Origin of the sequence: Streptomyces purpureus, from assembly GCF_014648195.1 — a bacterium.
GTDB lineage: Bacteria > Actinomycetota > Actinomycetes > Streptomycetales > Streptomycetaceae > Streptomyces > Streptomyces purpureus.
Map to the genome: position 1 here is coordinate 16202 of NZ_BMQQ01000025.1, position 55902 is coordinate 72103.

General features: G+C 71.1%; 55 protein-coding genes (1 of these 55 running past the window's edge). 19 read left to right on the top strand and 36 right to left on the bottom strand.

From position 1 onward, the window contains the following. The coding region (locus IEZ01_RS26055) for a peroxiredoxin (protein WP_229833232.1) at positions 1–462 on the top strand (462 nt) is incomplete at its 5' end. 2 nt (positions 463–464) lie between these two features. Continuing rightward, on the top strand, positions 465–1001 hold the full coding sequence (locus IEZ01_RS26060; RefSeq protein ID WP_028797915.1) for an alkyl hydroperoxide reductase: 537 nt from the start codon (positions 465–467) through the stop codon (positions 999–1001). A gap of 71 nt (positions 1002–1072) precedes the next feature. Here the strand turns inward: IEZ01_RS26060 and IEZ01_RS26065 are convergent, their stop codons facing one another. The 5 genes from IEZ01_RS26065 to IEZ01_RS26085 all read right to left on the bottom strand — a co-directional run bounded on the left by IEZ01_RS26065 (position 1073) and on the right by IEZ01_RS26085 (position 6752). After that, positions 1073–1789: a hypothetical protein gene (locus tag IEZ01_RS26065; RefSeq protein ID WP_189204065.1), complete on the bottom strand. Its 717-nt coding sequence runs from the start codon at positions 1787–1789 to the stop codon at positions 1073–1075. Then, a complete protein-coding gene (locus IEZ01_RS26070) occupies positions 1786–3162 on the bottom strand; it encodes an AI-2E family transporter (RefSeq protein ID WP_189204067.1) in 1377 nt (458 codons plus the stop codon). The genes IEZ01_RS26065 and IEZ01_RS26070 overlap by 4 nt, the downstream gene beginning before the upstream one ends. 97 nt (positions 3163–3259) lie before the next feature. Beyond that, complete coding sequence (locus IEZ01_RS26075) at positions 3260–3958, bottom strand: aggregation-promoting factor C-terminal-like domain-containing protein (RefSeq protein ID WP_019889092.1); 699 nt, start codon at positions 3956–3958, stop codon at positions 3260–3262. 364 nt (positions 3959–4322) lie between these two features. Then, complete coding sequence (gene phoH2 / locus IEZ01_RS26080; protein WP_189204069.1) at positions 4323–5645, bottom strand: RNA 5'-3' helicase PhoH2; 1323 nt, start codon at positions 5643–5645, stop codon at positions 4323–4325. Between the two features lie 345 nt (positions 5646–5990). Beyond that, complete coding sequence (locus IEZ01_RS26085; protein WP_019889089.1) at positions 5991–6752, bottom strand: isoprenyl transferase; 762 nt, start codon at positions 6750–6752, stop codon at positions 5991–5993. A 111-nt stretch (positions 6753–6863) separates the two neighbouring features. Here IEZ01_RS26085 and mgrA point away from each other — a divergent pair, with 111 nt between their 5' ends. Then, the gene (gene mgrA, locus IEZ01_RS26090) at positions 6864–7901 is read left to right on the top strand and encodes an L-glyceraldehyde 3-phosphate reductase (RefSeq protein WP_189204072.1); all 1038 of its coding nucleotides are present in this window, start codon (positions 6864–6866) and stop codon (positions 7899–7901) included. 246 nt (positions 7902–8147) lie between these two features. Here the strand turns inward: mgrA and IEZ01_RS26095 are convergent, their stop codons facing one another. From IEZ01_RS26095 to IEZ01_RS26105, 3 genes are all read right to left on the bottom strand, one after another. After that, positions 8148–8513 carry a winged helix-turn-helix transcriptional regulator gene (locus IEZ01_RS26095; protein WP_189204074.1) on the bottom strand — a complete coding sequence of 122 codons (366 nt, stop codon included), beginning with the start codon at positions 8511–8513 and terminating at the stop codon, positions 8148–8150. A gap of 66 nt (positions 8514–8579) precedes the next feature. Next, positions 8580–10127, bottom strand: coding sequence for a DUF2079 domain-containing protein (locus IEZ01_RS26100; RefSeq protein ID WP_229833233.1), 1548 nt, complete (start codon positions 10125–10127; stop codon positions 8580–8582). 77 nt (positions 10128–10204) lie between these two features. Continuing rightward, positions 10205–10993 carry a prepilin peptidase gene (locus IEZ01_RS26105; RefSeq protein ID WP_019889085.1) on the bottom strand — a complete coding sequence of 263 codons (789 nt, stop codon included), beginning with the start codon at positions 10991–10993 and terminating at the stop codon, positions 10205–10207. 103 nt (positions 10994–11096) lie between these two features. On the opposite strand from IEZ01_RS26105, the gene IEZ01_RS26110 reads away from it, so the two are divergent. Beyond that, the gene (locus IEZ01_RS26110; RefSeq protein WP_189204076.1) at positions 11097–11474 is read left to right on the top strand and encodes a DUF192 domain-containing protein; all 378 of its coding nucleotides are present in this window, start codon (positions 11097–11099) and stop codon (positions 11472–11474) included. 12 nt (positions 11475–11486) lie between these two features. Here the strand turns inward: IEZ01_RS26110 and IEZ01_RS26115 are convergent, their stop codons facing one another. From IEZ01_RS26115 to IEZ01_RS26140, 6 genes are all read right to left on the bottom strand, one after another. Beyond that, entirely contained in the window at positions 11487–12248 is a 762-nt protein-coding gene (locus IEZ01_RS26115; RefSeq protein ID WP_189204078.1) for a hypothetical protein, read from the bottom strand. Positions 12249–12314: 66 nt separating this feature from the next. Then, positions 12315–13415, bottom strand: a complete 1101-nt coding sequence (locus IEZ01_RS26120; RefSeq protein WP_052185810.1) for a putative hexosyltransferase — start codon at positions 13413–13415, stop codon at positions 12315–12317. A gap of 35 nt (positions 13416–13450) precedes the next feature. After that, entirely contained in the window at positions 13451–14269 is an 819-nt protein-coding gene (locus IEZ01_RS26125) for a hypothetical protein (protein ID WP_189204080.1), read from the bottom strand. 4 nt (positions 14270–14273) lie between these two features. Further along, positions 14274–16076 (bottom strand): hypothetical protein, encoded by a 1803-nt coding sequence (locus tag IEZ01_RS26130; RefSeq protein WP_189204082.1) that lies wholly within the window; start codon positions 16074–16076, stop codon positions 14274–14276. Further along, positions 16073–16519, bottom strand: coding sequence for a DUF7674 family protein (locus tag IEZ01_RS26135; RefSeq protein WP_229833234.1), 447 nt, complete (start codon positions 16517–16519; stop codon positions 16073–16075). The genes IEZ01_RS26130 and IEZ01_RS26135 overlap by 4 nt, the downstream gene beginning before the upstream one ends. After that, positions 16519–18171 carry a polymorphic toxin-type HINT domain-containing protein gene (locus IEZ01_RS26140; RefSeq protein WP_189204084.1) on the bottom strand — a complete coding sequence of 551 codons (1653 nt, stop codon included), beginning with the start codon at positions 18169–18171 and terminating at the stop codon, positions 16519–16521. Before IEZ01_RS26140 ends, IEZ01_RS26135 begins: the two co-directional genes overlap by 1 nt. Before the next feature lie 132 nt (positions 18172–18303). Between IEZ01_RS26140 and IEZ01_RS26145 the strand changes: the two genes are divergently transcribed. Next, a complete protein-coding gene (locus tag IEZ01_RS26145) occupies positions 18304–19242 on the top strand; it encodes a hypothetical protein (RefSeq protein WP_189204086.1) in 939 nt (312 codons plus the stop codon). Between the two features lie 86 nt (positions 19243–19328). Here the strand turns inward: IEZ01_RS26145 and IEZ01_RS26150 are convergent, their stop codons facing one another. From IEZ01_RS26150 to IEZ01_RS26220, 15 genes are all read right to left on the bottom strand, one after another. Beyond that, the gene (locus IEZ01_RS26150) at positions 19329–20546 is read right to left on the bottom strand and encodes a hypothetical protein (protein WP_229833235.1); all 1218 of its coding nucleotides are present in this window, start codon (positions 20544–20546) and stop codon (positions 19329–19331) included. A gap of 35 nt (positions 20547–20581) precedes the next feature. Next, positions 20582–21220, bottom strand: a complete 639-nt coding sequence (locus tag IEZ01_RS26155) for an OmpA family protein (protein WP_189204090.1) — start codon at positions 21218–21220, stop codon at positions 20582–20584. 12 nt (positions 21221–21232) lie between these two features. Continuing rightward, a complete protein-coding gene (locus IEZ01_RS26160; RefSeq protein WP_189204092.1) occupies positions 21233–21814 on the bottom strand; it encodes a hypothetical protein in 582 nt (193 codons plus the stop codon). Between the two features lie 32 nt (positions 21815–21846). Next, positions 21847–22464 carry a pilus assembly protein TadG-related protein gene (locus IEZ01_RS26165; protein ID WP_506417166.1) on the bottom strand — a complete coding sequence of 206 codons (618 nt, stop codon included), beginning with the start codon at positions 22462–22464 and terminating at the stop codon, positions 21847–21849. Between the two features lie 47 nt (positions 22465–22511). After that, positions 22512–22766 (bottom strand): Flp family type IVb pilin, encoded by a 255-nt coding sequence (locus tag IEZ01_RS26170; protein ID WP_189204094.1) that lies wholly within the window; start codon positions 22764–22766, stop codon positions 22512–22514. A gap of 198 nt (positions 22767–22964) precedes the next feature. Next, entirely contained in the window at positions 22965–23972 is a 1008-nt protein-coding gene (locus IEZ01_RS26175; RefSeq protein WP_189204096.1) for a response regulator transcription factor, read from the bottom strand. A 54-nt stretch (positions 23973–24026) separates the two neighbouring features. Continuing rightward, entirely contained in the window at positions 24027–25319 is a 1293-nt protein-coding gene (locus tag IEZ01_RS26180; protein ID WP_229833237.1) for a sensor histidine kinase, read from the bottom strand. A gap of 199 nt (positions 25320–25518) precedes the next feature. Further along, complete coding sequence (locus IEZ01_RS26185; RefSeq protein WP_189204100.1) at positions 25519–26406, bottom strand: DUF5936 domain-containing protein; 888 nt, start codon at positions 26404–26406, stop codon at positions 25519–25521. 31 nt (positions 26407–26437) lie between these two features. Continuing rightward, positions 26438–27379, bottom strand: a complete 942-nt coding sequence (locus IEZ01_RS26190) for a type II secretion system F family protein (protein WP_019889070.1) — start codon at positions 27377–27379, stop codon at positions 26438–26440. A 10-nt stretch (positions 27380–27389) separates the two neighbouring features. Further along, a complete protein-coding gene (locus IEZ01_RS26195) occupies positions 27390–28727 on the bottom strand; it encodes a TadA family conjugal transfer-associated ATPase (protein ID WP_019889069.1) in 1338 nt (445 codons plus the stop codon). A 67-nt stretch (positions 28728–28794) separates the two neighbouring features. Then, positions 28795–29169 carry a TadE/TadG family type IV pilus assembly protein gene (locus tag IEZ01_RS26200; protein ID WP_019889068.1) on the bottom strand — a complete coding sequence of 125 codons (375 nt, stop codon included), beginning with the start codon at positions 29167–29169 and terminating at the stop codon, positions 28795–28797. A 1-nt stretch (position 29170) separates the two neighbouring features. After that, positions 29171–29512 carry a pilus assembly protein gene (locus IEZ01_RS36090; RefSeq protein ID WP_229833239.1) on the bottom strand — a complete coding sequence of 114 codons (342 nt, stop codon included), beginning with the start codon at positions 29510–29512 and terminating at the stop codon, positions 29171–29173. A 270-nt stretch (positions 29513–29782) separates the two neighbouring features. Continuing rightward, the gene (locus IEZ01_RS26210) at positions 29783–31045 is read right to left on the bottom strand and encodes a CpaE/TadZ family protein (protein ID WP_019889066.1); all 1263 of its coding nucleotides are present in this window, start codon (positions 31043–31045) and stop codon (positions 29783–29785) included. 7 nt (positions 31046–31052) lie between these two features. Beyond that, positions 31053–31760: a Flp pilus assembly protein CpaB gene (gene cpaB / locus IEZ01_RS26215; protein ID WP_189204102.1), complete on the bottom strand. Its 708-nt coding sequence runs from the start codon at positions 31758–31760 to the stop codon at positions 31053–31055. Between the two features lie 87 nt (positions 31761–31847). Further along, a complete protein-coding gene (locus tag IEZ01_RS26220) occupies positions 31848–32666 on the bottom strand; it encodes a hypothetical protein (protein WP_229833240.1) in 819 nt (272 codons plus the stop codon). Positions 32667–33198: 532 nt separating this feature from the next. Here IEZ01_RS26220 and IEZ01_RS26225 point away from each other — a divergent pair. The 8 genes from IEZ01_RS26225 to IEZ01_RS26260 all read left to right on the top strand — a co-directional run bounded on the left by IEZ01_RS26225 (position 33199) and on the right by IEZ01_RS26260 (position 42525). After that, positions 33199–34752 carry a hypothetical protein gene (locus IEZ01_RS26225; protein ID WP_189204106.1) on the top strand — a complete coding sequence of 518 codons (1554 nt, stop codon included), beginning with the start codon at positions 33199–33201 and terminating at the stop codon, positions 34750–34752. A 46-nt stretch (positions 34753–34798) separates the two neighbouring features. Beyond that, a complete protein-coding gene (locus IEZ01_RS26230) occupies positions 34799–35371 on the top strand; it encodes a hypothetical protein (protein WP_189204108.1) in 573 nt (190 codons plus the stop codon). 2 nt (positions 35372–35373) lie between these two features. Next, positions 35374–35796 (top strand): DUF3592 domain-containing protein, encoded by a 423-nt coding sequence (locus IEZ01_RS26235; RefSeq protein WP_189204110.1) that lies wholly within the window; start codon positions 35374–35376, stop codon positions 35794–35796. Positions 35797–35831: 35 nt separating this feature from the next. Continuing rightward, a complete protein-coding gene (locus IEZ01_RS26240; RefSeq protein WP_019889060.1) occupies positions 35832–36281 on the top strand; it encodes a hypothetical protein in 450 nt (149 codons plus the stop codon). A gap of 172 nt (positions 36282–36453) precedes the next feature. Further along, positions 36454–38178, top strand: coding sequence for a chitinase (locus tag IEZ01_RS26245; RefSeq protein WP_019889059.1), 1725 nt, complete (start codon positions 36454–36456; stop codon positions 38176–38178). A 150-nt stretch (positions 38179–38328) separates the two neighbouring features. Then, positions 38329–39678, top strand: coding sequence for a M14 family metallopeptidase (locus tag IEZ01_RS26250; RefSeq protein WP_189204112.1), 1350 nt, complete (start codon positions 38329–38331; stop codon positions 39676–39678). 118 nt (positions 39679–39796) lie between these two features. Next, on the top strand, positions 39797–41764 hold the full coding sequence (locus IEZ01_RS26255) for a serine/threonine-protein kinase (RefSeq protein ID WP_189204114.1): 1968 nt from the start codon (positions 39797–39799) through the stop codon (positions 41762–41764). After that, positions 41746–42525 (top strand): hypothetical protein, encoded by a 780-nt coding sequence (locus IEZ01_RS26260; RefSeq protein ID WP_019889057.1) that lies wholly within the window; start codon positions 41746–41748, stop codon positions 42523–42525. The genes IEZ01_RS26255 and IEZ01_RS26260 overlap by 19 nt, the downstream gene beginning before the upstream one ends. Before the next feature lie 4 nt (positions 42526–42529). Here IEZ01_RS26260 and IEZ01_RS26265 read toward each other — a convergent pair whose 3' ends face one another. Genes IEZ01_RS26265 through IEZ01_RS26275 form a run of 3 tightly spaced genes read right to left on the bottom strand, consistent with a single transcriptional unit; the run spans position 42530 to position 44735 of the window. Then, positions 42530–42940, bottom strand: coding sequence for a RidA family protein (locus tag IEZ01_RS26265; protein ID WP_019889056.1), 411 nt, complete (start codon positions 42938–42940; stop codon positions 42530–42532). After that, complete coding sequence (locus tag IEZ01_RS26270) at positions 42937–43734, bottom strand: IclR family transcriptional regulator (protein ID WP_189204116.1); 798 nt, start codon at positions 43732–43734, stop codon at positions 42937–42939. The genes IEZ01_RS26265 and IEZ01_RS26270 overlap by 4 nt, the downstream gene beginning before the upstream one ends. After that, positions 43731–44735, bottom strand: coding sequence for a sugar kinase (locus tag IEZ01_RS26275; protein ID WP_019889054.1), 1005 nt, complete (start codon positions 44733–44735; stop codon positions 43731–43733). Before IEZ01_RS26275 ends, IEZ01_RS26270 begins: the two co-directional genes overlap by 4 nt. 248 nt (positions 44736–44983) lie before the next feature. Between IEZ01_RS26275 and IEZ01_RS26280 the strand changes: the two genes are divergently transcribed. Then, the gene (locus IEZ01_RS26280) at positions 44984–46249 is read left to right on the top strand and encodes an alanine racemase (protein ID WP_189204119.1); all 1266 of its coding nucleotides are present in this window, start codon (positions 44984–44986) and stop codon (positions 46247–46249) included. A gap of 9 nt (positions 46250–46258) precedes the next feature. Beyond that, positions 46259–47872, top strand: coding sequence for an N-acyl-D-amino-acid deacylase family protein (locus IEZ01_RS26285; protein ID WP_019889052.1), 1614 nt, complete (start codon positions 46259–46261; stop codon positions 47870–47872). Here the strand turns inward: IEZ01_RS26285 and mptB are convergent. Then, positions 47811–49280 carry a polyprenol phosphomannose-dependent alpha 1,6 mannosyltransferase MptB gene (gene mptB / locus IEZ01_RS26290; RefSeq protein WP_019889051.1) on the bottom strand — a complete coding sequence of 490 codons (1470 nt, stop codon included), beginning with the start codon at positions 49278–49280 and terminating at the stop codon, positions 47811–47813. The genes IEZ01_RS26285 and mptB overlap by 62 nt on opposite strands. Positions 49281–49426: 146 nt before the next feature. Here mptB and IEZ01_RS26295 point away from each other — a divergent pair, with 146 nt between their 5' ends. Both IEZ01_RS26295 and IEZ01_RS26300 read left to right on the top strand, forming a co-directional pair. Further along, on the top strand, positions 49427–50638 hold the full coding sequence (locus IEZ01_RS26295) for a pyridoxal phosphate-dependent aminotransferase (protein WP_019889050.1): 1212 nt from the start codon (positions 49427–49429) through the stop codon (positions 50636–50638). A 100-nt stretch (positions 50639–50738) separates the two neighbouring features. After that, on the top strand, positions 50739–51131 hold the full coding sequence (locus IEZ01_RS26300; protein WP_019889049.1) for an SCO4983 family protein: 393 nt from the start codon (positions 50739–50741) through the stop codon (positions 51129–51131). A gap of 233 nt (positions 51132–51364) precedes the next feature. Here IEZ01_RS26300 and IEZ01_RS26305 read toward each other — a convergent pair whose 3' ends face one another. After that, positions 51365–53188, bottom strand: a complete 1824-nt coding sequence (locus IEZ01_RS26305; protein WP_189204121.1) for a phosphoenolpyruvate carboxykinase (GTP) — start codon at positions 53186–53188, stop codon at positions 51365–51367. Between the two features lie 195 nt (positions 53189–53383). Between IEZ01_RS26305 and trhA the strand changes: the two genes are divergently transcribed. Beyond that, positions 53384–54070, top strand: a complete 687-nt coding sequence (gene trhA, locus IEZ01_RS26310) for a PAQR family membrane homeostasis protein TrhA (RefSeq protein WP_052185807.1) — start codon at positions 53384–53386, stop codon at positions 54068–54070. A gap of 8 nt (positions 54071–54078) precedes the next feature. Then, complete coding sequence (locus tag IEZ01_RS26315; protein ID WP_189204123.1) at positions 54079–54693, top strand: TetR/AcrR family transcriptional regulator; 615 nt, start codon at positions 54079–54081, stop codon at positions 54691–54693. On the opposite strand, the gene IEZ01_RS26320 is transcribed toward IEZ01_RS26315, so the two are convergent. Together IEZ01_RS26320 and IEZ01_RS26325 are read right to left on the bottom strand one after the other, a co-directional pair. After that, the gene (locus IEZ01_RS26320; RefSeq protein WP_189204125.1) at positions 54671–55654 is read right to left on the bottom strand and encodes a glycoside hydrolase family 26 protein; all 984 of its coding nucleotides are present in this window, start codon (positions 55652–55654) and stop codon (positions 54671–54673) included. The two genes, IEZ01_RS26315 and IEZ01_RS26320, sit on opposite strands and share 23 nt — an antisense overlap. A 7-nt stretch (positions 55655–55661) precedes the next feature. Further along, positions 55662–55902, bottom strand: partial view of a vitamin K epoxide reductase family protein gene (locus tag IEZ01_RS26325; RefSeq protein WP_028797903.1) — the end only. Its footprint extends 425 nt past the window's final position; only the last 241 of its 666 coding nucleotides appear in the window; its start codon lies off the right edge, out of view; it ends in the stop codon at positions 55662–55664.

The window sequence follows — 55902 nt, forward strand, 5'->3', positions numbered from 1 at the left end:
TCCTACGAGGGCAAGTGGCGCGTGGTGTTCTTCTGGCCGAAGGACTTCACCTTCGTCTGCCCCACCGAGATCGCCGCCTTCGGCAAGCTGAACGACGAGTTCGCCGACCGCGACGCCCAGATCCTCGGCGTCTCCGGCGACTCCGAGTTCGTGCACCACGCCTGGCGCAAGGACCACGCCGACCTGCGTGACCTGCCCTTCCCGATGCTCGCCGACTCCAAGCACGACCTGATGCGCGAGTGCGGCGTCGAGGGCGAGGACGGCTTCGCCCAGCGCGCCGTCTTCATCGTGGACCCGAACAACGAGATCCAGTTCACGATGGTGACCGCCGGCTCCGTGGGCCGTAACCCCAAGGAGGTCCTGCGGGTCCTGGACGCGCTGCAGACCGACGAGCTGTGCCCCTGCAACTGGAACAAGGGCGAGAACACCCTGGACGCCGGCGCCCTCCTGGCCGGTGAGTGACCATGGCGCTCGATGAGCTCAAGTCCGCGATACCGGACTACGCCAAGGACCTGAAGCTGAACCTCGGCTCGGTCATCGGCAACAACGACAAGCTCTCGCAGCAGCAGCTCTGGGGCACGGTCCTGTCCTGCGCCATCGCCGCTCGCTCCCCCAAGGTCCTGCGCGAGCTGGAGCCCGAGGCCAAGGCCAACCTCTCCGCCGAGGCGTACACCGCCGCCAAGTCCGCCGCCGCGGTCATGGCGATGAACAACGTCTTCTACCGCACCCGGCACCTGCTGTCGGACCCGGAGTACGGCACGCTCCGCGCGGGCCTGCGGATGAACGTCATCGGCAACCCGGGCGTGGAGAAGGTCGACTTCGAGCTCTGGTCGCTCGCCGTCTCCGCCATCAACGGCTGCGGCCAGTGCCTCGACTCGCACGAGCAGGTGCTCCGCAAGGCCGGTGTGGACCGCGAGACGATCCAGGAGGCCTTCAAGATCGCCGCGGTGATCCAGGCGGTCGGCACCACCCTCGACGCCGAGGCCGTCCTGGCCGAGTAGCGGCTTCGTACGAAGGAGCAGGGCCCCGGGACTTCATGTCCCGGGGCCCTGCTCGGTTCGGTTCCGCCGCGTCACTTCTTCAGTTTTGCCATCAGGGCGCGGGCGTCCTCCATGAGGAACTCCTCGATGCCGCTGAGATCAACGTCCTCGGTCGGCTCGGCCGGCGGCTTGCCCTCGCCGCCCTCCTCCATCTGGACCGCGACGATGTACAGCGAGAACACCGCCTGCCCGTCCAGTACGTCCACCTCGGCGCTCCTGCCGCTCTCCGCGTCGTACGGGGTCTTGAACGCCGCCTCCCCCAGGCCCTCGACCCGCTCCCCTGCCTCGTCGCCCGGGAATTGCTCCAGCACCGCCTCGAATTCGGGGCCCGGGTCGGTCACCTTGTGCAGCTGGTACGACACCAGCACCTCGAAGTAGTTGTTCTCGGGCCCCAGCTTCAGTGAACAGGTCGCCCGGTCCAGCGCCGGATGCTCCTCGGTCTCCGGGCTGGTGGCGGTCACCTTCTTGCCGAGGGCGGTGGAGACGGCCTTCAGGTCGGTCTCCAGGCAGAGGTTACGGGTGGAGCGGTAGCCGCCGAGGTCCACGCCCCGGCTCTCGTACGCGTACAGCCCGCCCGCCCACAGGGCCGAGGCGACCGCCGCGCCGCCCACCGCCCACAGCCACGGCCGGCGCGGCCGGGGGGCCGGCGGGGTCTCCGTGCCGAGGGTGTCGGGGGCGGCGGGGCCGCCGGACGCGGTGCGGGGCTCGGGGAAGGTGACGTCGCCGACGAGTTCGGGCTCGGATATCACTCGCCGTTCCTTTCGGGCGAGCCGGGAGGCGGGGTCGGCGCCACGTCGAGCGCGGTCGCGCCGTGCGGCTCGGGCGCGGACCGAAGCGCCTGCTCCTCGCTGTACGCGCGGAGGTAGCCGACGACGGTGTTGGTGACCGCGACCAGCGGCACCGCCACGACCGCGCCGCCGATCCCCGCCGTCAGACCGCCCGCCGCGACGGCGAGGACGACCGCGAGGGGATGGACCCGTACCGCCCGGCCGAGGATGAACGGCTGGAGCACATGGCCCTCGATCTGCTGCACGGCCAGCACCACGACCAGCACCATCAGCGCCGTGAACACGCCCTCGGTCACCAGCGCGACGACGACCGCCAGCGCACCGGAGACCACCGCGCCGACCAGAGGGATGAAGGAGAACAGGAAGATGAAGACGGCCAGCGGCACGGCCAGCGGCACACCGAGGAAATAGATGCCGACACCGATGAAGATCGCGTCGATCAGCGCCACGACCACCGTGCCCCGCACATAGGCGGTGAGCGTGCGCCAGGCCCGCGGCCCCGCGCCCGCGACGCCCGGCCGGGCCTGGGCGGGCACCAGCTTGAGCACCCACTGCCACACCTTCTTGCCGTCGTAGAGCAGGAAGAGCGTGGAGAACATCGCGAGCAGTATCCCCGTCAGCGCCTCGACGACGACGGTCACGCCCTGGAGCCCGGCGGAGGTGATCTGCTCGGTGTTGGCACCAATGGCGTCGCTGAGGTTCTTGGCGATGTCGTTGATCTGCTGCTCGGTCACATGGAAGGGACTGTTGAGCAGCCAGCGCTTGAGCTCCTCGATACCGTCCCGGACCCGGTCGGAGAGCGTGTCGACGTTGTCCATGACCTGCCACACCACGAACCAGCCGACCAGCCCCATCACGACGAAGCCCAGGACGGCGGTGACGGCGGTGGCCAGACCGCGCGGCAGCCCGTACCCGCGCAGCCGGGACACGGTGGGCTGGAGGATGGCGGTGATGAGCAGCGCGGCGACGAACGCGAGGACGACGAGCTGTACCGAGCTGATGGCCTTCATCAGCACCCAGAGCGTCCCGGCCAGGACGAGCAGCCGCCAGCCGGCTTCGGCGGCGACCCGCATGCCCCAGGGGATGGCGGCCGCGGGATCGGGGCGGGCGGCGACGGCCGGCGCGTAGGCGGGCGGCGCCGGGACCCGCCCGGCTTCGCTGCCGCCTTCGGTGGAGGGCAGCTCCTCCGGCGCGGGGACGGCGGGGGGCTTCGCGGGGACGGGCGGGACGGGGAGCTCCTCCTCCTCGGCCGCGGCGCGTCGCTCTTCCAACCGCTTGCCCATGCGTGACAGTCCGGCGCCCAGCCGCTCCAGCCACCCTGGCAGTCTCGCCATGATCTTCCTTCTTCCCCCTGCCATCTCCCCGGAACCGTACACGCACGGAGCCCCTCACCGTAGGACGGCAAGGGGCTCCGGGAAGTTGAGCTTGGGCCTAGTACCAGTGGTTGGCCTGCCAGAACGACCACGCGCCGCAGGGGCTGTCGTAGCGGTTGTTCATGTAGTTGAGGCCCCACTTGATCTGGGTGGCCGGGTTGGTCTGCCAGTCGGCGCCCGCGGAGCTCATCTTGTGGCCCGGCAGCGCCTGGACGAGACCGTACGCGCCGGAGGAGGCGTTCTGTGCCCGGTAGTTCCAGCCCGACTCGCGCTCCACGATGTTGCTGAAGCACTGGAACTGGTCGCCGGGGATCATCTGGCGGGCGATCGCCTTGACCTCGGAGATGCTGTAGGAGCCCTGCGCGGAGAAGCTGGACGCGTCACGGACGGAGTCTCGGTTGGCCCGCTCCTCCTTCTCCTTGCGCTCCTTCTCCGCCTTCTCCGCGGCTTCCTTCTTGGACTTGGCGTCCTTGGCGGCCTGCAGACGGGCGGCTTCCTCTGCGGACTTCTTCGCGGCCGAGTCGGCCGCGGCGGCCTGTGCGTCGGCCTGCTGCGACAGCGACGAGACCTGAATCTGCGCCTGCTCGCCGCCGGGAATGTCCGCCAGAAGCGTCGTGTCGGCAGCGGCTGCCTCGAAGTTGTCGCCATTGGCGTCCAGGGCCTGCGTGTTGCCCGCGGCAACACCCACGACAGCGCCGACAGTGGTGACCGCAGTGGCAGATGCCACCGCGAATCCCCGGACCGAGATCCGGCTCACACGGTTTCCTTCCAGCATCGCCCGCACGGGTGACCTCGCGGGCGAAATCGTGCCCCTTGCGCTGGTCTTCGACGTACTTGGGTCACTGAAGACACGGGCCCGTGGTGCTGTGGGCGGCATACGGCTGACGTTTGTTGAGTTGTGTGGTGCGACACCCTGAGGGTGCACGTGTGCCGTATGCGGGGCCTGACGGAAGCAAGACTCTGCCGGAAGCCGATACCGCGAGGCAATTCTGTCTCGCGTGGGAAAGCTCACACCTCATCGACCCCAGGGATTTCGCCGAATCGGCGCGCAAAAGGGCGCCGCCCGGCTAAGCTGCTGCGCTTCGCCGGGCGACGCCAACTCCCAAACGGGAGAAGGAAGGTCAGATCTGGCCGTCCTCCAGCATTTCGGTCACGAGCGCCGCAATCTGGGACCGTTCGGACCGGGTGAGGGTGACATGCGCGAAGAGCGGATGCCCCTTCAGTTTCTCGACCACGGCGACGACTCCGTCGTACCGGCCGACCCGGAGGTTGTCCCGCTGGGCCACGTCATGGGTCAGAACGACCCGGGAATTGGCCCCGATCCGGGACAACACGGTCAGCAGGACGTTCCGCTCCAGCGACTGCGCCTCGTCCACGATGACGAAGGCGTCGTGCAGGGACCGGCCACGGATGTGCGTGAGCGGCAGCACCTCCAGCATCCCGCGGCCCAGCACCTCCTCGATCACCTCACGGCTCGCCACCGCCGAGAGCGTGTCGAAGACCGCCTGCGCCCACGGGCTCATCTTCTCGGCCTCGGTGCCCGGCAGGTACCCCAGCTCCTGCCCGCCCACCGCGTACAGCGGACGGAACACCATCACCTTCTGGTGCTGCCGGCGCTCCAGAACCGCTTCCAGACCGGCGCACAGCGCCAGCGCCGACTTGCCCGTACCGGCCCGGCCGCCCATGGAGACGATCCCGACCTCCGGGTCGAGCAGCAGATCGAGCGCGATGCGCTGCTCGGCGCTGCGTCCGTGGATGCCGAACGCCTCCCGGTCCCCGCGGACCAGTCGGACGTTCCCCTCCGCCGAGATCCGGCCGAGCGCCTTGCCCCGCTCCGACTGGAGCACCAGACCCGTGTGGACGGGCAGCTCGGCCGCCTCCGGGACGTACAGCGTCTCCTGGTCGTAGAGGAGGTCGATCTGGTCGGCGGAGAGAGCCAGCTCGGTCATGCCCGTCCAGCCGGAGTCCGTGATGGCGAGCTCGGCGCGGTACTCCTCGGCGAGCAGCCCGACGGAGGACGCCTTGATACGAAGGGGAAGGTCCTTGGAGACGACCGTGACGTCGTACCCCTCGGCCTGGAGATTGCGCGCTACCGCCAGAATCCGTGAGTCGTTGTCCCCCAACCGGTAGCCGGCGGGCAGAACGCCGGGGTCGGAATGGTTGAGTTCGACACGGAGGGTCCCGCCCAGGTCCCCGACGGGGAGCGGGTCGTCGAGGCGGCCGTACCGCACCCGGAAGTCGTCCAGCAGGCGCAGCGCCTGCCGGGCGAAGTACCCGAGCTCGGGGTGGTGCCTCTTGGCCTCCAACTCGGTGACCACGACGATCGGGAGCACGACCTCGTGCTCCTCGAAGCGGGCCATCGCGTTGGGGTCGGCCAGCAGGACGCTGGTGTCGAGAACGTAGGTGCGCCTGTCGGACATGCGGCGCTTTGTGCTGGTCACCACGGAAGGACGTACCCCCTCGGCTGAGGTCGGGGAGCAACTGCGACGGCGTCGCAGGGGGATGGGGCCGGGCTCAGGCCACGATGCGCGGGCCGCGAGCCGGCCCACCGCTTCGTCCGCACTTGTCCTGCACGGTCGTCCTGGTGCAAAGGGCCTCCCGGGTGGGCGGTCTCCATGCCGCTCACTCTGCAGGTGGTATTCCCTCGAACAAGCTCAGCCATGCCATGGCATATGACGACGCGTTGGTGAACAGGCGGTGACCTGCACCGCAGGGTGCTCCCGGGGCCCCGTGGGACGCGGTTGATCAGACGTGATCAGGCGCCGGCCGGACGCCGATCCGATGCCCGGTCAGGTGCCGTAGCGCCGGTGCCGGGCGGCGTAGTCGCGCAGTGCGCGCAGGAAGTCGACCTTGCGGAACGCCGGCCAGTGGACTTCGCAGAAGTAGTACTCCGAGTGGGCGCTCTGCCAGAGCATGAACCCGGAAAGACGCTGCTCGCCGCTGGTACGGATCACCAGGTCCGGGTCGGGCTGACCGCGGGTGTAGAGGTGCTCGGAGATGTGGTCGATGTCGACGACCTCGGCGAGCTCCTCGAAGCTGGTGCCCTTCGACGCGTGCTCCAGAAGGAGGGAGCGGACCGCGTCCGCGATCTCCTGCCGGCCGCCGTAGCCCACGGCGACGTTCACCAGTATTCCCGTGTTGTGGTGGGTGGCCTGCTCGGCCTCCTTCAGCACGGACTGGGTACGGGCGGGCAGCAGGTCGAGGGTGCCGACGTGGTGCACCCGCCAGCGGCCGTCGGCCGCCAGGTCGCGGACGGCGTCCTCGATGATGCCGAGCAGCGGGACGAGCTGGGCCTCGGGCCGGTTCAGATTGTCCGTGGAGAGCATCCAGAGCGTGACGACCTCGACGTCGGTCTCGGCGCACCAGCCGAGCAGCTCCTGGATCTTGCTCGCGCCGGCCTTGTGTCCCTGCTCGGGAGTACCGCCGGAAGCCTTGGCCCAGCGACGGTTGCCGTCGAGGATGACACCGATGTGCTTGGGCACCTGGTCATGATCGAGACGGCCTTCCACCCGGCGTGCGTAGAGCCCGTACACCAGGTCGCGCAGGTTCACTGTTCCTAACCCCTCCATGCTGCGGCGGCCCCCCGAAGCCGCCACACTACTGCGCAGGGGTGGAATGCTCCCAGCCCGGCCCTGTCACAAGTCCGTGATAAGCAGAGATACGTGACTGAATCCCCGCACTACCGCGCCGCCGCCCAGCGTTACGACTCCATGGAGTACCGCCGCACCGGCCGCAGCGGCCTCAAGCTCCCGGCGATCTCGCTGGGCCTCTGGCACAACTTCGGCGACGACCGCGCGCTCGAGTCGCAGCGCGCGATCCTGCGCCGCGCCTTCGACCTCGGGGTGACCCACTTCGACCTGGCGAACAACTACGGGCCGCCCCCCGGCTCCGCCGAGCTGAACTTCGGCAAGATCTTCGCCGACGATTTCGCGCCGTACCGTGACGAACTGGTCATTTCGACCAAAGCCGGGTATCTGATGCACCCGGGCCCGTACGGCGAGTGGGGCTCGCGCAAGTACCTGCTGTCCTCGCTCGACGCCTCCCTGAAGCGGATGGGCGTCGACTACGTCGACATCTTCTACTCACACCGCTTCGACCCGCACACTCCGCTCGAGGAGACGATGGGGGCGCTCGCCTCCGCCGTGCAGCAGGGCAAGGCGCTGTACGTGGGCGTGTCGTCGTACAACAGCGAGCAGACCGCCGAGGCGGCCCGGCTGCTGACCGAGATGGGGGTCCGTCCGCTCATCCACCAGCCCTCCTACTCGATGATCAACCGCTGGACCGAGGAGGACGGGCTGCTCGACACCCTGGAGGAGGCCGGCATGGGCTGCATCTCCTTCGTGCCGCTCGCCCAGGGTCTGCTCACCAACAAGTACCTGGGCGGCATCCCTGCGGGATCGCGGGCCACGCAGGGCAAGTCCCTCGACCCGAACCTGCTCTCCGACGAGGTGCTGCGGCGGCTGCGCGGACTGGGCGAGATCGCCGAGCGGCGCGGCCAGACGCTGGCTCAGCTCGCGCTCAACTGGGTGCTGCGCGACGAGCGGATGACCTCCGCGCTGATCGGCGCGTCGAGCGTGGCGCAGTTGGAGGAGAACGTGGCGGCGCTTGCCGGATCGCCCTTGTCCGCCGAGGAGTTGAAGGAGATCGACACCTTCGCCGTGGACACCGAGGGCACCAACATCTGGGCCGGGCGCGGCTGAAACGAAAAAACGGGCCGGTCCGTGGGGGGGATACGGACCGGCCCGAGGGGGGGTTTCCACCATAACCCTTCGTAAGTGATGCTGTGTGCCACCGTGCGCCGCCAATACGCTCTGGAATATGCGCACCCCGTGGGAACACCGGCTTCCGGGCCGGTGAAACCGTCCGCGGCCCGGGCGTGGCGCACGGCGTGTCCCTCCCAGGAGGGACCCGGAGCCGGATGCGCCCGGTTGACGCAGAGCGAGGGGTCAGGCGGCGGGTTCCCCGGCCCGCTGGGCCGCCTTGGCCGCGAGGATCTGGGTCATGAAGGTGTCACCCCACAGGCCGAGCGGCTCCAGGGCCTTGTTGAGGGCCTCACCCAGCTCGGTCAGCGAGTACTCCACTCGGGGCGGCACCTCGCGGTAGACCTCACGGCGCACCACACCGTCCGACTCCAGCTCACGCAGCTGCTGGATCAGCATCTTCTCGCTGACCCCGGGGAGGTTCCGGCGCAGCTCGCCGAAGCGCAGGGTGCCCTCGTGGAGCGCCCACAGGATCATCGGCTTCCACTTGCCGCCGACGACGTCGACCGCCGCGTCGAGACCGCAGTGGTACACGACCTTGCCCTTGGCCATCGCCAACTCCTCAGCTGTCGCACGACACTTTCCGATTCGACAGTACGCCAGGGTTCGCGGGGATCGTCATCGGTCGGCCCTCGGTGGGGTGCGGCGCAGCAGGGTGATGCCGTCGCGGCGGGCCACGACCTGGTAGCCGTACTTACGCTGGGCGGCGGCCAGCTCGGCCTCCTGCTGTTCGATCGGATAGGGCCAGTGACCCGTCTTGTACGGCCAGGCCTCCGGGGCCTGGCGGTCGTGGACGATCCACTCGGTCGTGGGGGGCGGGAACCGCTTGAGGTCGTACCGGTAGAGCTTGCTGTCGACCGGGAAGGTCGGGAAGACGACGACCGTGCAGCGTGAGGTGAGCTGGGGGATCAGCCGGTTGGAGGCGGCGACGCTCGCTCCGTCCGGGATCTTCGCCAGCAGCGCCCGGGCGGCCTCGATGTGCGGGGTGGTGCGCCAGGTGGCCCGCTGGGCGAGCTGGGCCAGGGGGAAGGCCGGCAGCAGCAGGACCGTGACGCCGACGACGGTGAGCAGCGAGGCGCGCAGGTGGCGGGCGGCGAGGGGGTGGTCGCTGCGGCGCCAGACGGTGAGGGCGTCGATGAGGCCGGCGAAGACGATGGGCATGAGGACCGCGCTGTAGTGGAAGGCGGTGCCCCAGTGGAAGCCGTTCTGCGACAGCATCCGCCAGGCGAGTGTGGGGACGGCGAGGAGTGCGAGTGGGGAGCGCAGGGCGAGCAGTGCGGACGGGGCGAAGACGAGGACGAGGGTCATCGGCTTGATGTCGGGCCGCAGGGCGTCGAGCGGTGCGTGGGCGAGCAGGCTGAGGAACGAGCCGTGCTGGTCGGAGAGGTTCTCGCCGTGTGCGTAGGAGCCGCCGGGGTTGAAGGCGGGCAGCAGATAGGTGATCTCGATGTAGGAGCCGAGGAGCCCCGCGGCGGCGGTGGCGAGGCCGAGCAGGCGGGGGCCTTTGACGGCGATCAGGATGCCGAGGGCGGCAAGGGTGAGGCCGAGGTCCTCCTTGACGAGGAGGAGGGGGGCGGCCCAGGCGACGGCCGGGATCCAGCGTCGCTGGGCGAGTGCTTCGAGGGCGAAGGCGAGCAGGGGGACGGCGAGGGCGACCTCGTGGAAGTCGAAGGCGGCGGCGGAGGCGATGCCCCAGCTCAGTCCGTATCCGGCGGCGACGGTGTGGGCGGCGGGGCGGCCGAGGGCGCGGGCGGCCCAGCGGGCGAGGGGGACGACGGCGACGGCGAGGAGGGCGGACTGGGCGAGGAGGAGGCAGAGGGGTGAGGGCCAGAGGCGGTAGAGGGGGGCGAGGGCGGCGACGAGGGGGTGGAAGTGGTCGCCGAGGAGGTTGAAGTGCTCGCCGCGCAAGGGGACGACGGGAGCGCGGAGTTCGGCGTAGGCGCGCAGGGCCTGTTCGAAGATGCCGAGGTCGTAGCCGGTGGTGCGCATGAGGAGGTGGCGGCGTACGGCGACGGTGGCGTAGAGCGCGCAGAGGGTGGCGGCCCATCCCCAGGGGAGGAGGGCCGCCGGCAGCCGAGTGCCCGGACGTTTCGAGGTGGGGCGGGCCGGGGGCGGGGTGGTGCTGCCGGTCCCCTGCCTGGCCTCATTGTCTGGGATTGTCCGCATACGTCCGGATGTTATGCGGGACCGTCCCGGGGTTGGCGTCCTCGACTCGCCCTCAGGTCGGCTCATGTCCCCCTCAGCTAGGGCGTCGGGCTCGCGGCGAACGCGCCGAGCAGCAGTCCGGCGAAGGCGCCCGCGATCATGAACGGTCCGAAGGGGATCGCGCTCTTGCGGCCTGCCCTGCGCAGCAGCACGAGGGTGAGCCCGTAGAGGGAACCGAACAGGAACCCCGCGAAGGCGCCGAGGAAGAGGATGCTCCAGCCGTACCAGCCGAGAGTGACGCCCAGGGAGAGGGCGAGTTTGACGTCGCCGAAGCCGAGGCCGTTGGGGTTGATGAGGAACAGTACGAAGTACCCGGCGCCGAGGGCGAGTCCGCCGAGCAGGGCGGTCGGCCAGGAGCCCGCCTCGCCCGGGAGTAGTTCGGCGGCGCCGAGGAGCAGGGGCGCGGCGGCGGCGAGGGGCAGGGTGAGCTGGTCGGGGAGGCGGTGGACGCGCCGGTCGACGGTGGCGAGCAGGACCGCGAACGGGGTGGCGAGCAGCCAGACGGCCAGCTCGGGACGTGGCCCGGTGGCGGCGGCGAGGGCGGCGGAGGCGAGGGCCGTGAGCAGCGGGACGAGGACGGGGGTGCGGGTGGGCGGTTCCGCGGTGGTGGTGGTGAGAGGGCGTCCGGCGGGGACGGACGTGGTGCAGGTGGCGCACCGGGCGCGGCCGAGCCAGCCCCGGGCGGCGCCGGTGAAGGGGTGCCCGGCAGGGCAGGTGTCCCGCCACGGTTCGTCCGGCTCGACGGAGAGGCGGTACGCGGCACGGGGTACGAGCAGCCCGGTGGCGGCGCCCCACAGGGCGGCGAGGGCGATCAGCGTGACGTACACGGGGCGACCCTAGGCCGGTCGGCGGGCCGGGTCATGGGCCCAGGGGCCCACTGTGGGTGAAGCGGGGCCCAGAGCCGGGGTGGTGGCGCTACCTTCGTCCCCCATGGGGAACTGGCGAAATGGCATGGCCACGATGACGGTCCTGGAGCAGGGCGACGCTCAGGAGGACGTGGGTGCAGGCGGGGTGCCGGTGGAGGTCGCGGCCTCCTACCGGGCCCGTACGCGCGGCCTGCTGGGCCGGGACGGGATCGACGGCGCCCTGATGATCACCCCGTGCAACAGCGTGCACACCTTCAGGATGCGCTTCGCCATCGATGTGGCGTATCTGGACAAGGAGTTCCGGGTCGTCGACGTGGTGACGATGAAGCCGGGCCGGCTGGGCATGATCCGGCCGCGCGCCCGCCATGTCCTTGAGGCGGAGGCGGGCGCGATGGCGGGCTGGGGGCTGCGGCCGGGGGTGCGGGTGGCGCTCCGGCCGTAGGGCCGGGAGCCGCTAGCGGAGTTTGCCGGTCTGGGCCGTCAGGAGCGCGACGGGGATGGTGGGCGTGGCCGGGCCTTCGAAGTTCGCGGTGTAGAAGGTGGCGACGGTGGGGCCAAAGCGGACGAGGTGGAAGACCAGCGGCACGGCTTCGCCCTGGAAGTCGGCGGTGAGCTGGTAGGCGAAGCTGTCGTCGCCGGCCTTCGGGAGCGGGAGTTCCTTCACGTTCTTGTACGTGGAGGTGGTGGCGCCGTCGTGGGTGAGGAATCCGCCCGCGCAGGCGGTGGCGGCCGCGCGCACCCGGCTCAGGACGGTCGCGGCACCCTCGCCGTGGCTGGTGAGGAACTCGGAGACGGCGGGGCGGCCGTTCTTGACGCCGACGATCTGGCGGTACACGGAGGCCTGTGCGGCAGGCTCCAGTTTGCCGTTGAGGACGGCGATGAGCGGGGCGCACTCGGCCTTCTCGGCGATCTCGCCCTGGGCGGGCGGGCCCTCCATGGTGGTGACGGTGTAGCCGGGGACGTCGGCGGTGGCCAGGACGGCCTTGTCCAGCTGGGCCTTGGTCAGCGGGGTGCCGGTGGCGGGCGGGGCGGGGGGTGTGGAGGTGCCGGGCGGGGAGCTCTGCGAGGTGCGCGCCGGCTGCTGCGTGGGGCTGGACCCGGTGCTCGCCTTGCCGGTGTCGTTCTTCCGGTCGCCGTCCTCGCAGCCGGCCGTGAGCCCCAGGGCGAGCGCGACGGCCGCGGCCGCCGTGATGATCCGCGTGCTCCGTCGTGTCATGCGCCGCACGCTAACAGCGGGGTTCCGGCGCCCGCATGGGCCCAGGGGCCCAACGTCCCGTACCGGTCAGGGCGGGCCGGAGCCGAGGAGGGTGAAGGCGCCGTACGCCCCCGAGGCGAGGGCGAGCCCGGCGAGGACGGGGACGCGGACGCGGGTGCGGAGCCGGGCGAGGGCCACGGCGGCGGGGAGCAGCAGGGCGAAGGCGGGCATGATCAGGCGCGGCCGGGAGCCGAAGTAGGCCGCGCCGATGAGGGAGATGACGACGACCGCGACGGTGTAGACGAGGACGGGCAGCGGCTGCCTCTGGCGTACGCACAGGGCCACCAGCCAGCCGAGCAGGGCGAGCGCGGCGGCCAGACCGAGGGCGGCGAGCGGCGGCTGGTTCCAGATGAACCGGGCGAGCGCGGCGCCGCCGTCGACGCTGTTGCCCCAGGCGGCCTGGACGTCGAAGTAGGCGGTGGGGCTGTTCTCGCGGACGCCGACGTAGACGATGTACGCGAGCCAGCCGACAGGGGCGAGGAGGACTCCGGCGGCCGTACGGGCGCGGAGGCGGCGTTCCTTGACGACGCCGGCCAGGGCGGTGACCCCGAGGGCGGCGACGAGCGCGGCGGCGGAGGGGCGGGTGAGTCCGGCGAGGGCGCACAGGGCCCCGGCGAGGATCCAGCGGTCACGCAGGACGGCGTACAGGGACCAGGCGGCGAGGGCGGTGAAGAGGGTCTCGGTGTACGCCATGGACTGGACGAACGCCGTGGGATAGACGCCCCAGAGGACGGCGAGCACGACCCCGGCGTCGCGTCCGGCGATATGGGCCCCGACGGCGTAGATGCCCCAGGCGGCGGCGATCGAGGCGCCCCAGGCGACGAGGAGTCCGGCGGAGGCGGCGTCGAGCGGGAGGAGTGTGGAGAGCCCTCGTTCGAGGGCGGGCAGCAGAGGGAAGAAGGCGAGGTCGGAGTGGAGGCTGCCGTCGGGGAGGGTGGTGGTGTGCCCGTAGCCGTCTTCGGCGATCCGGACGTACCAGACGGAGTCCCAGCGGCCCTTGAGCAGGTGCAGTGCGTCCTTGCCGGCATGGGCGGCGGCGACGGCGAGAACGGCCAGGCCGGTGAGCCGTACGGCGGCGTACCCCCACAGGGCGGGGGCGGCGCGGGTGAGCGAGGGGGCCTGGGACATGCGGTCGATTATGTCCGGGGGGTGCGGGAGGGGACTTACGGCCAGGGGGTACGGCGGGGGACGCGGGTGCGCCACCAAGAACCGGTGCCTTCCGTCGTGTCGACCGTGAGCGTGCGGAACAGGGCGTCGATGCGGGCGGCGGCGGCGAGCAGCGGTGTGCGCTCGTGCTGCGGGCAGGTGGCGATCTCGCGCGCGAAGTGGTCGCGGGCAGCGAGGTCGTGTGCGTACAGCTCGGGGAGGTAGCGGCCGGACGGGGGCCAGTCGGCGGCCATCCGGCGCACCATCCGTTCCCAGATGGTCAGGGACACGGCTGCGGGGGTGGACAGGCCGGTGGCGTCGGCGAGCGGGGTGGGGACGGGGTACTCCCGCAGGATTTCGGCGAGAGGGGTGACCTCGGCGTGTGGGAAGGCGAGGGAGGGGGCCTCGACGGCGTCGACGGTGTGGACGGGCGGGTCGTCCTCGGTCGTGAGGAGCCGGACGCGGGTGACCAGGCCGCTCGGGTCGGCGAGCCAGTAGGTCTGGGGATCGATGCGGTCGTCCGGGTAGAGGACTCCGGCGCCGGTCCGGTGGGCGAGGGCGGCGGCCAGTCGGGGCTCTCCGGCGGAGGTGACGGTCGCGTCCCGGACGTCCCGTACCTGCTCGCCCTGCACCTGGATGTCGAGGCTCAGCGCGAGGTCGCCGCGCAGGTGGTGATAGGTGCACAGGACCGGGGCGTACCAGTCGCGGCCGTCCTGGTCGTCGTCGGCGTGGCGGAGGTCGACGTGGGTCGTGGGTACGTGAGCGGCGGTGGCGAGGGCCGCGGTGAGCACGGGCGGGTCGAGATGCCGGCTGACCAGCAGGTTGGCGATCATCATCGGTTCAGCGGTCCGGAAGGTCTGAGTCCCAACGGTCCGGGCCCGCGTGGTCGAGGACGGTCGTGGCCAGGGCGCGGGCGGTGTAGTCGATGTGCGGGGTGCCGTTGTCGAAGAGCTGGGAGGCGGCGCGGCGGGGTGAGTGGGCGATCCGTTCGGCGGCGGGGCGGGCGGTGTCCGGCAGGAGACGCATCTCGGCGAGCGCGCGCAGGGCGTCGAAGTGGTGCTCGTAGAGGTTGTCGGCGTGGGCGATCAGTGTGGCGAGAGGGCCTGCCGTGTCGTGCGTACGGCCCGTGACGCGCCAGAGCGCGGCGGCGGCCGCGGCCCGGGTCTCGCGTGATCCGGTCGTGAGGTGGGGCTCGATCAGCGGCAGCAGCTCCGTGGCGGCGGGGCCGAGCCGGCCGGCGACGTGCAGGGCCCAGCGCCCCTTCGCCTCGGCCAGTTGCCGGCGGGCGAGGGCGAGGGCGGGTGTGTGGTCGCCGGTCAGACGGGCGTAGGCGAAGGCCGCGCGGGTGCTGCCGTCGTGGGCGGCCTCGCGCAGGGTGCCGACCGTGGCGGGCGTGGCGGCGGCGCCGAGGACGGCGAGGGCGTCGGCCGAGTGCGGCAGGAGCCGGACCAGTGCGCTCTCGCAGTGGGCGACGAGCGCCGGGAAGGGGACGAGGGCGTCGGCCCAGGCGGCCCGGGGGCGGTCGGCGGCCTTGGCGGCGACCGGTTCGGCGGCGGCGCCGAACACCTCGACGGCCGCGGTGAGGACGGCGGCGGTCATGTCGTGGTCCGGGAGGTCGTCGAGCAGGCGCAGGACGTGGCCGAGGGCCTCGGGGGTGCGCAGACGTACGGCGGCGAGGACGGCGGCGACGCGCAGGTCGGGGTGGTCCGCGGCGCGGCGCGGGTCGAGGAAGGGGTCGAGGTAGGGGGCGTCGGCGCCGCCGGGGAGCTGGGCGGCGAGCCGGGCGACGGTCTGGAGCTGGTACGGATGCTCGATGCCGGCGGTGAAGTGGGGCAGCAGCTCGCGCTCGCGGTCCCGCCAGGTGGCGTCGACGTCCATGGCGAGGGGCAGGCCGCGGTCGATCCCCCGCAGGGCGGCGTCGGGATCGTCGAGGAGCCGGTCGCCGAGGGTGCGGTAGGGCGCGGGCCACACCTCTCCGTACTGCTGGACGGGGTGCTCGGCGTACGCGTCGAGCGCGGCGCCGACCAGGTCGGCGGGGAGCGGCAGGGCAGCGGTACGCAGCAGATCGGTGGCGGCGGCGAGCCGGACGCGCGGCTCCGGGTCGTCGAGCAGGGCCTCGTCGCGTACCGTCCGGGCCCGGTCGTCGAGGTCGAGGAGGCCGAGGGCGGTGGCGAGGTCGGCGCGTACGTCCGCGTCCTGTTCGATGTCGAACCGGGCGCGCAGCAGCGGCATCAGGGGCAGGGCGGCGAGCCCGGCGGAGGCGATGAGCCACACCATGGCCTGGCGTACGCCGGGGTCCTCGTCGGTGGCGAGGGGAAGCAGCGTGGGCAGGGTCTCGGCGACGGCGTGGTCCATGGCGGCCCGCTCCTCGCGGGAGGCCGCGCCGCCGGCGCAGCCGCCGATGAGCCAGAGCAGTCCGGTGCGGTGGCCGGGCCCGTGGAGAGCGAGGCGGGCGAGTTCGGGGAGGGCGGCGGCGCTGGCGGAGTAGATGTCGCCCTGATGGAAGAGTGAGGAGACGAGCTCCTCCATGGCCTGCTCGCGAACGGCCTCGTCGGCGGAGCCCATGGCCGTGAACAGGCCGGGTATGTCGTCGGCGGGGCCGTAGGCGTGCCTCAGGGCGGACCAGTCGGGGGGCTCGGTCACCCCTTGGGCCTGATCCGGGAGAAGGTGGCGGCCATGCGCGGGGGCAGGTGACGGACGATGTCGTGGCCGGGCTGTCCGGGGTAGGGCAGGTCGTTGAGGAACGAGGTCACGATCACCGCCTGGACCTCGGGTGTGTCGCTGCCGGTGCGCTCCTCCAGGAAGTCGAGGGTGCGGCGCCAGTCGGGTACGTCGGACTCCTCGCCGAGGAAGGCCTGGACGGTCTCCTCGACGACGTCCATGAAGAAGACGTGGGGCAGGACGCCGTTCTCGTTGAAGACGTGGGCTTCGTAGGCGTCGGCGAAGCCGGGGAGCTCGGCGACGAGCTCCTCGACGAAGCGCACGTCGGGAGAGGCGGCGGGGGCCGGGGCCGAGCCCCCCGGCGCGCCGGGCGCGGGGGGCTGGGGGGTGGTGCCGTCCGTCGGGGGCACGCCAGGGGTCGTCATCAGCAGTCCAGTCCGGGGTAGTTCTTGTGCCCCTTGTACTTGCCCTCGATGGCGTCGTCCAACGCCTTGATCAGCGTCCTGGCCAACTGCTCGTCCTCGGGCGTCCGGATGAGCGGTTGCTTGGCGGCGCCCTTGCGGGGCTTCCACTCGGTGGCGGTGAGGAAGTTCTTCAGCGAGTCCCTCATCTCCTTCGCCTTGCCGACGTGGTCCTTGCCCTCGACCTTGGGGCCGCCGTTGGCCTCGTAGTCGGCGGCGGCCATCGCGCTTCCGTCACCGATCTGGTCCGGGTGGCCCACCCCCTTGTAGAGGGTGTTGATGATGTTCTGCAGCTTCTGGTGCTGGGCGGTCGGCTTCGGCGCGCCGTCCTCGTTGTGCACCAGGATTCCGCTGGCCGCGGCCACCACATAGTACGTATGGATGTCGGCGACGGTCAGGTCGTGCGTGGTCTGCCGCTCGGTGAACCGTGAGACCGCGACGACCGGGAGCGCGACCCCCTTGTCGCTGCGCAGCGTGTCGCCGCGCCGGATCTCGCCGGCGTCGCGCCAGCGGCCCTGGTCCATGACCCAGAAGGGGTGGGTGTCGGTGACGGTGAGCACGGCCGGGCCGCCCACGGTACGGACGGTGAGCCGGGTGAAGTCCTTGTCGTCGTGGGTGGTGATGGCCTGCTCGACGGGGCGGGCGGCGGTACGGCCGGTGTACGGCTCGGTCGCCAGGACCTTGTCGCCGACCTGGACCCGCTCGATGGCGACGCGGCGGCCGTCGGCGAGGAGTACGGGCGTACCGGGCGGGAAGCTGTGCCGGACCGGGCAGGTGGTGGGCTTGTTGTCCGGCTTCTGATCCTCCTTCGGAGGATCCTTCTTCTCGGCGTCGAGCTTCCTCTTGGCGTCGTCGGCCTTCTTCTGCGCGTCGCTGACCTTGTTGCGGTTCTTGATGAGGTTCTTGAGGCTGTCGTAGAGGTCACCGCCGTGCTTCTTGAGCTTCTTGATGAGCTCGGCGGCCTTCTTCCACTTCCAGGGCGCGCCGTACTTCGCCGCGAGCTTGCCGATCGCGCCGCCGATGAGGCTGGTGAGGACGTTGATGAGCGTTTCGGTGCAGGCGCCCATGTCGCCCTTGGTGATGCAGTCGAACGCCGCCTTGATGCCGAGCTCCTCGGCGAGGATCTTGGCGAGTTCCTCGGCGGCCTGCTTGGCCTTGTCGGTGTCGGCCTGCTGCTGCTTCTTCGCGTTCTCCAGGTCCTGGAGGGCCTTTTCGTAGTCGATCTGGGCCTGGGACTTGGGCTGAGCGCTGCCGTTGTTGTCGGTGGCCGGGTTGGTGGTGCCGGGGTCGTCGCCCTGGGCCTGGGTGCCGTCGCCACCGTCACCCCCACAGTTGCCGCTGCTGGTGACCTTGCAGATCTGGGTGCCGATCTTCTGGGTCAGCTCGGCGCCGAGGCCGGTCGCCACCAGGGCGCCGACGATGGCGGTGACGATGACGACCAGGCCGAGGTACTCCAGGGCGCCCTGGCCGCGTTGCCCGTGCCTGAGGCGGCCGAGGCGGCCTCGCCCGCGCGGGCCGCGTCGCCGCGCGCGCAGGCCGAGCAGCCTGGCTTCCGTGCGCGGCCCGTGCCGGCGCCACCATCGATCGACCGAACGCACCATCCCCGTACGCGACATGGACACGACGCTAGGGGGGTGGCGTCGTTCCGTCTTGGGCCTGCGGGCCCAAGGCTGGGCCCAACGGCGGTTGAGGCCGGCGGTTTTCCACAGGGGGTGCGGGCGGGGCCGGGAGGCAGGATCGTTGGTCGCATGGCAGAACTGACGACGGTGGCCCGGGGCGGGGTGCTGCTCACAGCCCATGCGCTGGAGGCGGGCTGGTCCCCGGGCCGGCTGAGGAGCGCGCTGCGCCGCGAGGGGTGGGGGCGGGTCTGCCCGGGGGCGTGGGCGGCCCCGGGCAGACCCGTGGACTGGCTGACGCGCGCGAGGGCGCTGCAGGCGGTTCGGCCGGCGCTGGTGTGCAGCCACGGCTCGGCGGCGTACGTCCACCGGATCGAGGTGCTGGGCGACGGGCGGCCGCAGACGCGTTCGTCCCTCGTCGAGTGCACCTCGATGGCGAGGAGTGGCGGACGCCGTCAAGGCCTCCAGGTACACCGGGGCCCGCTCTCGCCCGGCGACTGGTCGCTGCGCAGGGGCCTGCGGGTGACGCCCCCGGCCCGTACGGTCGCGGACCTGATACGGCGCGGCCCACGCGAGGAGGCGGTCGTCGCGGCGGACTCGGCGCTCTCCCGCCGCGTGGTGGGCGGCGTCCGCCGCCCGGCACTCGTCCACCCCGACGAGCTGGGCACGGAACTCGCGGCCCGCCGCCCCGGCGCCCCGCGCGCCCGCCGGTGGCTGCGCCCGACGGACCCGGCGGCCGGTTCCCCGGCGGAGACCCTCGCCCGCCTGCACATGCACGACGCGGGGCTCCACCCCGAGTCCCAGCCGCTGCCCCACACTTCGGACGGCCGTGGCATCCGCCCCGACTTCCTCTTCCGCGCGGCGGGCCTGGTGGTGGAGATCGAAGGCCACCCCTTCCACGGCACCCGCGAAGCCCACGAACGCGACACCCGCCGCTTCAACGCCCTCCCGGACTGCCCGGGCGTCCGCCGCGTCCTGCGCTTCACGGCGACGGAGGTCTTCCACCGGCCGGCGGCCGTGATCGCCACGATCCGGGCGACGTGGGGCCGGCTGGGGGAGGCGGGGAGCTGAGGGTTCGGCTCTCCTTGCGGATTGGGGTGGGCCGGGAGCGTGGGGGGCCGGGTGGGTCCGGCAAGAAGTCCCGCGCCCGGCTCACCTCACGCTCGGCGGCGGGCCAGCAGCCACCACGCGGCAAGGCCGGCCACCAGGGCCGTACCGAGCCCGATGCCCGTCAGGCCGAAGGCCTTCATCGCAGGGTCGCCCGCGTCACGAGCCTCGTCCCCGAGCGCGAAGCCGGCCGCCTCCGCGTCCCCGTCGTACACGGGTCCCGCCCCGCCTTCGCCCTTGACGGAGATGTCCAGGGTCAGCGGTACGGCGCCGGGCACCGTACGGTCCAGGGAGACCTGCACGTAGTACCAGCCCTCGAACCGCATCGCCCGCGCCGCCTCCGACCCGCCCTCGGTGCGGTTGGCGTACGCCGCCGGAGCCGTGCCGAACCCGACCGATGCCGGTTTGCCGGTGTAGTTGTCCTTCTTGCTCTCGACCAGGCCACGGGCGGGGTTGTAGAGCTCGACCCGGAAGCCGTTGATGGCGGCGAAGCGGTCTGCACCGGGCAGGTTGGCCAGCTGCGCGTTGACGAACAGCTGCCGCCCCCACGCCACGGGAACCCGGTAGAAGCGGCTCTCCCCCGGCCTCATCTCGTCCCGCCAGACCCCGCCTTCCACCGCCGCCGCGTCGTTGAACCCCGTCCCCCCGGTGATCCGCCTCGGCTCCCCGCCGGCGGGCGCGGGGGGCTCGGTGCTCCAGCCGGTGGGAGCGGTGGGGACGGCGGAGCCGGGCTTGAGCGGCGGCTCGGCCTTGTAGGTGAGCTCCATCGGCCACCGCTGAGGAACCGTACGGCTTCGCCCTCGGCCTTCTACTTCAAGGAGATACTCGCCTGCCTTCTGGCAGGACCGCCCCGGCTCGATGCGCCGACTGACGTAGTCGGCGATGGGCCGGGCCGATTCGCCCAGGAACCCCAGGGTCGTCCCTTCGCTGCACGGCGTCCCGTCGGTTTTCGCCAACGAGATCCGGACGCCGTCGAGCACACCGACTTCGGTCCCTGGCAGTGGCGCGAGGACCGCCGAGAGATAGACGTTCGACGTTCCGTCCAGCCTGACGCGGTAGTACTTCTTCTGGCCGGTGACGGCGGTGTCCGTGTACGTCCCGGGCCCCTTGAGCAGGGGCCCTTCGCCGCTGGACGTCGCGCCGGAGACCGGCTGGGCATCCCGCGCCATGCGGTACGCGGGCACGTCGCCGGAAACCTCCGGGGAAGGGGTCGCCACCGCCGTGCCCTGGGCCAGGACAGCGCCCACGGCAACGGTCGCGGTGGTCACGCCCCTCCACACCATCACGCTCGCCCCGAAGTGACTCAGTTGCCCACGGTCCGGGGGAAGGTGACCTCCACCCGGCGGTTCTTCTTGCGGCCTTCCTCGGTCTTGTTGTCGGCGATCGGGTAGTCCTCGCTGTACCCCCGGATCTCGAACTTCTTCCCCGGGTCGAGGTCCTTGGCCAACTGCTTCTGGACCGCCTCGGCCCGCTGCTTCGACAGCGTCAGCCCGTGCTCGTACGAGCCCAGGTTGTCCGTGAAGCCGAATACGCGCACCGTGCTCGCGCGCTGCTTATTGATCTCGGCGGCGATGGCGGCGATCCGGGCGTTGGCCGCGCTGCTGAGCTTGGCGCTGTCCTTCCCGAAGAGCACCTCGGCCTGGAGGGCGAAGGTGACGTCGACGTTGGTGTCCTCACGTCGCTGTTCACCGCCCTCCTCCTCGACGACCTGCTTGATGTCGAGGACCTTCGCCGGAGCGAGCGTGGCCCCGTCGGGCAGCATGAGCTCCGGGGAGTTCGCGTCGATCTTTGGTGGTGGCGAACTCGAGGTGGAGCCGGGCGGATCGTCGGCGTAGGACGTACCCGCCGTGGCGACGGTGAGCGCGGAGGCGGTGATGACGGTGGCGGTCAGCACGGCGATGCAACGCCGGCGGCCGGCGACGGAGAAGTTGATGGTCGTCATGGCAGCCCCCGGTCAGGACAGCTTGATGGTGCCGGGGCGGAAGGTGGGCAGTTGAAAGACGACTTCCGTGGTGTTGGTGGGTGGCGCTGGGAACTGCATGAAGACGCTCGACTGCGCTCCCGGCGCCAGGCTGGACAGTCCGGTCGTTGTCAACGGCCGGCCGTCGGTGTCTCGCAGCACGTAGTACCGCTTCTTGCCGGCGGAGTCCACGAGGGTGGCTCCGCCGAGGGAGTTCCCGTGCTTCATGATCTCGGTTTCGTTACCCCTGAGCTGTGCGGTGATGGTGGCTGGGGCATCGGACGTGTTCTTCAAGGTGCCCTTGATAGTCAGGAACCCACCGGTGTCCCTCTGCGCTGAGTACAGGGTCAGCTCCAATCCCTCCTGCCCCTTCAACACCGCGAGCGTCTCCGTCGGCGCTTCGGTCTGCGGCTGCTTGCCGTTCCCGGAGCCCTGAGGCGTGGACGCTGTCGCCGCAGGCTTGTCCTTCTTGGGGTCACCTTCTCCACCGCAGCCGGATACGGCGAGGGCCAAGCCTGCCGCGATGACGACCACGGCAATCCCCCTGCGGGCCTTCGTTGCGTACCGAACACTCATGAAACGCGGTTCCTTTTCTCGTCGTTCGCTTGTCAGTCGGCCAGTCGGACAGTGAAGAGGTCAGCAGCGTCGGGAAGCTTCGGATGCTTCGGGTCGATCTCCCACGGAACACCGTCGCACGAGAGGCCGAGAATCGGCTTCGGGTCCTGGTCCGTGTCGTCGCCCGGCCCGTCGTCCTCACCCGGATCCGGATCCTCGGTCGGAGGCGGCTTCGGCGGGTCGAAGGTGCACCGGGGTTCGATGACGGCTTTGGCCTTGGCTGTGGCGTGCCGGTTCTCGGTCCCCGGGATCACGGACTCGCCGACGGTCCCGAGGGTGCGCACCTTGACGGTGAACCCTTCCTCGTCGTCGAACCGGGGGAGACGGTCGCAGCCGCCTTCGGTGAGCTCCGCGCCATTCCTGTTCGCGAACGATTCCGCCCGAAGGCACGCGGTGTACGTACCGAAGCGTCGGCCGTTGAGGAAGCCTTTCCACTCGGCTGGATTGAGGATGACCTCCAGCCAGCCGTCCCGCAGCTGTTCCCGAGCGTCCTGCGCCGCTGCGAGTGCTGCCGCGTCGGCCGCCGTCTGGGCGCCGTTGCGGGTCGCGGCCGCCTGTCCTACCGCGAAGTACGCGAACGCAAGAAAGAGCAGACCCCCCACCACAGTGATGTAGATGGGGAAGGCCTGCCCTCTGTCGCCGTTGTAGCGTCGGACTGCTACTCGCCGCCGCCACCACCGGTCAGCTCGGTGATCTTCTTGCCGATGGCGTCCTTGATCGAGGTACCGATGTCCGTACCCGTGATCGCCACCACGATCGCCACGACCACCACGATGATGCCCAGGTACTCGACCGCCGTCTGTCCCCGGTCCTTCGCCTCGTAGCGGGCCTTGACCCGGTCCACGGCGGTGTTCGTCCAGTGACCCACGTACACCTTGGCCGTGGTCGCGGACTTCAGCATGACGTCGCTCATGGTGTTCCCCTCCAGGTCCGGCCGACCGCTGGTCGGCCGACGCGTAAGTCTCTGTGGTGCCTCCCGCGGGTCCGGCTTCCTCCTGGCCGGTGCCGCTTTCGACACGAGAAACGTACGCCGGGACACCCGTCCCGCCAGAGGGTCCGTGGGCCCAAACCCGGGCCCAATCCAGGGCCCACCGCGATCGGTTGGCGTGGGTCATCGCGGCGCACCTCCGTGGGCGGTGCCAAGCCAGGCCGCGATGGCCTCGCTGCGGCTGACGCTGTGGAGCTTGGAGAAGATGCGGTTGATGTGGTTCTTCACGGTCTTCTCGCTGATGAAGCAGGTGGCGGCGATCTGCTGGTTGCTCATGCCGGACGCGATCAGGTCCATCACCTCCACCTCCCTCGAACTCAGGCCGTATGCCTCCCTGTTGCGCTGCGACGACTGTGACATGACAGGTTGCACATGCGAAGCATTTTGCTGAGACTGCAATGAATTCGAGACACTTGGCGCCTCCGGAGTGTGTGCAGACGCACTGTGCCCGCCAACCCGTGGTTGCGGCTCGTACGGGGGATGGCTCCCGCCCTCGTACGGCACCCCGGACGCGTACACCGCCCCCAGCCCCTCCGGCAGCGGGCCCGGAAGCGGGCCGCCCGGGGCCGGTTCCTGGCTGCGGACCTGGGCCAGGAGGGCGCTGGCCGCCGTCGCCGTGAAGTGGGCCCGGCCCTCCTTGATGTCGCGGATCGCGCTCACCAGTTGGTCGGCGGTGAACTCGCCGTGGACCAGATAGCCGCCGGCGCCCAGGCGCAGGGCCTCCTGGACGATGGAGCTCTCCCTGCTGTACGTCAGCATCATCACCGGCGCGATGCGTACGAGGTACGGCAGCGCGGAAATGCCGTCGACGCCGGGCATCCGGACGTCGAGGAGCACCACGTCCGGCTGATGCTGCTGCGCCGCCTCCAGGGCCTGGCGGCCGTCGGCCGCCTCCGCGACGACCTCGATGTCGTCGCGGCCGCCGAGCAGGACCGTGAGTCCGGCCCGTACGACGGGGTTGTCGTCGGCGACGACCACCCTTAAAGGGGCCGCCTGGGCCCATGGGGCCTGGGCGGGGTGCTGGGCCCCGGTGAGCTCCGAGCGGGGCTCGGGGGTGTACGAGGACGTGTGCTGAGAGACGTGGGACGACACCGAGCGCTGTCCGGCGGTGTGGGAAACGTCGTCCGGCATGGTGCGGCCTCCTCTCGCGTGGTGGGGACGGGTCGTTGAGTACGGGCAAGCGGGTCAGGGCAGGGGCGGTCCTGCCGGCGGGGGTGGGAGCGGGGGTGTGCCGGGGGTGAGGGCCCCGACGGGGAGTTCTAGTCGTACTTCGGTGCCCCGGGTCGCCCTGCCCCGACCGATGCGGATCCGGGCGCCGATGCCCGCCGCGCGTTCGACCATGCCCACCAGGCCGAAGTGGCCGGCCCGGCGGAGGTCGTCGAGGGTGGTTCCCGGGGGCAGGCCGCGCCCGTCGTCGTACACGCTGATGCGTACATATCCGTTGACGACCCCGGACGAGACCTCGACGTGGGTGGGGCGGGCGTGGCGGTGGGCGTTCTCCATCGCCTCGGAGGCGATGGTCAGCAGCTGGCGGGCGACCGCCTGGGGGACGGCGGGGACGGCGCTCTCGCCGACGGTCCGGTAGGTGGCGCGCAGGCCGCTTCGGCGGGCGAAGTCCTCGACCCGGGCGGCGAGTTCCCCGCCGATGTCCACGCCGCCGCCGGTGTCGGAGCGGCGGCGCAGGTCGGAGAGGAGTTCGCGGGATTCGGCGGCGGCGCGGCGGGCGGAGCGGGCGACGAGGTCGGCCTGGTGTTTGACGGTGAGGGGGTCCATGCGGTCGGCGGAGGCGGCGAGGCCGTCGGCCGCGAGCGCCAGGCCGTGCAGGGTCTTGGCGACGGAGTCGTGCATCTCGCGGGCCAGCCGGGCCCGCTCGCCCTCCACGGCCTCGGTGACGGCGAGGCGGGCGCGGACTTCGGTGAGCGCCTGGGTGGCGGTGCCGAAGCGCAGGAGGAGGTTGCGCAGGGTGACCCCGACGGCGCCGGCCACGACGCACAGGCCGGGCATGAGGGTGGATTCGCCGAAGGACGCGTCGATCTTGGGATCGGCGGTGTACAGCGCGATGAGGATGAGGGACTGGAGGCTGGCGAAGAAGGCGGCGCCGCGCCAGCTGTAGACGATGCCCGCGAGGAGGGGAGTGCAGACGCTGACGTATCCGAGGGGGCTCTGGGGGCCTGCGGTCACGAGGAGCAGGGAGCCGATGAGGGTGTCGGCAGCGAGCAGGGGCGGGTATTTGAGCAGGAGTGGGCCGAAGCGTTCCCAGTCCCGGAAGGGCAGGTACGAGCCCATGAAGGTGACCAGGACGGCGCCGCCGACGAGCTGGCTGGCCAGTCCCGGGGCGGCGTTGAGCAGGGCGACCGGGGCCGACAGGGCGATCATGGCGAGGCGGAAGCCGAAGACCTGGCGGCACATGGCCTGCAGCGCGCTCACCTGAATGTTCAGGGCGGGGGTGGGCGCGGGGGTGGGGCCCGGTCCTTCCACGTTCCCGACGACGTTTCCGACGCCGTTGCCGAGCCGGCGCGAAGACCCCGTCGAAGCCCCGAGCCGCAGCCTGGACCCCAGCCGGGCCACGGCTCCGAGTCCGAGCCGGGACCCCAGCCGGGACACGAGCCCGGCCCGGGCCCCCGGCCCCGGTGCAGGGCCGGACGCCGGACGGAGTCTGCGGATCGCCACGCCCGCCTCACTCCCCCGTGAACGAGCCGAAGTTGGTGCCCGTACCGAGGAAGAGGCCCGCGCCCAGCAGGATGACCGTCGCGGGGACCATCAGCGAGGTGATCACGAGGGTGGCCTTGGGTACGGCCTTGGCGGCCTTGCGGCGGGCGTTCTGGGCGTCGGTGCGGCGCATGTCGTTGGCGATCTGGATGAGGGTGTCCACGATGGGCGCGCCGAGCTCCTCGCCCTGCTGGAGCGCGGTGACGAACTGGGCGACCTGTTCGGAGTCGTTGCGCCGGCGCAGTTCGTCGAAGGCCTGGCGGCGGCTGACGCCCATGTCCATCTGGCGCAGCGTGATGCGCAGCTCGTCGGACCAGGGGCCTTCGTACTTCTCGGCCACCCGGTCGAGGGCCTGGCGGAAGCCGAGGCCGGCGCTGACGACGACGGCGAGGACGTCGAGGAAGTCGGGCAGGGTGCGTTCGATCTGGTCGCGGCGGACGCGGATGGCGGACCAGATGCCGACCTCGGTCCAGAAGGCGCCGAAGGCGAGGAGGAGCAGGGCGACGAAGACGCTGCCCTTGGAGAGCATGACCAGTCCGCCGAGCGCGCCGAGGAAGCCGTAGACGGCGCGGCGGGCGCCGTAGCGGTCGATGGTGAGGCCGCCGGGATTGCCGGCGAGGTCGATCTTGCGGCGGACCTCGTTGACCCGCTTGGGGCCCATGAGGCGCAGTACGGCGGGTGAGTAGCGCATGCCGAGGCGGTCGACGAGGGAGTCGACGGCGCCGGTGCGGGAGGACCCGATCTCCAGGGCGAGGGCGAGATCCCCGGGGAGCTTGGCCTCGGCGCGGTACATCCGGATTCCGCAGAAGACACCGGCCACCGAGAGGCCGGTGATCAGGGCGAGCAGCAGTTCCATGGGTCCTCCTCCCTCAGACGCCGGCAGGCGCTCAGACGTCGATCTTCGAGAAACGGCGGATGATGACGAAGCCGACCGCGTACAGCGCGAAGGCGACGACGACGGCGACCTGGCCGATGCTGGAGCCGGTCATCTTGTCGAGGGCGCCGGGTTGCATGTTGTCGATGAGGAGGAGCGAGCCGACGCCGATGACGGGGACCGAGTAGGCGGTCATGCTGACCTGCGACAGCTGGGTACGGACCTCGCGCCGGGTCTCCTTGCGTTCCTCCAGGGTCTCGGTGAGGTTGCGCAGGGAGCCGACGACGGTGCCGCCGGCGCGGTTGGACAGGACGAGGGTGGTGACCAGGACGACGAGTTCGCGTGAGGGCAGCCGCTTGGCGAGTTCGCCGAGCGCCTCGTCGATGGAGCGTCCGACGGCGAGCTGGTCGGCGACCTTCTTGAGTTCGTCGCCGGCGGGGGCTTCGAGTTCGTCGGCGGCCATGCTCAGGGCCATGCGCAGGGCGAGGCCGGCCTGGGTGGCGTTGGCGAGGATGCGGGAGAGTTCGGGGAGCTGGTTGATGAACTTCTCGATGCGCTTCTGCCGCTGCCAGTTGAGGAAGGCCATGGCGACGTAGATGCCGAGCAGTCCGCACAGGGGGCCGAAGAAGGAGGCCAGCATGGCCTGTCCGATCATCCACAGGGCGGCGACGGTGACCAGCATGTAGACGACGAACTCGCCGGGTGTGAGGTCGAGGCCGGTGGAGGCGATGCGCAGTTCCAGCTTTTTACCGAGCTGGGTGCGGCGCACGCGCCGGTCGATGGAGCGGAAGCGGCGCCGGCGGCGGCCGGGGAGGGCGATCTGGCCGGTCTGGGAGAGCCGTTCGACCAGGGCGGCGCGCTGGGCGGCGCCGGAGGAGTAGGCGTGGATGCCGATCACCCCCAGCACGCAGCAGAGCATGGTGCCGCCGATCGTCAGCAGGGCGAGGTTGTTCATGTCCGGCTCCCTACTGGGCTTCTCTGAGGGCGAGCTGTTCGGCGGTGGATGCGACGCCGAAGGCCTGCGGGATGGGCTGACTGGCCATGTAGAGCCGCTCGGCGACGCGGCGCGGCAGCGGGTGGTACTCGAAGTTGCCGTAGACCCTGCCGTCGGCGGCCATGGGCTGGGCGTGGAAGCGGCAGACGGTGGCGATGGCGAAGCGCTCCCGGCCGCGGGAGGCGAGGACGCCGATCTCGCTGATCTTGCGGGTGCCGTCGGCGTTACGGGTGAGCTGGACGATGACGTCGACGGCGCTGTTGATCTGGTCCTGGAGCGCCTCGAAGGGGATCTTCACCTCGGACATGGAGGCGAGGGTCTGCAGGCGCATGAGCGCGTCCTCGGCGCTGTTGGCGTGGACGGTGGCGAGGGAGCCGTCGTGGCCGGTGGACATGGCCTGGAGCATGTCGAGGGTCTCGCCGCCTCGGACCTCTCCGACGATGATGCGGTCGGGGCGCATGCGCAGGGAGTTGCGGACCAGGTCGCGGATGGTGATCTGGCCCTTGCCCTCGACGTTCGGGGGGCGGGTCTCCAGGCGGATGACATGTGACTGCTGGAGCTGGAGTTCCGCGGAGTCCTCGATGGTGATGACGCGTTCGCCTTCGGGGATGAGCCCGGAGAGCGCGTTGAGAAGGGTCGTCTTTCCGGTACCGGTGGCGCCGGAGACGATGACGTTGAACTTCGCCTGGACGAGGCCGGAGAGCAGGATCAGCATCTGCTCGTCCAGGGAGCCGAGGCCGATCATCTCGTGCAGGGTGTAGGCGCGCGGGAAGCGCCGGATGGTGAGGGTCGCGCCGGAGAGGGAGAGCGGCGGGATAATGACGTTGACGCGCTCTCCGGAGGGCAGACGGGCGTCGACCATCGGGTTGGCTTCGTCGACGCGCCGGTTGACGGTGGAGACGATGCGTTCGATGGTCTGCATCAGCTGGTCGTGGGAGGCGAAGCGGAGCGGGAGGAGTTCGACCCGGCCGGCGCGTTCGATGAAGATCTGGTCGGGGCCGTTGACCATGATTTCGGTGATGGAGGCGTCTTCGAGGAGGGGTTCGAGGACGCCGAGGCCAAGGGCCTCGTCGACGACGCGGCGGATCAGCTGGGCCCGTTCGACGGTGGAGAGGACGGGGCCTTCGCGGCTGATGATGTGGCCGAGGACGCGTTCGAGCCGGGCGCGCCGTTCGGCGGCGGCGAGCGCGGACATTTCGGCGAGGTCGATCTCCTCCAGCAGTTTGGCGCGGAAGGTGGCGACCAGATGGCCGTCCTCCCGCCCGCCGCTGTCCTCCTCAGGGGCGGTGATGCGTGCCCGCAGACTCATGGATCGTGTGCTCCTCAGTCCGTACGTACGTCCGGTGGTGCGACAGGGTCGGTCGGGGTGGGTCGGCTCAGTCGGCGGGGAGGGTCGCGGTTCTCGCCACGTCGCCCGGGCTGAAGCCGGGGATCACCGAGGGGATCCGTACGGTCGCCCTGGCCTCGACCTCGTCTCCTCCCCAGGGCCTCGCCACGCGCACGTCGACGTCGAGCCAGTCGCTCACCGCCTCCTCGCCGGCCCGCTTCGGTGACATGTCCGTCCCGTCGTGGGTGGCGGTACGGGCCGCGACCCGGGCCGCCGTTCCGGCCTGCTGGGCGGCGTAGGCGGCGAGCCCCATCTGTACGCCGACCAGGGCGAGCAGCAGCAGGATGGGGAGGAAGCCGAGGTATTCGACGGCGACCTGCCCGCGGTCGCCGGCGCGCCGCGTTCGCTTCTTCGGCCCGCTCATGTCAGTACCTCTCTTCCAGTACGGCGGAGGCCTCCGCCGTGACCGTGAAGGGGAAGTCGATGGCGCCGGGGAAGAGCACGGGGACCCGCAGGTCGACGGTGACGTCGACCATGTGGTCGGCCGCGTCGGTGGTGCACCGGGCCACGTCGTGGCGGATCCATGAGGCGGGGAGCTTTTCCCGGGCCGACTCCTCGCAGGTCGCCTGCCGGTAGGTGGCGTGGGTGAGGGCGGCGTCGCGGGCGGCCTCGTCAGCGGCGTTGCCGGCCAGCGTGAAGGTGTAGCCGACCAGCACGAACTGCCACAGCAGGACGAGCGTGAGCAGGATCAGCGGGGTGGTGCCCAGGAATTCGACGGCGACCTGACCGCGGTCCTGGCACGCCGCCCGGCGTACGGACTCGTGCCGCGCCGCCCGGCGTACGGACCCCTGCCGGGCCCAGGGGCGTGCGGACCCGCGCCGGACCCGTCGCCGTACACAGTCCCGTCCTGTCCCTGCCGGTACGCCCTCGTTCCGTACCCCCCGGCTTACGGACTCACGCCAGGCCCGGCGCCGTACGCCGTCCCTTCCCACCCCTCGGCGTATGTGCTCCACTGCCATCCCCCGCTGCGACATGGGTCAGCTCGCCCCCTCGTTCCTCGACGGGCGCCGGCGGAATCCCACGGAGCCCCGGTCGTTGCGCGCCTTTCCTTGTTTCTCCGGGCCCGCCGGTGCCTTCACCAGTCCGAGCTCGCCCGCCAGTCCCCACAGTGCCTGCTTCACCGTCGACTTGGCGTCCAGTTCATGCATCCTCCCCGCGTCCACCACACCCTGGAGCTCCTTGAAGGCGGCGGGGATCGCGATGCCCGCCATGCGGGTGCCGGTGATCTTCTGGATCAGCGGGGGCTGGATCTCGGTGGAGCGGTTGTAGCGGTTGACGAGGGTGAGGGTCTCCTCCGCCTTGCGGATCTGGAGGCGGTCCCACATCCGGACGATGCGTTTGGCCGCGCGGACCGCGACGACGTCGGGGGTCGTGACCAGCAGCGCGATGTCTGCCATTTCGACGGCCGCGGCGTTGGCGCCGTTCATCTGGGTGCCGCAGTCGACGACGACGACCTCGTAGCGGGAGCGCAGGGCGCTGATGATCTGGCGTACGGAGCGCTCGGAGACCTCTTCGCCGCGTTCGCCCTCGCCGGGGGCGAGGAGCAGGGCCATGCCCGTCTCGTGGGTGAAGACGGCGTCCTGGAGGACGCGCGGGGATATGTCGGTGATGGCGGCCAGGTCGACGACGGAGCGGCGGAACTGTACGTCCAGGTAGGAGGCGACGTCGCCGGCCTGGAGGTCCAGGTCCGCGAGGGCGACGGTGCGGCCGGAGGTGCGGGCCGCGAGGGCGAGCTGGACGGCGGTCACGGTGGTGCCGACGCCGCCCTTGGCGCCGGTGACCGTGACGACCGTACCGCCGGGTCCGGTGAAGACGTCGGCTCCGGCGCCGAGGTGGCGGCGGACGCCGACGGACCACTGGGCGGCGGCCTGGACGCGGTGGGCCAGCTCCTCGTAGCTGAGGGGCAGGGCGGCCAGGCCGCGGGCGCCGGAGTCCATGGCGGCCGAGAAGAGGCCCGGGCTGGCGTCGGCGGTGATGAGCACGACCCCGACGGCGGGGAAGCGCAGGGCCACCTCCCGGATCAGTTCCAGCGCCGGCACCGGACCGATCCGCTCGTGGACCAGCACGACTTCGGGCAACTCGTCGAGGGACTCCCCGGCCAGCCGGGCGAGGGTGTCGATGAGCTGGGTGGAGTCTCCGACCGGAGCCGCCGGCTCCGCGTCGGGCAGCTGGCTGAGCAGAGTGGTGACGGACCGGGCCGCGTCGGGGTCCCCGACGGCCGGGAGGATTCTGGTCGTCATCCCATCCTCACTTGTCCTTGTCGAGCGTGTACGTGCGGTCGCCGGGGCGGATGGTGGTGTCACTGCCGGGGGCGACCAGCGCGAGGCGGACATGCTGGGCGAACGACTCGGCGTAGGCGACGCGCTGGGTGTTGAGGGTGTTGAGGGCGAAGGTGATCGGTACGGCTTCGGAGCCGCGGCCGCCCCGGTCGTCCTTGTCGGGGTTGAGGGCGGTGAGCTTGCCGACGTCGAGGACCTTGGCGTTGTTGACGATGATCTTCGACTGGGCGGGTTCGCCCTCCCGCTCGCCGGCGAAGGTGGCGTAGATGTTCACCGTCGCGCCGGGCGTGATCTTGCCGGCCACACCGGTGGCGGCGTCGATCATGATGGCGATCTCCTGTTCGCCGGGCTGGAGGGCCGGGCGTTTGACGATCATGTCGTTCTGCAGGAGCGAGCCGGGCTGCAGCCGGGTGATGGCGATCTTGCCGTTGATGTCGGAGATGTCGGTGACGGCGTTCTTCGAGAGCCAGCGCTTGGGCATCGTGATCTTCTCGAACTGGCCGGTGTTGAGGGCCGTGTAGGGCACCACTTCGCTCTTGACGCGGTACGCCGACACTTCGGGGCCGACCTTGGAGTTCGCGTCGCTGATCACCGAGAGCACACCGGCGAAGGCACCGAAGGCGCACAGGACGGACAGCAGCAGGAGTATGACGCCGCGGCGCTGGCGGGAGTTCATGGCCGTACAACCTCGATCGGATGCCGTGAGCGGACAGGGGACGTACAGGGCACGAGAGGGACGAGGGGGCGAGCGGGCGCCCCTTCCCTATGGGACACGGGCGGGGAGCGTGTGGTTCTCGGCCGTGGGGAGCGGCGCCGAGCAGAAGCCGCAGCGGTCGCCTATGAGTTCCATGCCGCACCAGTGGCATTTCTCGCGCCGTACGGAGGCGACCAGTTGGTAGACGACGGAGATGTCCGGGAGGTAGGCGGCGAACTCCACCAGCTTGCCGGTGCCCCACCAGCGTGGCGAGTCGGCGGGGAGTGCTGCCTCCTGGACGCCCTGGACCTGCCAGCCGGGGGCGAGGACGGTGGTGGGCCAGTCGGACTGCAACTGGCCTTTGGCCAGCAGGAGCTGGGTGGCGAACTCCGGTCCGGCGAGGGGTTCGGCGTCCGGGCCGATCTTGAGGAGCTGGGGGTTGGGGGCGGCGAGTACGGCGAACTGCGAGCCGGGCATCCAGCCTTTGAGGTGCGCCTTGAGGCTGACGGGTACGCGGTCGAGCCGGGCGACGGAGTTGAGGACGGCTCCCGCGTAGATGTAGTGGGAGAGCAGCCGCGCCGCCGAGGCGACGACGCCGGGGCTGAAGTCGCAGACGGAGAGCTGTCGCAACTGCCGTACGAGGACGGCGATCCCGAGCGGCGGGAGGCTGGACTTGAGCAGGGCGACCCGGTCGCTCTCCATGATGGACCGGACGGCGTGCAGCCGCTGTTCGAGGGCGGGGTCGACCGACGACGGACACACCACGACGACGTATCCGTGCTGTTCCAGCAGGATCTGCATCTCGGCCAGCGCGGATTCCAGGGGCTGGACGTCCGGTGCCCGGAACACGGCTGCTGTGGGCGTCTGTTGGTCGGTCGGCGGAAGCACCAGGTCAGCACTGGTGACCGCAATCGCTGTCGGCACTTCTGGTTCCCCGTCCACTCCGGTCTCCGGGACTCCGGTGACCGCAGATCGTGTACTGCGCAGTGCGGCTGCATCTGCACTTTAGCCACGACTTACTGGCCGGTGAACACCCAATCTTTGACCCCAGGAACCAACCTGACCATCATTCGCCATCAAAGTCGGACAGAGCGGGCGGCACCTTCGGTAAACATTCGATCGCCCTCGTGATCCATTCGAAAGGTGAAGGCGAAACGAACGCCGAATTGCGCCGGTGAATCACCCCGTGAAGACGTTCCCCCGATGACGTTCATATGAATGCGGAATCACGCGTTCAGGTGGTTTGAAGTGCTCGGATCGATTGGGGCCCGGCCCAGGCGGAGTTGGGCCCCGCAGTGGGCCCGCGGGCCCATGCCCCGAGCCGTACGCCTCACTAGGCTCGCCGCCGACCAGCGGCCACAGGGGCACCCGCCCGGGGGTGGCCTTCGGGCTCGGCGGCAGTGACACGGAGGGCATCGGGATGACTGAGGGGGGCCGGATACCGCCGGCGCGGGGGCGGCTGCGGTCGGACCGGGGGGCCACCGCCACCGAGTACATGGGGACGGTCGTGGTGGTCGCCGCCGTCATCGGCGCGCTGACGACCACCGGCATCGGGGCACAGATCGCCGGCAAGATCGCCGCCGAGATCTGCCGGCTCACCGGCGGCGCCAACTGCGGCGGAGGGAACCAGAACACCGCCGCGCCACCCAAGGACGCCGATTTCGAGCCACCGCTCTGTCAGATCTCCGCCATCAGCGACAAGGCGGGCGCCAAGGCGAAGTTCCTGTTCATCGAATGGGGCCAGGAGTACGGCTTCCAGGAGCAGCGTTTCAAGGCGAAGACCGACATCAACAAAGACGGGGTGATCAACGACAAGGACGAGCTCGTCATGGTCACCTTCACCGATGCCGCGTCGCTCGGGGCGAAGAAGGACTTCTCACCCAAGGCCAAGATAGGCAAGCTCGGCTCGGACAAGATCGAACTGGGTGCCGGAATCAAGGTCACCAACGGAGACACCTGGGTCTTCGAGAGCGAGGAGGAGGCCAAACGCTTCCGGGACGACATCGAGAAGCTCAAGATGTACGAGATACGACGGAAGTCTCCCGGCGGCGCCGACGCCAGCGTCGGCGACAGCATCCTCTACCTTTTCGGCAAGGGTCCCCTCAAGGACGAGGAGGAGACCCGCGAGCGGATCGAGCGGGATCTCGGCAACAACCGGCAGATCAGCTACGGCAAGGTCGGTGTCGAGGGTTCGGCGGCCGGCGGCATCAAGATCTCGGCCGGGGACGACAAGAAGCTGAGCGCCACGCTGGGCGGCAACGCCAAGATCACCCCCGAGGTGACCTGGACGGACAACAAGTACAAGAACAACAAGTCCTACACCTACTCCGCCTCGATCGAGTACGGCACGAAGGTCGGCTACGAGGCGGGCGCGATCAACGGCGAGTCCTCCGCCAGCACCACCCAGACCGGCACGATCACGGTCACCAAGGACAAGACCACCGGGAAGATCATCCGTATCGACATGACCCGGACCGTCGAGAAGGGCGCGACCAAGGACGGCGCCAAGGTCAAGGGCGACAACGGCAAGAAGGACGACGACAAGAAGGACGGCAGCGTCGGCGGCAAGGGCACCGACACCCAGACCGGTATCGACGTCTACACCAACACCGTCACCTTCCCCACCGGCCCCGAGGGCGACGCCGACCGCGCGATCGCCGAGAAGTGGCTGGACGGCTACGGGGACAACACCGCGCCCTTCACCTACATGTTCGACGAGCACGCCCCCACCAAGCGGCCGGGCGCCGACGACCCCTTCGGCCGGCTGCTCTTCGACAAGGGCAAGTCCAGCAAGACGCGGTACACCGGCAAGACGGACGCGGCGGAGTACGGCTTCGATCTCAACCTGGGCCTCAGCCTCGGCTTCTCGGTCAGCACCGAGAAGAAGGAGGAGATGCTCAACGACGCCCAGTTCCTGGGCGCGCCCCGAGGCGACCAGCGGTCATATGTTCCGTACAGCTACTGTGCGAACTGATCCGGACGACCGTGCACGCGACCCGTACGACAGAAGTGGGGAAGCCATGATCATCAGGACCGGCCGGCGCGCCGTCGCGGCCTTCGGCGCCGCGCTCCTCGCGAGCGCCGTCCTCACCGGCTGCGGGGGCGAGGACGCCCCCGCGGCCGCGGTACCGCAGGGCTGGGGGGAGCTGCGGACAGCCGGGGTCGACGTCGCGTACCCCAAGGGGTTCAAGGAGCAGGGCGCGGGTGAGCGGAGCAAGTACAACGCCGCCGCGGCCACGCTCACCCAAGGCGGCCGGACCGTCGGCCTGATCACGGTCCAGCTGGACTTCACCAACGCCGACTCGGCCGAGGAGGCGGCGATCGGCGCCGAGGCCGGGGTGCAGCTGGGCTCCACGATCGAGGGGACGAAGGACGTCGAGATCGCGGGGACGGACGACGCCAAGCGGGTCGACTTCGCGTTCACCTCGAGCGGCGAGGAGAACACCCCGGTCGCCGGGACGCGGGTGCACGGCACGATCGTGACCGGCCTTGACTCCAAGGACGTGACGTTCGCGGTGCGGATCGACGCCCAGAAGGGTGTGCTCGACGACGCCGACCTGCGGAGGATCATCGAGTCGATCGAGGTGCACTAGGGATGCGGGTCGCCGGCGGTGAGTACCTCCTCTACGGGTTCCTGGCGGCCTTCTTCGGCTTCATCGCGGTGAGGTACGCGCTGCGGCTCACGACGGTGGTGCGGACGCTGCGCCGCGGTGTGCGCACCACCGGGGAGTGTGTGCGGATCCGCCGTCCGCACAGCGACTCCGATGTGCGGGAGTACCACTTCGCCTTCCGCACCGAGGACGGCAGGACCGTCGAGTTCGAGGACTTCACCGGCTGGGCGATGCGTACCGGCACCGCCGTCACCGTCACCTACGATCCGGCGGCCCCGGAGCGTACGGCGACCATCGCGGGCCGGGGCAGCTGGTCGCCCGTGCTCTCCAGCGCCGCGCTGGTGGCCGGCTGCGGGCTCGGCTTCCTGGTCTTCACCACCGTGCTGCTTTACGAGATCTTCGGCTGATCCCCTTCCCCCCACCTCGCACTCCAGGGATTCCCATGTCGTACTACGGACACCACCACTCGCCCGCCCGCCCCGCGGGGAAGCCGTTCTTCGCGCTGATGAAGGCGTGGGGGGCGGGCCTCGTGGTCCTGATGCTCACCTCGTACCTCCAGATCGCCCACTTCTACGAGACGTTCGCGACCCCGGAGCGTCTGGAGAGCTTCGGCGGTGTGCTGTGGCTGGTCCATCTGCCGAACGCGGTGTGCATCGCGCTGTCGGTGTGGGTGGCCGCGCGGGTGCACCCGGAGCCGTACCGTGACTCGCCCGTGCGGCACATGAGCGCGGCGTTCGCGGTGCCGGTGGCCGCGCAGCTGGTGTCGTACACGATCGCGGCGGGCCTGCCCTGGCGTGATCTGGGGGCGCTGAGTGTGGCGATGTCGCTCGCGGTGCTGGTGGTGGGGTGTGTGGCGGGGTACTTCGGGGACCGGCTGCGCGCCGACGGGTGAGGGACAAGGCGGCCGTTTCGGGTCAGGGCCTCCGCCGCGGCGGGGGCCCTTTCGTATACGGGCTGCCGGCAGAGGTCTTGACAACCCCATTGGTCTGGACCACCTTGTAGCCCCAGCGGTGGCCACCGTTTCCTCCCCTCCACACCCCCAACTCCCCCACCGGAGGCCGTCAGTGGACCGCACCACACACCCGCCCCACGCCCGTCCGCGCAGACGCGCGCATACCCTGCTCGGCGGCGCCCTGGCCCTCGCCGTCGGGTCCGGGCTCGCCCTCACCGGTGGCGCCGGGGTCGCGCTGGCCGCCGATGTGAACGTCGCCAAGAACGCCGGATTCGAGGCGGGCCTGAGCAACTGGAGCTGTACGGCGGGCAGCGGGGCGGCCGTCACCTCGCCCGTACGCACCGGCGCCGGGGCCCTCAAGGCCACCCCGGCCGGGCAGGACAACGCCCGGTGCAGCCAGGTCGTGACGGTGAAGCCGGGGTCGACGTACACGCTCAGCGCCTGGGTGCGCGGCGGCTACGCCTACCTCGGCGCGAGCGGCACCGGAACGACCGACGTGTCGACCTGGACGCCGGACAGCACCGCCTGGAAGCAGCTGACCACCACGTTCACCACCGGCGCCAACACCCGCTCCGTGACGGTGTACACGCACGGCTGGTACGGGCAGAGCGCGTACCACGTCGACGACGTGTCGGTCTTCGGCCCCGACGGGGGCGGCGGGCAGGACCCCGACCCGGTCGTGCCGCCCACGCCCGCCGGGCTCGCGGTCGGCGCGGTCACCTCCTCGTCCGTCGCGCTGAGCTGGAGCGGCGCCTCCGGCGCCACCGGCTACCACGTCTACCGCGACGGCACCCGGGTCCAGTCGGTGACCGGCACGTCGGCGACCGTGAGCGGGCTCGCCGCCAACACCGCGTACCAGTTCCAGGTCTCGGCCACCAACGCGGCCGGCGAGTCCGCGAAGTCGGCGGCGGTGACCGGCCGGACCAGCCCCGGCGGCCAGAACCCGAACCCTGCGGTGCCCAGGCACGCCCTGACCGGCTACTGGCAGAACTTCAACAACGGCGCCACCGTGCAGAAGCTGCGGGATGTGCAGGCGCAGTACGACATCATCGCCGTGTCGTTCGCCGACTCGACCGCCACGCCGGGCCAGATCGTCTTCAACCTCGACCCGGCCGTCGGCTACGCCTCGGTCGCCGACTTCAAGGCGGACATCGCGGCGAAGAAGGCCGCCGGCAAGTCGGTGATCATCTCGGTGGGCGGCGAGAAGGGCAACGTCACCATCAACAGCGACGCCTCGGCGACGGCGTTCGCGAACAGCGCGTACGCCCTGATGCAGGAGTACGGCTTCAGCGGGGTCGACATCGACCTGGAGCACGGCATCAACTCCACGTATCTGACCAAGGCGCTGCGCCAGCTCTCCGCCAAGGCCGGGGCGGGCATGGTGCTCACGATGGCCCCGCAGACGATCGACATGCAGAACACCGGCACCGAGTACTTCAAGACGGCGCTGGCGGTCAAGGACATCCTCACGGTCGTCAACATGCAGTACTACAACAGCGGTTCGATGCTGGGCTGTGACGGCAAGGTGTACGCGCAGGGTTCGGTGGACTTCCTGACCGCGCTCGCCTGCATCCAGCTGGAGGGCGGCCTGGACGCCTCGCAGGTCGGCCTCGGGGTGCCCGCCTCGACGCGGGGCGCGGGCAGCGGTTACGTCGACCCGTCGATCGTGAAGAACGCGCTCGACTGCCTGACCCGGGGCACGGGCTGCGGCTCCTTCAAGCCGTCGAAGACCTACCCGGCGCTGCGCGGCGCGATGACCTGGTCCACCAACTGGGACGCGACGGCCGGGAACGCCTGGTCCAACGCGGTCGGTCCGCACGTGCACAACCTCCCGTAACGCCAGGGGAGTTCCGGTGGCGCCGTCCCTGCCCGGGGGCGGCGCCACTGGCCGAACCACCCTCTTGACCGGAGCATGCCAACGGCCCATCCTGTGGCGGAACCGCACCATCACGTCGCACACCCCCACACTCCCCACCCAGGAGACAGCATGCGACTACGAATCCGCGGAAGAAGGTCCGCCACCCTCGCGGCCCTTCTGGCGGTCGCCCTGGCGGCGCCGCTCTCCGCCACCGACTCCTCGGCCGGATCCGGTCCGGTGACGGCCGCCGCGAGCTCCGCCGTGGCCGCCGAGGAGACGATCCGGCAGTACGAGATCCACGGCCCGTCCACCCCGGCCGAACGTACCGCCGTCGCCGCCACCGGTGTCTCCGTCGACGAGGCCGACGACCACGCGATCGTCGTCAGCGCCAACGAGGCCCAGCTGCGCAAGCTCAAGGCCCTCGGCTACGCCCCCAAGGCGCTGCCCGCCCCGCCCGCCCGCAACAGCGGCGCGGCCGTGAAGCCCATGGACTTCCCGTCGGCCGACTCGCGGTACCACAACTACGCCGAGATGAACACGGAGATCAACCAGCGTCTCGCGCAGTACCCGAACATCATGAGCAAGCGTGTCATCGGCAAGACGTACCAGGGCCGGGACATCGTCGCCATCAAGATCAGCGACAACGTCGCCACCGACGAGAACGAGCCCGAGGTCCTCTTCACCCACCACCAGCACGCCCGCGAGCACCTCACGGTCGAGATGGCGCTGTACCTGCTGCGGGAGTTCGGCGCGGGCTACGGCTCCGACAGCCGGATCACCAACGCCGTCAACAACCGCGAGATCTGGATCGTGCCGGACCTCAACCCGGACGGCGGCGAGTACGACATCGCCACCGGCTCGTACCGCAGCTGGCGCAAGAACCGGCAGCCCAACGCCGGCTCCAGCTACGTCGGTACGGACATGAACCGCAACTGGGACTACAAGTGGGGCTGCTGCGGCGGCTCCTCGGGCTCCTTCAGCTCCGAGACGTACCGCGGCAAGAACCCCGAGTCGGCCCCCGAGGTGAAGGTCGTCGCCGACTTCGTCCGCTCCCGGGTCGTCGGCGGAAAGCAGCAGATCAAGGCCGGTATCGACTTCCACACCTACAGCGAGCTGGTGCTCTGGCCGTTCGGGTACACCAACGCGGACACCGCGCCCGGCATGACCCAGGACGACCGCAACGCCTTCGCCGCCGTGGGCCGGAAGATGGCCGCCAGCAACGGCTACACCCCCGAGCAGTCCAGCGACCTCTACATCACGGACGGGTCGATCGACGACTGGCTGTGGGGCGCGCAGAAGATCTTCGGCTACACCTTCGAGATGTATCCGTCCGGCTGGGGCGGCGGCGGTTTCTACCCGCCCGACGAGGTCATCGAGCGCGAGACGAGCCGTAACCGCGACGCCGTGCTCCAGCTCGTGGAGAACGCCGACTGCATGTACCGATCCATCGGCAAGGAGCAGCAGTACTGCACCAGTTGACGGCTGTCCGTGGGTCTCTCTGTCCCAGTTCCGTCCCGGACGGGGAGACCCATGGAACACCCGCCCCCGCCGTGGCACTGTGGTGACGCAGGAATGCTGCGGCAGGGGGAGGTGCGGCATGGCTGGGGCACGCGTACAGCCGCTCGGCTCGGACGATCCGGAGCGGCTCGGTCAGTACCAACTGCTCGGCCGGCTCGGATCCGGCGGTATGGGCAGGGTCTATCTCGGACGGACCGGAGGCGGGCGGCTCGTGGCCGTCAAGACCCTCCTCGCCGAAGGCGTCGTGTCGGACACCGACCGCCGCCGCTTCGCCCGCGAGGTGGCGCTCGCCCAGCGGGTCAACAGCACCTACACCGCGCGAGTCCTGGACGCGGACGCCGCCGCCGAGCGCCCGTGGATGGCGATCGAGTACATCGCCGCCCCCTCGCTCGCCGAACTGGTCCGCACCGAAGGCGTGCTGCCCGCCTCGGCCGTACGGTGGGTGGCCGCCGGCACCGCCGAGGCGCTGGTCACCCTCCACCGCCAGGGGATCGTGCACCGCGACGTCAAACCGCAGAACATCCTGCTGCCGCTGGCCGGTCCCCGGCTGATCGACTTCGGCATCTCGCACGCCAGCGACATCACCCGCACCCAGCTCACCCTCGGCACCATCGCGTTCACCTCGCCCGAGCAGGCCCGCGGCGAGGAGTCCACGGCCGCCTCGGACGTCTACTCGCTCGGCGCGACCCTCTTCCATCTCGCCGTCGGCCGGCCGCCGTACCCGGAGGACGGCGACACCCTGCGGCTGCTGTCCCGGGTCCAGCGCGGCGAGCTGGACCTGACCGGCCTGCCCAAGGAACTCACCCCGCTGATCCGCCCCTGCCTCGCCGCCCGGCCCGAAGGCAGACCCAGCCCCGGGGACGTGCTCGACCAGTTCACCGCCTCCCTGTCCGGGCTGCCCCGCTCCCCCGGCGGCGGCCGCTGGCTGCCACCCCGCTGGACGGACCTGATCGGCGCGTACGAGACACAGGGCCGCCACTTCCAGAGCGCGCCCGGCACCGGCGGCCCCGACGCGCTCACCGTCGACCAGCGCACCGGCGCCGTACCGCCGCCCGGCCCCACCCGGATGTACACGCAGGACCGGGCCCGCGCCGACCGCGAGCGGCGCGAACGGGAGCTGCGGGCCGAGCGGGAGCGGGCGGCGGCCCTCCTGGCCGACCGAGCCCGCCAGGCCCGCGAAGAGGCCGAGCGGGCCCGCGCCCGGGCCGGCTCGTCCCCCGGTCAGGGCGCGCCGCCGCGCACCCCCGGGCCCGTACCCCGGCCGACCCCGGCCCCGCCGCCCACGCCGCCGTCCCCGAAGTCCGGCGTCACCGGCGGCACGGTCCTCGCCGTCCTCGTCGGGATCGCCGTGATCCTCTACCTCCTCAACAACGGCTCCGACTCGGACGGCACGAAGAGCTCAGGCAGCTCGGGCAGCTCCGGCTACACCTCGTCCAGCGGATACACCACATCCACCGGCGGCTCGTCCTCGAGCGGTTCGTCGTCCGGCGGCTCGTCCTCGGGCGGTTACCGCTACACCCCGCCGCCGAGCCCCACGCCCAACAGCGTCGACCTCGCCTACCGGAACGTCGACACCGGCGACTGCCTCAACACCTACGACAACGGCTACGGCCGCTGGTCCAGCACCACCCCGCAAGTGGTCAGCTGCGGCTCCCCCAACGCCTATCTACGGGTCACCAGGGCGAGCCAAGGGATCAACTTCGGCAGCTGCCCCACCGGCACCGGACGGCACTACCTGTACCACTCGGGATCGCGGTACAACTTCGCCACCTCGCTGTGCGTGGAACGGCAGTTCCACAAGGGCCAGTGCTTCATCGCCAAACGCAACGGCACCACCGTCACCGACTCCCGGCTGATGGGCGTCTGGAGCTGCAACGCGACCAAGGTACCCTCCGGCTACAACACGATTCTGCAGATCACCGGCTACTACAAGGCGCAGAAGTCCTATCCGAACGGCTTCTGTTCCCGCAGCCGGGACGACCGCAACTACTACTGGTGGTACGAGGTCGACGGGGGAAGGAACGTCCTGTGCACGACGACGGTGTGACGCTCGCCGCGATACTGGTCGCGGCCGCAGTGGGCTCGCTCGCCTGGCAGGTGCTGCGCCGCTTCCAGGCCCTCGCGGCCGCCCGGCGGCCATCGGTGGCGACCGGCGCGCCCTACGCCCCGGAGTCCGCCGAACCCCTGCTCGTCGCCCAGCTCGCGGACGGTCCGCGGCGGGTCGCGCTCACCCGGCTCTACCAGCTCCACGCCGCCGGATCGCCGCCCGGCAAGAAGGTGCCGCTGTCGGCTCTCGCCAAGGAGAACGAGACCGACGCCCTCGATCTGCGGCTGGTCGAACACGGCCTGCTGGGCCCCGCCCGGCCGCTGCTGCGCCGGCGGTTCGCCTGGCGGCTGCACATCGCCTTGTGTGTCGTGTGCGCCTTCCTCGGCACCGGGCTGTACGAGGAGCGCGGCGGCGCCGCCTGGCTCAACCCGCTCTCGTTCACCGCACTCGGGTTGTTCCTGGCCGGGCTCGTACTCGCCCCCCGGGGCCGTCTGCCCGTGGCCGGCCGGCGGACCCCGGCGGCAGACGAGCTGCTCGCGCGGCTGGGCGAGATCCATGGCCCGGTCACCGAATCCTCCTGGGCGGACAAGGCGGCCTGCGGGCTGCACGCCGACCCCGGCGGCATGCGGGTGGCGCTGTACGGAACGGCCGGGATCCGCGACGAACGGATGCGCGGCAAGGTCCGCAAGTCCCTGGCCGGCAACTCCTCGTCGGGCTGCGGCGGTGGCGGAGGCGGCTGCGGCGGAGGGTGCGGCGGCTGACCGGTCAGCCCAGCACGGCCAGGGCGTCGATCTCGACGAGGAGCCCGGCGGGGAGACCGACGTAGACGGTCGTACGGGCGGCGGCGGGGGCCTTGAGGCCCTGCTCCTCGAAGTAGGCGTTGTAGATCTCGTTCATCTCGGCGAAGTGGTCCACGTCCGTCAGATAGACCCGCATCATCATCACGTCGTCCCAGCCGGCGCCGCCCTCCTCAAGGACCGCCTTGACGTTGGCGAAGGTCTGGAGGGTCTGCTCCCGCAGAGTGGGCCCGGCGACGGCCGGAGCCTGCCCCTCCACCGCGGGCAGGAAGCCGACCTGCCCGGCGACCTGGAGGATGCTGCCCTTCTTGACGCCGTGCGAGAACTTCGCGGGCGGGGCGGTGTGGGTGGCGGGGGTGAGCGCGATCTTCTCGGTCATGGCAGGTCCTTCTTTTTGGGGCTCGGTTCGCCGGGCGGTCGTTCACTGGGGGCCCCGGCGCCCGAGTACTCGCGGCTGATGGCGTCCGCGGTGCGGCGCACCAGGGGGAGCAGGGTGAGGAGTTCCTCGGCCGTGACGACGACGTTCGGGGCCGACACCGACATGGCGGCGACGGCGCGGCCGTCGGCGCCGCGGATCGGTGCGCCGACGCAGTTGATGGACTCCTCGTGGCCACCGAGGTCGGTGGCCCAGCCCTGTTCGCGTACGGTCGCCAGCTCCCGGAGGAAGGCGGCCGCGTTCGGGATCGAACGGGGCGTGTACATGGGGTAGTCGAGCTTGTGCGCGAGGGCGGTGCGCTCAGGCTCGGGCAGGTCGGCGAGGAGCAGCTTGGCGACGGCCGCGACGGTGATGGCGACGGGCTTGCCGATGCGCGAGTACATCCGGACCGGGTAGCGGCTCTCGACCTTGTCGATGTAGAGGACCTCGCCCTCCTCGTACACGGCCAGATGGACGGTGTGGCCGGTCTTCTCGTTGAGGGCGACGAGGTGCGGGTGGGCGATCTCGCGGACGTCGAGGTTCTCGACGGCCTCCTGGGCGAGGGCGAAGAGCCGGGCGCCGAGACGGTAGCGGTGGTCCTGCTGGCGGAAGACCAGGCCGTGTTCATGGAGGGTGCGCAGCAGCCGCAGGGCGGTGGACTTGTGGACGCCGAGCCGTTCGGCGACCTGCCCGAGGTCCGCGGGGCCCTGCGCGAGCAGCGGCAGGATGCTGAGCGCGCGGTCGACGGTCTGGCTCATGGCGTACGTACCTCCTGGTCGGCCGCCGTCCAGCCGGGGCCGAGGTGCAGTCTGCCCCAGGCGTCCGCGTCGAGCGCGACGAGGCGGTCGGCGTGGGCGCGCCCGGGCGGGGTGCCCAGGTCGCCGGGGACGGTGAGGGCGGCGGCGGCCGCGAGGTGCCCGTGGCGGACCCGCGCCTTCAGGTCGAGGCCGCGGAGGGTGGCGGAGAGGAACCCGGCGGCGAAGGCGTCCCCGGCGCCGATGGTGGAGACGACGTCGACGCGGGGCGGGCGTTCGAGGTGGGTGACGCCGTCGGCGTCCTCGATGTCCGCGTACGCCTCGGGGCTCCGGTCGCAGACCTCGGCGCCGCCCTTGCCGAGCTTGAGGACGACGAGCCGGGGCCGGTGGAGGGCGTCGAAGACGGCCCGCGCGCCGGGCAGCCCCCACAGCCGCCGCGCCTCGTCGGCGCCGACGAAGACGAGGTCGGCGCGGTTGGCGAGGTCGAGCAGCACCTCGGGGGCGGTGCTGTCACGCCAGAGCGCGGGGCGGTGGTTGACGTCGAAGGAGATCAGGGGGCGGCCGGGCCGGGGCTCGGTGAGGTCGCGGACGAGGGCGAGGCAGTCGGCGGAGAGCGCGGCGGTGATACCGGTGACGTGGAGGATGCGGGCGCCGGCGACGGTGGCGTACGGGACGGTCGTCGGTGACATGGCGGAGGCGGCGGAACCGGCCCGGTAGTAGACGACTTCATGGGCGTCGGTGGCCCGGTCGGCGTCGGTGCGGAAGTAGACACCGGTCGGGCGGTGCGGGTCGCGCGCGACGGCGCTGACGTCGACGCCGTGTCCGGCGATCGTCTCGACGAGGTGGTCGCCGAAGCCGTCCCGGCCGACCCGGCCGACCCAGGCGACGCGGTGTCCGGCGGCGGCGAGGCCGCAGGCGACGTTGGACTCGGCGCCGCCGATCGCACGGGTGAAGGAGGGCACGTCGGCGAGGCGGCCGGGCCGGGAGGGCAGGAAGGTGACCATGGATTCGCCGAGGCAGACGACGTCGGGGCGCGAGGGCGGGACCCCGGCGGGCCCGGCCGTGCCGGGAACCCCGGCAGGGCGGGCGGGCCCTCCCCCGGGCGGGTGTCCGTTCACGCGCGCGCTCCCTGCGGCTCGGCTCCTGCTGCGGGCCATTGACCCCGCGTCGGCCCGGATGTTAGACAGCTCTCGGCAGTATGCGCAATGGCCGTTGCACATCACGCAACGCAGCGGCCCGAGGAGGAGGACTCATGCCCGACCTGGCGAGCGAGCGCGTCGACCACCGCTTCAAGGGCCTGCCCCCGGACGCCGACGGGTTGAGCGTCGGCGAACTCGCGGCCCAGCGCCGCAACCTCTTCACCGGCGGCTTCACCACGCCCGTCCTCGCCCTCTCCGCCGAGTCCGTCGAGCACAACCTCCGCCTCCTGGAGACGTACGCCGAGCGCCACGGTCTCGCCTTCGCCCCGCACGGCAAGACGTCGATGGCCCCGCAGCTGTTCCACCGCCAGCTGGAGTACGGCGCCTGGGGCATCACCGCGGCAGTCCCCCACCAGGTCCGCGTCTACCGCGCCCACGGCATCGACCGGATCTTCCTCGCCAACGAGGTCGTCGACCCGGTCGCCCTGCGCTGGCTCGCCGCCGAGCTCGACGCCCACCCCAACTTCCACCTCGTCTGCTACGTCGACTCCGTGCGCGGCGTCGAGCTCATGGACGAGGCCCTTCGCGCGGCGGGCGCCCGGCGCCCGCTGGACGTCGTGGTCGAGCTGGGCGCCGGCGAGGCCGGGCGCACGGGCGTGCGGACCGAGGCCGAGTGCGAGGCCGTCGCCGACGCCGTGGCGGCCACGGACCGGCTGCGCCTGGTGGGCGTGGCGGGGTACGAGGCCACGATGCCGGAGGCCGACGCCGAGCGCGTACGGGAGTGGCTGAACCGGCTCGTCGGGCTCGCGGCCGCCTTCGACAAGGCCGGCCGGTACGCGCCCGACCTGCCCGAGATCGTCGTCAGCGCCGGCGGCAGCGAGTGGTTCGACACGGTCGCCGACGTCTTCGCCGAGATCCCTGAGCTGTCCCGGCCGGTCCTGAAACTGCTGCGCTCGGGCGCGTACGTCTCCCACGACGACGGCCAGTACCGCGAGAGGACCCCCTTCAACCGCATCCCCGAGGAGGGCGCGCTGCACCCCGCGTTCCGGCTCTGGTCGCAGGTCGTCTCCCGGCCCACCCCCGAGCAGGCCTTCACCAACGCGGGCAAGCGCGACGCCGCCCACGACCTCCACCTCCCCGAGGCGCAGGTCGTGCGCGACGCCCGCACCGGCGAACTCCGCCCCGCCGAGGGTGTCACCGTCACCGCCCTCTCCGACCAGCACACCTGGCTGCGCACCGAGCCGGGCGCGGACGTGGAGGTCGGCGACTGGGTCGGCATGGGCCTGTCGCACCCCTGCACGTCCTTCGACAAGTGGCAGCTCATCCCGCTGGTGGAGGCGGACGGCACGGTCGTCGACTACGTCCGGACCTTCTTCTAGGAGCCCGCCATGGATCTGGTCCTGCGTGACGCCGAGGTCGTCGACGGCACCGGCGGCCCCTCCTACCGCGCCGACGTGGCCCTCGACGGCGGCCGGATCGCCGCCATCGTCAAGGAGGGCGCGGCGGCCGGCTGCCAGCGCCCCACCGCCCGGCGGGTCCTGGACGTCGAGGGCCTCGCCCTGTCCCCCGGCTTCGTCGACATGCACGCCCACAGCGACCTCGCCCTGCTCCGCGACCCGGACCACAGCGCCAAGGCCGCCCAGGGCGTGACCCTCGAAGTCCTCGGCCAGGACGGGCTGTCGTACGCGCCGGCCGACGACCGCACACAGGAGAAGATCCGTACGGCGATCAGCGGCTGGAACGGCGGCGCCCCCGGGGACACGGACGTCGACTTCGACTGGCGGACGGTCGGCGAGTACCTGGACCGGCTCGACCGGGGCGTGGCCGTCAACGCCGCCTATCTCGTCCCGCAGGGCACGGTCCGGATGTACGCCGTCGGCTGGGAGGACCGGCCGGCCACCGCAGCCGAGCTGGACCGGATGCGGGAGCTGGTCGCCGAGGGCCTGGAGCAGGGCGCGGTCGGCATGTCCTCCGGCCTCACCTACACCCCGGGCATGTACGCGGACGACGCCGAACTGACCGAGCTGTGCCGGGTCGTCGCCCGCTACGGCGGCTACTACTGCCCGCACCACCGCTCCTACGGCGCGGGCGCGCTCCAGGCGTACGAGGAGATGGTCGCCCTCACCCGCGCCGCCGGGTGCGCCCTGCACCTGGCGCACGCCGCGATGAACTTCGGTGTGAACAAGGGCCGGGCACCCGAGCTGCTCGCCCTGCTCGACCGGGCCCTGGACGCGGGCGCGGACATCACCCTGGACACGTATCCGTACACCCCGGGCTGCACGACCCTGGCCGCGCTGCTGCCCAGCTGGGCGGGCGAGGGCGGCCCGGAGGCGGTCCTCGCCCGGCTGCGGGACGAGGAGAGCGCCGAGCGGATACGTCACGCGCTGGAGGTGACCGGCTCGGACGGCTGCCACGGCGTGCCGGTCGAGTGGGACACCATCGAGATCTCGGGCGTCCAGGATCCGGCCCTCGCCTCCTGGGTGGGCGACACGGTCCAGGAGCTGGCCGACGCGCACGGCCGGACCCCGTGGGCCACGGCCCGTGAGCTGCTGATCGCCGACCGGCTCGGGACGACGATCCTCCAGCACGTAGGCCATGAGGAGAACGTCCGGGCGATCATGCGCCACCGCGTCCACACCGGCGGCTCCGACGGCATCCTCCAGGGCGCCAAGCCCCACCCCCGGGCGTACGGCACCTTCCCGCACTACCTGGGGCACTACGCCCGGGAGCTCGGCGTGCTGTCGCTGGAGGAGACCGTGCACCACCTGACCGGCCGCCCCGCCGCTCGGCTGCGGCTGCCCGACCGGGGCCTGGTGCGCGAGGGGCACCGCGCGGACCTGGTCCTCTTCGACCCGGCGACGGTGGCGGCGGGCGCCACGTTCGACGCGCCGCGCACCCCGCCGACCGGGATCCCGCACGTCCTGATCGACGGGAAGTTCGTCATCGAGGACGGGCGGCGGACGGACGTCCTGGCGGGGCGGTCGGTGCGCCGGACTCCGTAGACGGGCCGGCGGGCCACGGCTCGCGCCGCGCCCACACCACGCCCAGGGCGCACACCACCCCGGCGAGCACGAAGCCGTACGCGGGGGTGTGCCCGGAGGGCTGGGTCTCGTACACCAGCGCCGCCGACAGGACGGTCAGCAGCTGTCCGAGCCGGGTGTGCCAGGCCGTCGCGGCGACCACGGTCGTGCCCCACAGCACGTACCAGGGCTGCACCATCGGCGAGAGCGCGACCAGCACGAGCAGCGCGACGCCGAGGGCGTGCACGGGGTCGGGCCGGCGCCGGGCGAGGTACAGGATGATCGCCCCGGCGGCGAGCAGACCGGCCTTCTGCACGGCGGCCTTCACCGGGTCCGGGTCCGTGCCCAGCAGCAGCCGTCCCAGCTCGCCCAGGCCGAGTCCGACGTCGCTGGTGAGGGAGAGCGCGGTGTGGATGGTGGCGGCGACGCTCTGGGTGCGCAGCCAGCCGAAGCCGGTCCCGGCGAGGAGGGTCGCGGCGGCGGCGACCGCGCCTGCCACCAGCCCGGGCAGGACGAACGCCGTCGCCAGGCGGGCGGGCAGCGGCCCACGGGCGGCCCGTACGAGCAGCACGCCCAGGAAGAGCAGGGTCAGCGCGGCCGGGGACTTGACCATCATGGCGAGCCCGACGAGGCCGCTGCCGAGCACCCACCGGTCGCGCAGCGTCCACACGACCGCCCAGAGCACCAGGGCGGCCATCAGTCCGTCGTTGTGCATCCCGCCGACGACATGGATCAGGAGCAGCGGGTTGAGCGCGCCTAGCCACAGCGCCCCGGTGGGGGTGGTGCCGCGGGCCTGGGCGAGCCGCAGCAGGCCCCAGGCGATCAGGGCGAGCGCGGCCAGCGCGAGCAGGCGCATGCCGAGGACCGCGGGGACGAGGGTGCCGCCGGTGAGCGTGACGACCACCTGGGCGAGGACGAGGAAGACGGGGCCGTAGGGGGCCGGGGTGTCGGTCCAGTGGCCGCCGACGCTGGCGGCGGCGTCGCCGCCGAGCCCGCCGGGGTCGAGCACGGACGGCCCCAGGCGGTAGACGTCATGCCCTTCGAGGACCATCGCGCCTTGGGCGATGTAGCTGTACACGTCGGCGCTGTACAGGGGCGGGGCGAGCACCAGCGGCGCGGCCCACCAGCCGAGGGTGACCAGCGACTCGCGGACGGAGATCGCGGCACCGCCCGCGAGCAGCCGCCCGTAGCGCCACCAGGCGAGGACGAGCGCGGTCAGTCCGAGGGTGGCGAGGACGGTGGCGGCGACGGTGGCCGTGGAACCGTGGCGCACCCACAGTCCCCATGGCTCCCGGGCCGGGAGGGTTCCGGCGGCCCAGCCGCCCACGGCGACGGCGACCGCGCCGGCCGCGCCCAGCCGGCGGCACGCGGCGACACTCAACACCCACATGACAGGTCAACCTATCGGCGTACCGACGTGGGAGGCGCCAAGGGGCTTTCCCGGGGCCCGTGCGCCCGTCTTCGCCGGGGCCCGGGCGCGTCCCTTGTGTCCCAAAACACGAGGCGCCGCCGACCGGGCCCCCGTAAGCTCTCGGCATGCAGGTGATCCAGTCGACGAAGCTCGCCAACGTCTGTTACGAGATCCGTGGTCCGGTGCTCGAGGAGGCGATGCGACTGGAGGCCGCGGGCCACCGCATCCTCAAGCTCAACACCGGCAACCCCGCCGCCTTCGGCTTCGAGTGCCCGCCGGCGATCCTTGAGGACGTGCTGCGCAATCTGCACGACGCGCACGGCTACGGCGACGCGAAGGGCCTGCTCTCGGCCCGCCGGGCGATCATGAGCCACTACGAGACCAAGGGCATCCCGCTCTCCGTCGAGGACATCTACCTCGGCAACGGCGTCTCCGAGCTGATCCAGATGTCGATGCAGGCGCTGCTCGACGACGGCGACGAGGTCCTCGTCCCGGCCCCCGACTATCCCCTGTGGACGGCTTCGGTCTCCCTCGCGGGCGGTACGGCCGTGCACTACCGCTGCGACGAGCAGGCCGAGTGGATGCCGGACCTCGCCGACATCGAGCGGAAGATCACCGACCGCACCAAGGCGATCGTCGTCATCAACCCGAACAATCCGACGGGTGCGGTGTACGACGACGCGATGCTGCGCTCCCTGACCGAGATCGCCCGCCGGCACAATCTGGTGGTCTGCTCGGACGAGATCTACGACAAGATCCTCTACGACGGTGTCACGCACACCCCGACCGCGGCGATCGCGCCGGACCTGCTCGTGCTCACCTTCAACGGCATGAGCAAGAACTACCGGGTCGCCGGCTTCCGCTCCGGCTGGCTGGCGGTCTGCGGGCCCAAGGCGCACGCCTCCTCGTACATCGAGGGCCTGACGATCCTCGCCAACATGCGGCTGTGCGCCAACATGCCCGCCCAGCACGCGGTGGCCGCCGCCCTGCAGGGCCGGCAGTCGATCGAGGACCTGGTCAAGCCGGGCGGACGGCTCCTGGAGCAGCGCGACACGGCGTACGAGCTGCTGACCCGGATCCCGGGCGTCACCTGCGTGAAGCCCAAGGGCGCGCTGTACCTCTTCCCGCGTCTCGACCCCGACGTCTACAAGATCAAGGACGACCGTCAGATGGTCGTGGACCTGCTGCGGGCCGAGAAGATCATGGTGGTGCACGGCACCGGCTTCAACTGGCACGAGCCCGACCACTTCCGGATCGTGACCCTGCCGAACGCCAAGGACCTCGCCGACGCGGTCACCCGGATCGGGAACTTCCTGGAGGGGTACGGCCAGCCGTAACCCCTGCGGACCCCCGGCCCACCCCCTTAAGTACCGGACTCGGCTCAACTTTAGATTGAATCTAAGCTAGGATGGCTCCAGAGCTACAGGAGGCCGTCCCATGTACGAACCGATCCGCACGAAGTCGGTCCACCGGATGGCCGACGACGACCGCGACAGCTACCCGCACCGCTCCCGCGAGGAGGAGCTGGACATCCAGCTCGCCGGCCATCTCGCCGCGCTCCTCGCCGTCACCGACGAACTCGGCGACACGGCGGCTGCCGAGCGCATCGCCCAGCAGGTGGCCAGGCTGCGGGGCGCCCCGCCGGCCCGGCACGCCGGCCTGAGCGGCTCCGGGCGCACCACCCTGCACCGGCGCGCACACGCCCTCGCGGGCCGCGCCCTGGTCGTCGCCGCCTCCCGGGCGGACACCGCGGTGGCGATCCTCGCCGCCGAGCGCATGGACGCGCATGCCGCCGCGCTGACCGCATCCGATCTGGTCGGCGCCCCCTGACGGCCCCGGTCCGCGCGCCCGAGCGGCGCGCGGACCGGGTTGCCACCTCGCACATCCGACGCGCCCCGCACGGCACACCGTGCGGGGCGCGTCGCGCGCGTACCGGAGAGAAACAACCGGCCCCCGAAGCCGTGAGGGGGCTTCGGGGGCCGGTTCGTGTCGTGGCGGGCCGTCGTGACCCCACTGGTCAGGGCGGTTGTCGTGGGCAACCCGCCACGAGTCTCGGGGCGGGATCAGCCCAGGCGCTCGACCAGCGCGCGGTACTCGTCCCACATCTCCTTCGGCGTGTGGTCGCCGAAGGTGTTGAGGTGCTCGGGGACCAGGGCGGCCTCCTCGCGCCAGACGTCGGTGTCGACCTTGAGCAGGAAGTCCAGGTCGTCGTCCGACAGGTCCAGGCCCTCGGTGTCCAGCGAACCCTTGGCGGGCAGGATGCCGATCGGCGTCTCGACGCCCTCGGCCTTGCCCTCCAGGCGCTCCACGATCCACTTCAGGACGCGGCTGTTCTCACCGAAGCCGGGCCACACGAACTTGCCCGCGTCGTTCTTGCGGAACCAGTTGACGTAGTAGATCTTCGGGAGCTTGGCGGCATCGGCCTGGGCACCGACCTTGACCCAATGGGCCATGTAGTCGCCCATGTTGTAGCCGCAGAACGGCAGCATCGCGAAGGGGTCGCGGCGCAGCTCGCCGACCTTGCCCTCGGCGGCGGCGGTCTTCTCGGAGGCGACGTTCGCGCCGAGGAAGACGCCGTGCTGCCAGTCGAAGGACTCGGTGACCAGCGGGACGGCGGAGGCGCGGCGGCCGCCGAAGAGGATCGCCGAGATCGGCACGCCCTTGGGGTCCTCCCACTCCGGCGCGATGATCGGGCACTGCGAGGCGGGGACGGTGAAGCGGGCGTTGGGGTGGGCGGCCGGGGTCTCCGAATCCGGAGTCCAGTCGTTGCCCTTCCAGTCCGTGAGGTGACCCGGCGCCTCCTCCGTCATGCCCTCCCACCAGATGTCGTTGTCGTCGGTGAGCGCGACGTTGGTGAAGACGGCGTTGCCCCACAAGGTCTTCATCGCGTTGGCGTTGGTGTGCTCGCCGGTGCCGGGCGCGACGCCGAAGAAGCCGGCCTCGGGGTTGATCGCGTAGAGGCGGCCGTCCTCGCCGAAGCGCATCCAGGCGATGTCGTCGCCGATGGTCTCGACCGTCCAGCCGGAGATCGTGGGCTCCAGCATGGCGAGGTTGGTCTTGCCACAGGCGGACGGGAAGGCTGCGGCGACGTACTTGGCCTCACCCTGCGGCGGGGTGAGCTTGAGGATCAGCATGTGCTCGGCGAGCCAGCCCTCGTCGCGGGCCATGACGGAGGCGATCCGCAGCGCGTAGCACTTCTTGCCGAGCAGGGCGTTGCCGCCGTAGCCCGAGCCGTACGACCAGATCTCGCGGCTCTCGGGGAAGTGCGAGATGTACTTGGTGGAGTTGCACGGCCACGGCACATCCTCCTGGCCCTCCTCCAGGGGGGCGCCGAGGGTGTGGACGGCCTTGACGAAGAAGCCGTCGGTGCCGAGCTCGTCCAGCACGGCCTGGCCCATGCGGGTCATGGTGCGCATGGAGACGGCGACGTACGCGGAGTCGGTGATCTCCACGCCGATCGCGGACAGCGGGGAGCCGAGGGGGCCCATGCAGAAGGGGACGACGTACATCGTCCGGCCCTTCATGGAGCCACGGAAGATGCCCTTCTCGCCGGCGAAGATGTCCCTCATCTCGGCCGGGGCCTTCCAGTGGTTGGTCGGGCCCGCGTCCTCCTCCTTCTCGGAGCAGATGAAGGTCCGGTCCTCGACGCGCGCGACATCGGTCGGGTCGGACGCCGCGTAGTACGAGTTCGGCCGCTTGATCGGGTCGAGCTTGCGGAACGTGCCCTTGGCCACGAGCTCCCCGCACAGGCGCTCGTACTCGGCTTCGGAACCGTCACACCAGACGACGTTGTCCGGCTGCGTGATTGCTGCGATCTCGTCGACCCAGGAGAGGAGTCCCTGGTGGGTGGTGGGGACGGTGGTGGGAGCCGCGTTGTCGCGCGCCACGATTGCTCCTTGTTGAGGGGTTTTTTAGGTGTATGCCCCGTGGGGGCCGCGACCCGGATGCGTCGTAGCGCTCATCCGGTGCCGACCGCACTCATTTGATCATCCGACGTTCATGCGCATATGTCCAGGGGGCCGCCCACGTGAGCATCGCCACTCATACAAGTCCCCTACGATCGCGTCGCTACCATGCGGACCATGGATGCAGCCGTACCCGAAGTGACCGGGACCAAGCCCTCTCAGCCGCCTCTGGTGAAGCCCCGGCTGCGCGGCTGGCTGCACGCCGGCATGTTTCCGGCCGTGCTGATCGCGGGTCTCGTGCTCACCGCGCTGGCCGATTCCACCCGCGGCCGGGTCGCCTGCGGCATCTACGTACTCACCGCCTGTCTGCTCTTCGGTGTGAGCGCGCTGTACCACCGGGGAAACTGGGGCCCGCGCGCCACGGCGGTGCTGCGCCGGCTCGACCACGCCAACATCTTCCTGATCATCGCGGGGACATATACCCCGCTGACGCTCCTCCTTCTCCCCGACTCCACCGGCCGGATCCTGCTCTGGGCGGTCTGGGCGGCGGCGCTCGCCGGCATAGCGTTCCGGGTCTTCTGGGTCGGCGCCCCGCGCTGGCTCTACACCCCCTGCTACATCGCGATGGGCTGGGCGGCCGTCTTCTTCCTCCCCGACTTCCTGCGCACGGGCGGCATCGCCGTCCTCGTCCTGGTGATCGTCGGCGGCCTGCTCTACAGCGCGGGCGGCGTGATCTACGGAATGAAGCGCCCCAACCCCTCCCCGCGCTGGTTCGGCTTCCACGAGGTCTTCCACTCCTTCACCCTCGCGGCCTTCGTCGTCCACTACGTCGGCATCTCGCTGGTGGCCTACCAGCACGCCTGACCTGCACAATGACCGCCATGCTGCCCGCCGATTCCCGCGAACCGCTGAGCCTGCGCGAGCGCAAGAAGCTCAAGACCCGCACGGCGATCCGGAGGGCCACCTACCGGCTGCTCGCCACACAGGGGTACGACGCGACCACCGTCGAGCAGATCGCCGAGGCCGCCGAGGTCTCCCCCAGCACCGTGGTGCGCTACTTCCCGGTGAAGGAGGACATCCTCCTCACCGACGAGCACGACGCCGTCCTGGACGCCCGCCTGCGGGCCCGCCCCGCCGACGAGGAGCCGCTGGAGTCCCTGCGGGCGGTGGTGACCGAGGCGGTGCGGACGGCGCTGGCCCACGAGCCGGAGGAGACCCGGCTGCGGGCCCGGCTGATGGCGGAGGTCCCGGCGGTACGTTCCCGGCTCACCGAGACCACGGCCCGGACCGCCCAGCTGCTGGCCCGCGCCATCGCCGACCGCACCGGCCGGGCCGCCGACGACCTGGAGGTGCGGGTCTTCACGGCGGCGGTCCTCGCCGCCCTGCGGGAGGCCACCCTCTGCTGGGCCGAGCGCGGCCAGGGCGACGACCTGCTCGCTCTGCTCGACCGGACCGTCGACACCCTCAAGGGCGGCCTGTCCCTGTGAAGGCGCCCCGGACCACCTCCGCCGACCGCGGATGGTCCGGGCACCCCCACACCCCGTGCGGGCAGTAGTCCGTGAACGTCTGGTAGACGGGCCGGTGCCGGGCGAACCAGTCCAGCATGCCCCGTACGTAGTCCGGGTTGTCACCGTTGCGGAAGAGCCCCCACTCCGGGTACGAGACCGGCTTCCCGTGCGCGGCCGCGAACCGCACATGGTGCGCGAGCCCGTACTCCTCGGTGACCTGCCGCGCGAAGTCCGCTCCGCGCGGCTGGTCGTACGCGTCCAGGCCGATGATGTCGACGTACTCGTCGCCGGGGTAGCAGAGCGGCCAGGGGATCGCGTCCCGGCCGCGGCTCGCGGTGAAGTCGAAGCGGAAGCGCTGCCCGGCCACCTCGCGCAGCACCGTGACGACCCGCCGCCAGTACGCCTTCCACGCCTCCGGGTCGGGCCCGCAGCGATGGCTGTAGGTGGCGCCGTTCATCTCCCAGCCGAGGACGAGCACCGCCTCTTCGAGACCGTGCTGGACGAGCCGCTCCCCCAGCACCCGGAAGTGCCGGTCGAACGCCCCGTCGGCCCCGAGCCGCAGCCCCGCCCGTACCTCCGCGTCGGGCAGCCCGGCCTCGCTGCGGTCCCGCAGCGGCACGTTGAGGACGAACAGCCGCCCCGGCCGCTCCCGCACCCAGTGCGCCCACGGTCCGAAGAGCCGCTCGTGCCCCTCGATGTTGGACCAGAGATCGCCGGGCAGATACGTGTGCCCGACGGTCAGCGGCGCCCCGCCGAGCCACTCCCCCACCTCGGCGATCCGCCGTATCCCGGCCTCGTCTGAGCCGGTGAAGAAGCCGGACGGCACGGGCGGACGGCCGTCGCGGTGCCGGGAGTCCGGTGCGATCCGGCCCTGGTCGAGGCCGAACACGAGAAGGACCGCGAGCAGCACGATCGGCGCGGCCCGCGGCCCGGTGAGCACGCCCACCTCAACTGGTCCAGAAGTCCCACCAGCGGGTGAGGATCAGCATCCCGACGATCCCGATGTGGAGGACCGGCGGGACGAAGGCGAACTCCTCGAAGAACCGCCGCACCCCGGCGGGCGCGGGCAGCGCTCCGGTACGGACGTTGTGCGCCGTGACGTACCAGAACATGAGAATCGTGGCGGCCCAGGCCAGGCAGCACCACAGGCACAGCGAGTGGATCTCGTACAGCGACTGGTACTGGAGC

What these genes read in the sequence shown, in the direction of transcription:
- IEZ01_RS26255 (WP_189204114.1), top strand. Translation starts at nt 39,797, where the DNA reads ATGGCTGGGGCACGCGTACAGCCGCTCGGCTCGGACGATCCGGAGCGG.
- IEZ01_RS26155 (WP_189204090.1), bottom strand. Translation starts at nt 21,220, where the DNA reads ATGACGACCATCAACTTCTCCGTCGCCGGCCGCCGGCGTTGCATCGCC.
- IEZ01_RS26095 (WP_189204074.1), bottom strand. Translation starts at nt 8,513, where the DNA reads ATGGCCAAGGGCAAGGTCGTGTACCACTGCGGTCTCGACGCGGCGGTC.
- IEZ01_RS26160 (WP_189204092.1), bottom strand. Translation starts at nt 21,814, where the DNA reads ATGAGTGTTCGGTACGCAACGAAGGCCCGCAGGGGGATTGCCGTGGTC.
- IEZ01_RS26185 (WP_189204100.1), bottom strand. Translation starts at nt 26,406, where the DNA reads ATGGAACTGCTGCTCGCCCTGATCACCGGCCTCTCGGTGGCCGGTGTC.
- IEZ01_RS26190 (WP_019889070.1), bottom strand. Translation starts at nt 27,379, where the DNA reads ATGAACAACCTCGCCCTGCTGACGATCGGCGGCACCATGCTCTGCTGC.
- IEZ01_RS26210 (WP_019889066.1), bottom strand. Translation starts at nt 31,045, where the DNA reads ATGACGACCAGAATCCTCCCGGCCGTCGGGGACCCCGACGCGGCCCGG.
- IEZ01_RS26115 (WP_189204078.1), bottom strand. Translation starts at nt 12,248, where the DNA reads ATGACACGACGGAGCACGCGGATCATCACGGCGGCCGCGGCCGTCGCG.
- IEZ01_RS26225 (WP_189204106.1), top strand. Translation starts at nt 33,199, where the DNA reads ATGACTGAGGGGGGCCGGATACCGCCGGCGCGGGGGCGGCTGCGGTCG.
- IEZ01_RS26070 (WP_189204067.1), bottom strand. Translation starts at nt 3,162, where the DNA reads ATGGCGAGACTGCCAGGGTGGCTGGAGCGGCTGGGCGCCGGACTGTCA.
- IEZ01_RS26110 (WP_189204076.1), top strand. Translation starts at nt 11,097, where the DNA reads ATGGGGAACTGGCGAAATGGCATGGCCACGATGACGGTCCTGGAGCAG.
- IEZ01_RS26265 (WP_019889056.1), bottom strand. Translation starts at nt 42,940, where the DNA reads ATGACCGAGAAGATCGCGCTCACCCCCGCCACCCACACCGCCCCGCCC.
- IEZ01_RS26175 (WP_189204096.1), bottom strand. Translation starts at nt 23,972, where the DNA reads ATGCCGGACGACGTTTCCCACACCGCCGGACAGCGCTCGGTGTCGTCC.
- IEZ01_RS26140 (WP_189204084.1), bottom strand. Translation starts at nt 18,171, where the DNA reads ATGTCGCGTACGGGGATGGTGCGTTCGGTCGATCGATGGTGGCGCCGG.
- IEZ01_RS26230 (WP_189204108.1), top strand. Translation starts at nt 34,799, where the DNA reads ATGATCATCAGGACCGGCCGGCGCGCCGTCGCGGCCTTCGGCGCCGCG.
- IEZ01_RS26195 (WP_019889069.1), bottom strand. Translation starts at nt 28,727, where the DNA reads ATGAGTCTGCGGGCACGCATCACCGCCCCTGAGGAGGACAGCGGCGGG.
- mptB (WP_019889051.1), bottom strand. Translation starts at nt 49,280, where the DNA reads ATGTGGGTGTTGAGTGTCGCCGCGTGCCGCCGGCTGGGCGCGGCCGGC.
- IEZ01_RS26060 (WP_028797915.1), top strand. Translation starts at nt 465, where the DNA reads ATGGCGCTCGATGAGCTCAAGTCCGCGATACCGGACTACGCCAAGGAC.
- IEZ01_RS26315 (WP_189204123.1), top strand. Translation starts at nt 54,079, where the DNA reads ATGACCGCCATGCTGCCCGCCGATTCCCGCGAACCGCTGAGCCTGCGC.
- IEZ01_RS26250 (WP_189204112.1), top strand. Translation starts at nt 38,329, where the DNA reads ATGCGACTACGAATCCGCGGAAGAAGGTCCGCCACCCTCGCGGCCCTT.
- cpaB (WP_189204102.1), bottom strand. Translation starts at nt 31,760, where the DNA reads ATGAACTCCCGCCAGCGCCGCGGCGTCATACTCCTGCTGCTGTCCGTC.
- IEZ01_RS26200 (WP_019889068.1), bottom strand. Translation starts at nt 29,169, where the DNA reads ATGAGCGGGCCGAAGAAGCGAACGCGGCGCGCCGGCGACCGCGGGCAG.
- IEZ01_RS26285 (WP_019889052.1), top strand. Translation starts at nt 46,259, where the DNA reads ATGGATCTGGTCCTGCGTGACGCCGAGGTCGTCGACGGCACCGGCGGC.
- IEZ01_RS26170 (WP_189204094.1), bottom strand. Translation starts at nt 22,766, where the DNA reads ATGAGCGACGTCATGCTGAAGTCCGCGACCACGGCCAAGGTGTACGTG.
- IEZ01_RS26295 (WP_019889050.1), top strand. Translation starts at nt 49,427, where the DNA reads ATGCAGGTGATCCAGTCGACGAAGCTCGCCAACGTCTGTTACGAGATC.
- IEZ01_RS26275 (WP_019889054.1), bottom strand. Translation starts at nt 44,735, where the DNA reads ATGGTCACCTTCCTGCCCTCCCGGCCCGGCCGCCTCGCCGACGTGCCC.
- IEZ01_RS26125 (WP_189204080.1), bottom strand. Translation starts at nt 14,269, where the DNA reads ATGATGATCGCCAACCTGCTGGTCAGCCGGCATCTCGACCCGCCCGTG.
- IEZ01_RS26135 (WP_229833234.1), bottom strand. Translation starts at nt 16,519, where the DNA reads ATGACGACCCCTGGCGTGCCCCCGACGGACGGCACCACCCCCCAGCCC.
- IEZ01_RS26100 (WP_229833233.1), bottom strand. Translation starts at nt 10,127, where the DNA reads ATGCGGACAATCCCAGACAATGAGGCCAGGCAGGGGACCGGCAGCACC.
- IEZ01_RS26280 (WP_189204119.1), top strand. Translation starts at nt 44,984, where the DNA reads ATGCCCGACCTGGCGAGCGAGCGCGTCGACCACCGCTTCAAGGGCCTG.
- trhA (WP_052185807.1), top strand. Translation starts at nt 53,384, where the DNA reads ATGGATGCAGCCGTACCCGAAGTGACCGGGACCAAGCCCTCTCAGCCG.
- IEZ01_RS26145 (WP_189204086.1), top strand. Translation starts at nt 18,304, where the DNA reads ATGGCAGAACTGACGACGGTGGCCCGGGGCGGGGTGCTGCTCACAGCC.
- IEZ01_RS26300 (WP_019889049.1), top strand. Translation starts at nt 50,739, where the DNA reads ATGTACGAACCGATCCGCACGAAGTCGGTCCACCGGATGGCCGACGAC.
- IEZ01_RS26235 (WP_189204110.1), top strand. Translation starts at nt 35,374, where the DNA reads ATGCGGGTCGCCGGCGGTGAGTACCTCCTCTACGGGTTCCTGGCGGCC.
- IEZ01_RS26270 (WP_189204116.1), bottom strand. Translation starts at nt 43,734, where the DNA reads ATGAGCCAGACCGTCGACCGCGCGCTCAGCATCCTGCCGCTGCTCGCG.
- IEZ01_RS26120 (WP_052185810.1), bottom strand. Translation starts at nt 13,415, where the DNA reads ATGTCCCAGGCCCCCTCGCTCACCCGCGCCGCCCCCGCCCTGTGGGGG.
- IEZ01_RS26240 (WP_019889060.1), top strand. Translation starts at nt 35,832, where the DNA reads ATGTCGTACTACGGACACCACCACTCGCCCGCCCGCCCCGCGGGGAAG.